Raw genomic sequence first — 57193 nt, forward strand, 5'->3', positions numbered from 1 at the left:
GACGTCCTGGCCAAGTACGAGGCCAAGGACAAGCTGTCGATCATCGAAGGAAGCACCCCGGCAGCCCTCGCCGCACTCAAAGACGGGGCAGAGAACAACAAACCCGTGGTTGTAGCCCTCTGGAAGCCGCACTGGGCCTTCGCCGCCATGCCGGTCAAGGCACTCGAAGACGACCGCCAGGGCTGGCCCGCAGCGGACGGTTCCCACGTCGTCCTGTCCAAGGAGTTCGCGGAAAAGCATGGAGACATCCGCGGCTGGATGGAAAAGTCCAACCTGACCGAGGAGCAGTACGCCTCCCTGATGCTTGCAGTCAGCGAGGCCAAGGAACCGGTTGAGGGAGCCAAGAAGTGGCTTGAAACGCCCGAAAACCGGGCAGCCGCGGACGAATGGCTGAAGTAGCCCGGCATTACTCCCCGCACTAAGCCAACCCTGTAAGCGGACAGGCCCGTGACACGCCCCCCGCGTGTCACGGGCCTTCTGCTGTTCCCTACGAACCTTTGACAGTGACTGAAGTAACACATAAAATTGAATAAGACGTTCAGAAATTGAATACGGCTAACCAGTGGCAGGGGCCTCTACAGGCGGACCGCCGCCGGACAGGGCCTACTGCCCGTGCTGCGCTGACAAAGCTGTCACTGGAGTACACGGCCCAAGCACGCAGAGGCCATGGCTCATCCACCGGGCGTTCAGCCGACCATCAGTGGTACGCCTCAGGTCAGCAGCTGAGAAATCTTCAACCAGTAAAGGACAGGAATGCGACGGCCAGCCAGCCACAAAGTAAGCCACAAGCCCACGCCCTCCCTTGAGCTGGTGGGCAACTGGACGGTCCTGGAACCGGGGGACAAAGTCCTCCTCTACCGCGGAGGCAAGGTAAGCGCCTCCGGCAGCGTAGATCTTAGAAGCCACAACGGAAACGTCTTCTGGATTCTCCGCGAAGGCGGGCAGGGCCGGGCAATGATTCACAAGACCGACAACATCGCCGTCTACCGGCGCACGGCGCAGACCAGCCGCCCCCGCCAAGAAGCCTAAGCCCCCACCAACCTATGAAATATCAACCGCTACCGTCAGGGAGAAACGCAATGCTACTCAACGGACATTCACTGATCGCCGGAGAGCAGGTCATCGGCGACAACGGGACTACGACAGGTTTCAACCCCGCCACCAACGAAACTCTTGAACCCGTCTACTCACTGATCAGCCAGGAGCAGCTCAAGACCGCAACATCCGCAGCTGCCGAGGCGTACAAGTCCTTTTCCACTCTGGATCCGCAGACCCATGCCAGTTTCCTGGAGGCAATCGCAGACAACATCGACGCGATCGGAGAGGACCTGATTACGCGCGCCAGCCAGGAAACCGGGCTGCCCGCCCCCAGGCTGGAGGGCGAACGCGCCCGCACCACCGGCCAGCTGCGGCTCTTCGCCTCCGTTGTCCGCAGCGGAGACTTCCGCGGCGTCCGCATCGACCCCGCCATCCCCGACCGTACTCCCCTGCCCAGGGCCGATATCCGTCAGCGCCAGATCCCCCTCGGCCCCGTCGCAGTCTTCGGCGCCAGCAACTTCCCGTTCGCCTTCTCCACCGCCGGCGGTGATACAGCCTCTGCCCTGGCCGCAGGCTGCCCCGTCATCTTCAAAGCCCACAACGCCCACCCCGGCACAGGTGAACTGGTTGGGCACGCCGTCGTCAAGGCCGTCAAGGACTTCGGCCTGCACCAGGGCGTGTTCTCCCTGGTCTACGGACCCGGTGCCAGCATCGGCCAGGCCCTCGTGGCGGACCCGCACATCAAGGCCGTCGGTTTCACCGGATCCCAGGCCGCCGGCATCGCCCTGATGAAGACCGCAGCTGCCAGGCCCGAGCCGATCCCCGTCTATGCTGAGATGTCCTCCCTGAACCCGGTCTTCGTGTTCGAAGGCGCCCTGAAGGGCTCCACCGAGCAGATCGAGGCCCTGGCCCAGCAGTACGTCACCGCTGTCACCGGCAGCTCCGGCCAGCTCTGCACCTCCCCCGGACTGCTCTTCGCCCCGGCAGGTGAAGCAGGGGACAAACTCGCGGCCGCCGTCGGCCGTGCCGTGTCAGCGTGCGCCGGGCAAACCATGCTCACCGAAGGCATCGCCGGGTCCTGGAACGCCGGAACCGAAGCGCTCGGCAGCGCAGCAGGTGTTGACCTGATCGGCAAAGGCCTGGAAGGTGCCACCAAGAACGCCCCGGCCCCCACCATCTTCGGCACCCAAGTCCGGGACTTCGTGACCAACCATGTCCTGCACGAGGAAATCTTCGGCGCCGCCTCCCTGGTGATCCGCTACAACACCACCGATGAACTCCTCGAAGCCGCGGCACGGATCGAAGGGCAGCTCACCGCTTCCCTGCAGCTCACCGAAGAGGACTACCCCACCGCCGCGCCGTTGATCCCGGTCCTGGAACAGAAAGTGGGCCGCATCATGGTCAACGGCTGGCCCACCGGCGTGGAAGTGGGCCACGCCATGGTCCATGGCGGGCCCTTCCCCGCCACCTCCGACTCCCGCACCACCTCCGTCGGCACCCTGGCGATCAACCGGTTCCTCCGGCCCGTCGCATACCAGAACATCCCCCAGGAGCTTCTCCCGCAGCCGCTTCAGGACAGCAACCCGTGGCACCTCAACAGGCTGATTGACGGTGTCGTCGAAAAGGCGCACGTTACCGTCTAGCACCTTGCCCACACCCGACCAGGTCCCGGCATGCCACTCCGGCGTGACCGGGACCTGGCGTTTAATCATTTCCACCCGAAAAAGGCCGGCATCGTCCCTGCCCCCAAGCAAGGACAGCCAGCACCCTGATAGGGCGCTGACTGACCTGGTTCCGGCTGTGCGGTTTCAGTCGGGTGGCGCGACGAGCTGATGGCGCATCTGACCAACACCGTGAACCCGGGTGACCAGTTCGTCCCCGGGGGCGAGAAACCTCTGGGGCGCACGCCCGACCCCCACCCCCGGCGGTGTACCGGTGAAAATGATGTCACCGGGGAACAGTGCGGTCACCTGGGAGAGGCGTTCGATGATCTCGGGAATGGAGAAGACCATGTCGGAGGTGAAACCCGCCTGCACCTGTTCACCGTTGATCGTGCAGCCGAGCCGGATATTGTCCGGATCTTCGAACTCGTCCGGTGTCACCAGGAGCGGCCCGAGGGGACCGAATCCGGGAAAGGATTTGGCGAGACTGTACTGGGGGGCCGGGCCGGAAGCCTGCAGGGTGCGTTCAGACAGGTCCTGTCCGGCCGTCAGCCCGGCAACATGGCTCCACGCCCTGTCTTTGGTGATGTTGTGACCACCTCGTCCAATGATGGCCACGAGTTCGACCTCCCAGTCCACGGTGCCTGGTGGCAGCGTGATGGTCCCATAGGGGCCTGTCAACGAGCTGGCGAACTTCGTGAAGACCGTGAGATCCTCGGGGACCGCAAGATTTGCCTCGGCAGCGTGGGCGGCATAGTTCAGGCCAACGGCGAAGATCTGCCGCGGCTGGGGTACGGGGCTGGCAAAGTCCTGCTGATCGATATCGGCCAGAGGTTTTCCGGCGAGGTCCTCGAGCGGGCCGGCGGCGGCCCGGAGTTCGTCCCATCGGCTGTAGGCCTCCTGGATATTGGGGCTGAACCTGCCGTGGGTTGCCTCCGAGACGTCCACGGCCAGGTCATTCGGGGTGATAAGGGTTAGCCGGTTGGAGATGTTGGCAATGCGCATAAGGATCCCTTAGAGCTTGAGATTCGGTGGTGTGAACAACGACGTGTGGCCGGTCCTTTTCGGACCGGCCACACGTCGTTTTATTGGTCTTGTTCAGGCAGAGACATCGAATTCGATGGTGCCCCAGCCTTCAAAGGTGCCGGACCAGTGACCTGCTTCGCGCATGGGGACCGCCTTGAGGCAGCTACCGGGAAGGATGACCTGCCCTGGCTGGAATTCGACGTCGTACTCAGCGAGTCGGTTGACGAGCCAGGCCGTTGCGGCGAAGGGGTTGCCGAGGATGTTGCGGGTGTTTCCGGAGATGATTTCGCGGTCGTTGAAGTTCAGGACACCGCGGGTGTTGCTGAGGTTCACTTCGTTGACGCGCCTAGGGGTGCCGCCCAGCAGGATGGCGCCGGTTGAGCCGTTGTCGGCCAGGGTGTCGGGAAGGCTGATGGCCCAGTTCTTGACCCGGGAGTCGATGATTTCGATGGCCGGCAGTGCGTACTCGATGGCGTCGATGACGTCGGCCACGGTGGTGTTTGGACCGCGGAGCGGCTTGCGCAGCAGGAAGGCGGGCTCGAGTTCCACGAACGGCTCGATGAACTTGCCAAGTTCAAGGCTGGTTCCTTCGTAGGCGAAGGTGCTCGCGAGCAGGTGGCCGTAGTCCGGCTGGTCGAGGCCGAAGGCGTCCTGCATGACCTTGGCGATGTTTCCCAGCTTGTAGCCGACGAGGCGGTCGCCGTTTGCGATGGCGTGCCCAACGTTGATTTTTTGCACCTCGAATGCACCGTCCACATCCAGTGCCGGCCAGGACTCGGAGGGTGCGGCGATGGATTCGCGCTGGAGCCGGGCGGTGCGGAGAGTGCCGGCAATGTCCTCAAGTGAAATGGTTGACATAAAGCGGGGTTCCTTTCGGTTTTGCCCCGCTTCGGCACGACGTCGTGCCTCAGCGAGGTGGAAGCTGAAGTATGGCTTTTGAAGGCTGTGCCCTAGTTCCCCAGGTGCCAGATGCCGAGGGCGGACAGCAGCTCACGGGGATCCCACACGACCCACTCTTCGGCGAGTTTGTCATTTTCGAACCGCAGGAATGATGCCCCGGACACGGTGACGGCCCTGCCCGTGGGGGGAACGTCCATGAACGGACCCTGGTGTGTGCCCTTGGTCTGCCAATGGATCGCGACCCTGTCTCCGTCTTCGACCATCTGCAGGATCTCCACGGTGGAGTCCGGGAAAGCCGAGTGCATGTCGGTGATGGTGCCCTGGAGACTGTTGAAGTCTTCGGTCCCGGTCTTGGACCGGCGGATGTAGTTGGGGGCAAGGATCCGTTCGAATGAGGATATGTCGCCCTGTCCCCACGCGCCGTTCCATGCCTTGAGTATGGTTTCCTGCCTGGTGCTCATGATGCGCTCCTTGATACTTCGGTGGGGATTTCGATGGGCTGGTACTGGCCGAACTTTCCGCCGCGGAACAGCAGGGCGTCGCCGCTCCCGTCCTCCATATGCGTGACGGCCCCGATAACCATGTAGTGGTCACCAACGAGGACTTCGGCGGTGACCACGCAGTCGATGTAAGCGGTGGCGCCGTCAAGGTGGGGAGTGCCGAGCGGCCCGGCGCTGCAGGGCAGGCCTTCAAACTTCTGCGGACCCTTACGGGACAGGGACCGGCAGATGCTGATCTGATCATCGGCGAGGATGTTGGCGGTGAACTTCTGCAGGTTCCGCAGCTTCGGCCAGCTCGAGGAGGACTTGTCCACGCAAAACATAACCAGGGGCGGTTCCAGGGACAAGGACTGGAACGTGCCGACGACCAGACCTAGTTTTTCGTTGTCGTCATTGATGCCCGTGATAGCGGTGACGCCGGTGGGAAGCTTGCCCAGGATCTGCCGGTAGAAGGCAGGAGTTATATCTGTCGGTGGAGTTTGCTCTTTGGCGGGGGTGATATCCATTGTGATAATTCCTTTGCGGCTGGGTTTGGGGCGTCAGTGCCCTGTTGGGTGGGAAGCCGCCTTGCGGGCGGATTTGCGGTATCCGGATGCTTGGTGCCCGTTCATTGCGAGGCTTTCAGCTCGGCGTGGACGGCGCGGGCTGCGCGGAGGCCGCTTTCGATGGCGCCGTCGAAGAACCCGGCCCAGATGTTGGCGGTGTCGCTGCTGGCGAAGTGCAGTGCGCCGTCGCTGGCCTGCTGGGCGGCGTGGTACTTGGTGAGCTGGCCCGGGCGCTGGACCTGCCAGGTCTCCTCTGCGTACGGGTCCTCGCCCCACTTGTGTCCGGTGACTTCCAGGACTTCCAGGTCGTCGCGCCACACCTTGATGGCTTCCTGGACCTGTTCGAGATCGGTGACGTCGATCCGGTTGGCGTCTGCGCCAAAGCCCACCAACACGGCGTCGGTGTCGCTGATGAACTCGGTGCGGATCACGGACAGCGGCTTGTCCTGGGCCGAGTATGCGAAGAAGGGCTTGATGGGGCCCTTGACCCGGATCCAGGCCTTGACGCCCTGGGATGCAGTCTTTTCCCGGCTGGGGGCAAGCTTGCCTTCGCTCAGGGCGGGCTGGACGTCGAGTTTGTGCAGGATATTTTGCGGCAGGGTGATGACCACTTTCCCGGTCTGGATGGCCTGTCCGTCGCCGTAGGTGATGGTGGCGCCATCGCTGTTGTGGCGGACGCTGGTGACCGCAGCGTTGAGGCGGATGTCGGCGGTGCTGTCCTCGGCGATGGCGTTGACCAAGGTGTCGTTACCGTCCTTGAGGCGGTAAATCGCTGAGGCCTCGTGCATCAGGTGCCAGTGCCCGGAGGATCCGGCGGTCCAGCGCAGGGCGTTGACGTAAGCGCACTGGTCCAGGGGTGCGTTGAAGTGACCCACCCAGGCAGCCTCGTTGGCGTTGCGTTCGTCCTCCGTGAGGTCCAGCTTGTCCAGCAATTCCTGCAGGTTGTACTGGTCAACATCGGCCAGGTTCTCCACCGTCAGCGGCGCGTCGGGGCGGGGCAGCCACTTCACCGTGTCTTCCAGCAACCGGGTCATACCCGGGTCGATCAACTTCATGAAGTCGTCCAAATTGCCGCGGCGCACCTCATCACCGGCCAGCCAAAAGGTTTCCTCCGAGCGGGGCCCGCGGGAGACCTCCAGGCCGTAGCGGGTGACCTCGGCCCAGACATGGGGCTGGGTCCAGTGCAGCCAGTTGCCGCCGAGCTCGAGGTTCTGGCCCAGGCGGCGCTCGGTGAACACGCGGCCGCCAAGCCGGTCGCGTGCCTCCAAAACAACCACGTTGTGGCCGCGGTTGCCCAGCTCACGGGCGGTGATGAGGCCGGCGAGCCCTGCGCCGATGACGACGACGTCAGTCTGTCCAGACATTGATATCTCCGAAGTACTTGGGGCTCCGCCGGCGTCAGCGGGCAGCATCGCTGAGGTGTGTGGCGCGCTGCGCTGTGGCAGGGTGGCCATCCAGTGTGTATTTCTGGCCGAAGAGCTTTTCGCGCAGGGTCACCGGCGCCTGGCCCTCCTCCCGTGCCGGGGACACAATGCCTTCGGCGCGCAGCTGGGGCAGCGCGAGCTCGATGAAGTCTTCCCAGCTACCGGGCTTGGAGGTGTAGCTGAGGTTGATCCCGTCGACGTCGGCCTCGTCACGCCAGCGGCGAAGCTCGGCAGTGACGGTTTCCGGGGAGCCGATGATGGTGCAGCCACTTCCGCCCACCGAGAGGAACTCGGCGATCTGGCGGGGTGTCCAGTCCCGGTCCGGGTCGGCTTTGGAGAACATGTCGACCATTGACTGGGCGGCCTTCGTTCCGACGGACTTCAACGGGGCGTCCAGGTCGTAGGAGGACATGTCGATGCCGGTCCAGCCGCTGAAGCGCGCAAGGGCTCCTTCGATGGGTGCGTTCTCGAGAGCTTTCTGGTACTTGGCCTGGGCCTCTTCATCAGTGGGGGCTACGACAACAGTGAGGAGGATAACGACCTTGACGTCGCGGGGATCCCGGCCCGCGTCGGCTACTGCCTGCCGTACCTTGGCAACAGTGCGCTTGGCGCCCTCCACGGAGGTGCTCTGGATGAAGACAGCTTCGGCGTGCTTGCCGCCGAATTCCATGCCCCTGGCGGAGGAGCCGGCCTGGAAGAGCACCGGGGTGCGCTGGGGCGACGGCTCGCACAGGTGGAAACCGGGCACCGTGAAGTATTGACCGGAATGGTTGATCGGGTGGACCTTCGCCGGGTCGATGTAGGTAGCCGATTCGGCGTCGCCTGCCGCAGCATCCTCTTCGAAGGAGCTTTCCCACAGCTTGTAAACGACATCCATATATTCATCGGCCATGTCATAGCGTTCAGCAGGGCTCAGCTGCTGGACCTTGCCGAGGTTGCGGGCAGCGGCCTCGGAATATGAGGTCACGATGTTCCAGCCGACGCGCCCGGAGGTGAGGTGGTCCAGACTGCTGAACTTACGGGCCAGCAGGTACGGCGGTTCGTAGGTTGCCGAGCACGTGACACCGAAGCTCAAGTGCTTGGTCACTGCCGCCATGCCACTGATCAGTACCGTGGGGTCGTTGATGGGGAACTGTGCCGCGTCCCGAAGGGCAGCATCTCCGTTGCCGCGGTAGACATCGTGGTAGCCAACGTTGTCAGCAAAGAAGATGCCGTCGAAGCTGGCGGCCTCCAGCTTCTTCGCCACCTCCGTCCAGTACTGCAGGTCCGTGTAACGGTGGCCCTGGTCGCCCTCATTGCGCCACGAACCTGAGGTCAGGTGCGCCGGAGCGAAAACGTCGAAGGCAAACAGGCTCAGGGGTGCATTTTTCATGGCAGTACTTCCTTGGACGGTGCCTTCCGGCGACATAAACTACAAGCGGAATCAAATTGAACGCTGTGTTCAATTTAAGTTGTTAGGTGGCTCACTGTCAAGATCGTGCCTCGCTTTTGAACATGGAGTTCGCTTAGCGGTCGCGGCTAGGATGTACATAGCAATCGCGGGTCCGACAGTGGACCCGAAAAGACCTGAAGTAGGAGCGGACATGGCAGCAGGGCAAAACGCGTCACCGGAGGATTCCCCGGAAAGCGAGGCGACTGCCGGCACCCCTGAGCCGTTTGACCTCATTAACAAATCCGTCGTGAAGGCGACCGTCCTGCTCAGGGAGCTTGGACGGCACCCCGGTGGAATCAACGTCACTGAACTGGCGCAGGCGGTGAAAATGTCCCGTCCGACCGCCTTCCGGCTTCTGCTGAGCCTTGAACAGACAGGCTTTGTGGAGCGGGAAGACAACCGTTACAAGCTGGGCTGGCAGCTTGCGCACCTGGGCAGGCTTGCTGATCCCTACTCCGGTGCCGTGGCGAGGATTCAGCCCGTGTTGGATGCGTATGCCGCCAGGCTCAACGAGACGTTGAGCTTCGTTGTGGTCCGTGGCGAATGGGACCATGAGGTTATTGCAGAAGCGTCTGGGTCCCGCTACCTCAGCGCGTCGCACCTCTACATCGGTGGAACCTACCCCCTGCATGCCAGCTCCACCGGCAAGCTTCTTCTCGCCGAGCAAAGTGATGACAAGATCACGGCGAAGCTGCCCGAGAAACTTGAGCCCTTCACCCCTCACACCATCGCGAGCCGGGATGAGCTCCTGAAGGAGATTCAGCAAGTCCGGAAGGACGGATATGCGGTCCTGAGCGATGAGTTGGAAGAAGGGCTTTTCGCTGCCGGTTATCCTGTTCGGGATTCCGCAGGGACTCTCATGGGCGTACTGACCATCAATGGACCTACCCAGCGGCTGAAGTCAGAACAGCTCGACTCCATCATCCACGAGCTCCGCCAAGGGGCAGAGGAAATCTCCAAAGTTCTCGCCTAGCAACTTGGCAGCCCTGGCCATCGTTCCGCCGCCTAATCCCCGGGTTTTTCCACTGCATTCGTTCCCACCGGGCGGCGGTTGGTCTCGCGGCCCGAGCAAACATCCGCCGTCGGCGCCTCCTGGGGCAAGGGGTTGTTGACGTCAGGATCTGGGGCGCGGAGTTTGCTGCTGCAGATGTCTCAGGCAGCGGCGCGCCAGGCCTTTACTCAGCCCGGTTCGACGGGCCAGCTCGACAGGGTCAGCCCCGCGGGTCTCAGTCCTCTCTAGCGCCTCAAGATAGGTAGCCGTGCGCTGCAGCGCCCAGACCGGAAGCACAGAATTGCCGCTCATGCACGGGCTTCCGTTAGCGGCTCCTGAAGGGCAGAAGACGTTAGGGAGGGGCAGTTGCGGAGGGCCCAATGTCGGGCGAGCCTTACATCTTCATGCAGCTGCTCAACCAGGGCTTGGACGGATTCGAATTCCCTTTGCCTGCGCAGGAGCTGCATGAGATGAACACGCAAGTGCTGCCCGTATAAATCCATGTTCAGATCCAACAGGTGAGCTTCGAGCAGGCGCTTGCCCTGGTCGGAATAAAACGTCCTGCGGCGCCCGACAGACACAACCGCCGCTGCGAAATTTCCTGGTGAGACTTCGACGGTCCCGGCCCACACTCCATCCAGGTCCTCCGATGCCATGGGGATATTGGCAGTGGGAAAACCGAGGGCTCGCCCACGACGATCACCGGTTTCCACGATTCCCTCAACAGTGAACATTTTTTCCTCGATCCTGCACGGCGCCCTTGCCGGCATTTGTTCAATATACGACCGCTGCGTTCATGAGTTCAAATTGGCCGCCTCCATAGTTGATGTGCCACAGTCCAAGCATGGACGTTATTGCAATGGACAGAACTTCCGATCGGTATCGGAAACCCTGAACACTTTGGAGGACGACGAGGACGCAGTGCTGCAACGCGCGCCGCCGAATAGAAGGACCTTCGTGATAGCCCGACGCCTGGTCCACCATTGCTCCCTTTCGAGCGCTTCAGGATCATCGCACTCGCACTGGTGTATTCCAGATTGTGAAAGCGCCCCGGGGTGCTGTGGGATGTGACGGTGCCTCTAACGGGGAATCTCACAAGTTCCTATATCAGCTCTGTGCAGGGGGCTGGCAAAATTGGGGACAGGACATCAACCGAGGATGGTCGTTGTCAACGGCCGCGAGGCACCAGGTTTGCCCAGCACAAGGGCCAAACGCTAGGTTCAGCAGTTCCTTCCTGTCGCCGCCGGCTTCTGCTCGCCGGCCCTCTCACATCCGAGGACAGGCAGTGAATCCCAACGGGATCGCGGCCTTGGCCCAAGCCGAGGGTCGCTAACAGTCCTGTCCCCCGGTTACTCGTTCAACGGGCAATTCCGCATCAAACAAGAGTTAGGAACCAAATGCTTAGGGAAACGATCTACTGCGACGTTTGTTGGACCAATCCAGGGCATGCACACATCCGCGACTTGCCCATCTGCACGTCATGCATCGAAGAGTTCAATATGATGGGTCTCCATCGTCTCGTGTACTGGGATAGTGAACCGTACGAGACACCGGACGGGCAGCGGATGGCTGCCGAAGAGGCCAAGGACAGCCACGGGCCGGTCCTCTTTAGCCCGCGCAACAGCGAAGAGCTTTTCTTGGCTCGATTTGCCACCTTAGTAGCGGCGCTCTAACGACCTTCAGTGGGATGCGCGACAAAATGCCCAATGCGTGGTCGCGATGATGCCGTTGTTGAGCATGCGGAGGCTCAACACAGAATGACGTTTGCAAAAGCAGCTGCGCCAGGGGGCAGCACACCCAAAGCTGACGCACGGCTCTTGCCGGGTCCTAGGAACAACCGGAGTTGATCTATGTTTTGAAAGAAAAGTCCGGGTCCGCCCGCCCCGATCCCGGGAGAATCCTACTTCCAGCCTTGGATAACCTAAATTGACGCCAGCCATGGACGGATCAGAGTCGCCACCAGTTCCGGCCGGCGTGATCAACGAGCACGGTTCCCGGCCAAGGCAGGTTGACGGAAAATCCGTTATCGGCTGTTTTATGGCATGCACAGAAGGGATTGTTTGTACGATGCCAGCTCTAGGCTGAATCTGTCTTTGCGATGTACACGTGGCAAGGCGCGTTGTGGGCTACGCTGTCAGCGACACTGCCAAGAACGCGTCCGATGCCACTCATGCGCTTACTTCCCACGACGATCATGAGGGCGTTATGTTTTTCCGCCTGCTGGATGAGCGCTTGGGCGGGCGTGGCTCGGATGGCAAAGTACTCGACTTGAAGTTGTTTTGACGCCAGGGCGGCTGCAGTTTCGCGCGCGACTTTTTCTGCATGTTTTTCTTCGGAGAAGGCTATTTCGTCGTTGGCGAGTCCGAGGACTTGCGCCCGGTCGGTGTTAAACGCCGACACTACGTGAAGTTTTGCACCCAGAGTGGTGGCCAGAGCAGCTGCCGATGCTGATGCCCTTTTGGCGGTTTCACTGCCGTCGACACCTACGACGATTATCTCAGTCATCCTGTCCTCTTTCGTTGGTGGATTGACGGTGACATCCCGTTGGCGGGAATTATCCGTTCAGGTCCTGTGGTGTGACCCAGGCTTGGTGGCCTTGGGCCATTTCGAACATTTGGCGGGGGCCGTGGCTGTCGGCTGCGATCCACAGGGCTGAAGAGTCGGGCATGGCCTCTTCGACGATTCCTGTTCTGATCACTCGTCCGTTCTGACGGATTTCCACTCGGGTGTTGATCAGCTTGTTCCATTCGACGTGTTTACGGGGTGTGGCCCGGTTCAGTGTCATGTGCTGCCCTATGTAATGGCGGTGGCATTGGCCGGCGAACCTGTGGCACCGGTGATGGCCAGCGGCTTGATGCTGAGGAAGGCGTCCCATCTGCCGGTTGCCCGCATGTGCCGGGCGAGAGGGCCAAGTTTCCATAGTTCCCCAAGGGGCATGCCGAGTTTCGCCAGGAGCTGTTGATGCATCATGCCGTGGTCGTTGGGGGCCGATTGCAGGAACGGGCTGCCGGGCACGACGGGCAGGCATTCGAGGGCAAAGTTGTCGGCGGCGATGACGGAAAGCTGGTTGTCCCAGACCCAGGCAACAAATTCGGTTGACTGGGCGATTCCGGTTGCCCGGCGGCTGTCGCGCATCCGTTGCTTTTCCTCCGGTGTCAGGGCCTGGAACCATTCACACCAGCCGGTGTGGATCATGAGGATGTCACCGGGGAGGAGGGTGGCGGATTGTTCCTCAAGGGCTTCTTTGACCAGGTCGAGACTGAGGGGCTCTCCCGCGGCGTGGTCGATGGGGTTTCCTTGGCGGGAACGGTACCCGTCAAGGTCAACCAGCACTCCCCTGCCGACAATGGGGTTTTCGGCCCATTCCTGGATGCCGAGGTCTGGTGTTCCTTCACGGATCAGTTCATCCGGTGTGCCGTTGTAGAAGCCGACGTCGTCTGCCCTGCGGTGCCGCAGTCCATCTATCTGGCTGGATCCCTGAAGGTAATAGCCGTCGAGGTAGTCGTCCCGGTGCGCGGGGTGGGATGAGTAGATGGTGTGACGCGGGGCCCCGCGTTTGAGGGACATGCCGGGATCGAAGGCATCTGCCGGGTAGTCGAGGCCGTGCACCATCCCGGTTTTGATGGAGTTCCTTGCCCGCAAAATGTCCTCGGGTGTGATGAAGGATGGTGTTCCGCGGCGCGGGTCTTCGAACAGGTGCCAGGAGGTTCCGGCGAGCTCGCCCTCGCGGTTCTGCAGCTCTGCGAAGGTGGGATAGATTCCGGTTTCGGTGGCTTCGGTCATCGTGTTGCTGCCTCTTGGGGTGTCTTTTTGTGTTTCTGGTGCCGCTGGTAACTGAGCAGGAAACCTGCGATCGCACAGATTGAGGCTGCGATACACATCGGTGCTTTGACCGTCTGGTTAAGGAATTCCAGCCAGTTTCCCTGTCCAAGGATGAGCGCGGCTGCCTGCCCGAGCACGAAGAGCACCCCGCCCAGCAGGAGCGTTGCGAGGGTCAGGACGAAAACGGCCTCGATGAATCTTCTGGTCTTTTGCATCTGGTTTCCTTAGATCGGCAAGATGCCGAGGATGATGAGCACACCGATGCCGAGCAGGGGCAGTGCATAGTGGGTGAGCAGGCGGGCGAAGGTCTTGATCGGATTGACGTCCGCGATGCCGCAGGCGACGTAGAGCGGGGCGCCGCCGGGTGGGACGGCGGCTTCGCAGGAGGAAAAGACCAGAACGGCGACGGCGGCAGTTGTCGCCGGAACTCCGGCAGCCACCAGGGCGGCAACCCCGACCGTTCCGACGGCGGCCATGGTCGCTGTCGCGGACAGCGGCGCCGCGACGGCAATGATGATCAGGCCGATCAGGATGGCGAGAAGCCACAGCGGAAGGTTCATCCCGGTGAGCAGTGCCGTCATTTGCTTGGGCAGTCCGGTGGCGGCGAGGGCGTTCGCTCCGGCGAATGCGAAGACGACGGTGACGCCCACGATGCCGAAGCGTGGGGCGGAGTTCTGCAGCATGGTCCACCATGCTCGGCCGCTGTTAGGGAGGTTCTTCCTGCCCAGCAGCGCGCCGGTGATAATCAGGACCACCGGGATCCAGACGATGACACTGACCAATTTGGTGATGTCTCCACCGGTCCAGTCAGAGAGAGCTGTAGCGATACTGCCGGAGGTGATGACCAGCGGGATGGCCACGACGACGAACAGCAGCATGGTGGCCCAGCCTCGGCCGAATGCCGTCCGCACGGATAGCCGATGGGCGGCATCCAGCGGCGTCATCGCGCTCTTGCGGACGAGGAGCCAGGTCACGATCAGCCTGTGCAGGAAGCACCACAGCCCGCCGAACAGCAGCGGCAGAACAAGGGCGTTGACGTCCAGCAGGGGGCCGACGGTGGTGGATCCGACCAGAACGAACATCGAGGCGCTGAAGGGGAAGGTGATGCCCATTCCTGCGTTACCCGCGACGAGGGTCGCCGCAGCTGGCTTGTCGAGTTTGGATTTCTCCATCCACGGGATCGTGACAGACCCGACCGTTGCCGCGATGGCAGCCTGGTTGTGGACCACCCCGCCCAAACCTGCTGACGCGACCGTTGAGACCCACGCCGGTCCGCCCTTGACGCCGCCGATCATGGAGTTCAGCAGGTCGATCAGCCGATCCAGCACACCGCCCTTATCCAGCAGGTATCCCATAAAGACAAACGCCATGGTTGCGTAGACGATTTCGTCCGTTATGGCTGAGTAAAACGCACTCCAGCCAATTTGGGCCGCGGATGCCCCGGTGAAGGGAAGCACAACCAGGAAGCCGAGGATCATGGCCTCCCCCACGCTGCGTTTGATGACGGTTGTCCACAACAGGATGACGGCAAGGTAGACGCCGAGGGCCCAGATGCCGATCATACTGAGGCTCCTGACAGATATTTTTGAGCGGAAGGGGAGGTCACCGTTGATTCCTGTTTCTGATTTTTCCTGATGCTGGTGTCAGCGCAAGGCCGGGGCCGCGGGTGCGGTTTCCTGTGCCATGCGGGTGAGCGCGCTGGCCGAGGCTGTGGTCATCTCGGAGGGCACTCCCAGGTCCGACAGGTAGCTTGCGGTGTCCTGCATTTCCTTGGAACGGCGCAGCGCGTGCTTGGCGGTACCGGTGAGGAACCTGTCTATGACCGCCTGGCCGTCCCCTGCGAGCTGCCGGGCGATCTGGCCCCGGATCCAGTCCTCCAGGCCGGCGGCCCTGCCCGCGGTGACCGCTTCGACGACGACCGAAGCGAGGCCTTTCATGAGGACGCTGCGGAGCAGTTTATGAGCCATCGCAGCGCCGGGCTCGCCCTCTGCGACCTCGACCTCGGCACCGAGCGGGGCCAGGAGGTCAGCGACCACCTGGGAGCCGGGGCCGCTGACCATCAACGGCGTCTTCTCCCCCAGCGCGGCAACGGGTCCAAGGATGGCGACGTCGGCAAAGTCTGCCTGGCTTGGCAACTGTCCGAGTTCACGCATGACGTCCGGGGACGATGAGGTGAAGTCTGCGTAGGTGCTGCCTGCTCCCAGTACGGGCAGGCATTCCTGGGCTACGCTGCGGGCAGCAGCCGCTCCGGTAAGAACCAGGACCACGTCGGCTCCGGCACATGCTTCGGCTGCCGTTGCTGCCCGGGTGACACCGGCGGGTGTTGAGGGAGCCACCGGATCAAATCCGGTGACGGTGTGGCCCTTTGCGATGAGTGCTGTTGCATAGGTGGCTCCGGCTTCGCCGAGGCCAATGATGGCGCATGCTGTCATTGTCTTGTGTCTTTCTTGCTTTAGCGGCGGGCTGCGACGATGGCTTGCCGGCGGTTCGTTTCATCCGCGAATACCGCTTCTGCGGCTTCGGCTACGGCTGCTGCCTGTTCACGGGGAATGACCACCAGACCGTCCGAGTCGCCGATGATGACGTCACCGGGCAGGACGGGGACACCGCCGAAAGCGACCGGTGTCCCCAGCCGGAAGGGACCGTTCTTGTAGGGTCCGGCCGGTGTGGTGGCGCGGGCGAAGACCGGCATGCCGATCTCGCCGAGGGCTTCCGCGTCCCGGGCTGCCCCGTCCAGGGCGAATCCTGCGATGCCGAGGTTGATAGCCCGTTCGCCGATGAGTTCGCCCAGGAGAGCACGCGACTCGTCACCGCCGCCCGCGACGACGATGACATCGCCGGGGCGGGCGCGTTCCAGGGCCTTGTGGATGCCCTGGTTATCTCCCGGCCGCGTCCACACGGTAAAGGCGGGGCCTGCCAGCTGGGCGCCGGGCCAGACCGCCTGGATCGCCGAGTGGGCGACACCCAGCCGGTCAACGGCATCCCCGATATTGGCAGCGGGAAGTTTGGCCAGGCGCTCCACGACGTCCTTATCGGGGCGGGGAAAGTCGGCGTCGATGGTGTCAAGGGCTGGGGTGGTCATGAGTGTTCTTCCGTTCCGGTTGGCTTAGAGGGGTTAGTCAGTCTTCTGAACCAGGGGCAGGACTTTCTTGAAGTCCTCTTCCTGACCTGCCCAGAACTGCTTGTAGTCCTCACCGTTGAGGTAGGCGGTCTGCAGGCCCAGGTCGTTCATCTTCTGGACTACGGTTGGGTCCTCGACGGCCTTCTGGATGGCGGCTTCAAGCTTGTCCGCTACCGCGTCCGGCAGCCCGGCGGGTGCTGAGTAGCCGCGTGCGGTGCCTGCGATGAGGTCGTAGCCGGCTTCCTTGAACGTCGGAACGTCCGGCAGCGACGGTGCTTTTTCGGCGGACATGACGCCAAGGACACGTGCTTTGCCCTGCTTGGTCAGGTCGGTCACGTCGCTGACGTTGGCCACGAGGATGTCAACGTGCTTGCCCAGGAACGCGGTGGTGGCCTGGGAGGCGCCTTCGGAGAAGTGGACGGGGGCGAACTCGGCGCCGGTGGCTTCCTGGATCTGGGCCATGGCGAAGTGTTCGCCGGTCTGCAGGCCCGTGGTGCTGGCCGTCATCGACTTGGGGTTTGCCTTGGCGGCGTCCAGGAGGTCCTTCAGCGTCTGATAAGGGCTGTCCGGCTGGACGGCGATGACGGTGGGGTCAATGACCTGCCGGCCGAGGGGCTGGAAGCTGTCGCGGGTGTATTTGGCGCCCCGGGCAGGGTCCAGGGGTGAGACGACAACGGAAGGGGAGCCGGTGGCGCCGATGGTGTAGCCGTCAGGTGCGGCGCTGGTCAGCTGGGTGTAGCCGATCTGGCCGCCTGCGCCGGGCTTGTTGATGACCTCGACGTTGGTGCCGAGTTCCTTTTCCAGGACCGGCTGGATCAGCCTGGCCGCGGTGTCGACGGCGCCGCCGGAGGAGAACGCGACGACCAGGTCGATGGACTTGCCCTTTTTCGGGAAGTCGTCGGCGGCAGTGTTCCTGGAGCCGGCGTTGGCGCCGCAGCCGGTGACGGCGATAAGGGTTGCTGCTGCGAACGCGGCGGCGATACGGGGGCGGGTGATCATGGTTCTTCTCCTTTGAAGGTGCAGATTCTTGGGGTAGTTGTCGGTTTAGGTTTCGGGGTCTTCGTTCAGCGCTTTGGGCTTACGTAGTTTGAGCAGCGGGCTGAAGACGATGAGGAGTCCGAGTCCGATGAGGACTGCGGAGATGGGGCGGCTGGTGAAGATGCTGAAGTCGCCCTGGGAGATTTCGAGCGATTCGCGCAGTGAACGCTCCATGAGGGGCCCGAGGACCAGGGTCAGCACCATCGGGGCCAGCGGAATGTCCAGGTGCCGCAGTGCCAGTCCGAGGAGTCCGAAGCCGATCATGACGAAGACGTCAAAGACGCTGAAGTTGATCGTGTAGGCGCCGATGACCATAAAGAGCAGGATCAGGGCGGTCAGGATCGAGTAGGGTACCCGCAGGATTGAGGTCCACAGCCCGACCAGTGGGACGTTCAGGACCAGCAGGATCAGGTTGCCGATGAAGAGGCTGGCGATGATCGCCCACGCGATTTCCGAGTTTTCCGTGAACAGCGTCGGGCCCGGGGTCAGGCCCTGCTGGAGGAAGGCTCCCATCAGCACAGCGATTGTCGGGGACGCCGGGATGCCGAGCGTGAACAGCGGGATCAGTGCAGCGTTCGCGTGGGAGTTGTTGGCCGTTTCGGGACCTGCAACGCCCTCGATGGCGCCCTTGCCGAGTTCATTACGGTGGCGCGAGAACTTCTTTTCCGCGCCGTAGGCCAGCAGGGAGGACACCGACCCGGTCATGCCGGGGATCAGGCCAAGGCCGAAGCCGATGCCGGTACCGCGGGCCATGGCCGGGGCGCTCCGGCGCCATTCCTTGCCCGTGGGAAGCAGCGAACGAAGGTTCGGGGCGTGCACGCTGGGGGTGGTGGTGCCCTTGCGGTAGGACAGCAGTTCCGAGAGCCCGAAGACACCAACGATCACGGCGACGAAGCTGACGCCGTCCAGGAGCCGGTCCATCCCGAAGGTGAAACGCGGGGCCCCGGCAACAGGGTCAATGCCGACCATGGAAATCAGCAGGCCCAGGGCCCCGGAGATAACGGCTTTGACCATCGACTTGCCGGCCAGGGCAACGAGCAGGGATATGCCGACCACCATCAGGGCGAAGAATTCCGGTGGTCCGACGAGCAACCCCAGTTCGCCAAGCGGTTTGGCCGCGGCGACCAAACCGACCGTCGCTATCGTTCCCCCGACAAAGGACCCGACGGCGGCGATGGTCAATGCAGCACCTGCTTTGCCCATCTTCGTCATCGCGTAGCCATCGATGGTGGTGATCGCTGAGGCAGCCTCACCGGGAGTGTTCAGCAGCACGCTGGTGATCGTTCCGCCGTAGGCGGTGCCGTAGAAGATGGCACACAGCATGATGATCGCCCCGGTCGCATCCAGGTTCAGCGTCAGGGGGATCAGCAGGGCAACACCGGCGACCGGGCCGATGCCGGGAAGGACGCCGATGATGGTGCCCAGGAGGCAGCCCAGGAAGGCGAAGAGCAGATTCTGCCAGGTCATGGCAGCCGCGAAGCCGCCGAGCAGTTCGTTAAAGATTTCCACGTCTAGAATCCGATCGTGTTCAGCAGGGGGAAGGCAGATACCGGCAGCGAAACGTTCAGCCCGTAGTTGAAGGCATAGAACGCGCCGATGCTTCCGGCCAGGGCGATGATCAACGAGGAAACCCACGACCTGCGGCTGCGCAGTTTCAGGTGGTACATCAGAAACAGGAACATGCTCAGCTGAAACCCGAGCAGGTCCATCACGGCCGCGAGGAGTGCCAGGCTCACGACGACGGCGATCACCAGTCCCCTGTCCACGCCTTCTGCAGTCTCAGTGGGCCGGCGCAGTTCCTGAACCAGCCAGATGAGCGCCATGGCGGCAAGCACGGCGCCCATAGCAAAAGGAAACAATCCCGGACCCGGCCCAAGGGACGTCCACAGGCCCAGTCCGACAGAGCCGATCAGGACGTAAATTCCGACGGCCGTGAAAGCGCCGATACCCACCAGGACAGTGGGCGCAACACGGGCGGCGCGTGGCGATTCTGTCATCACTGACTCCGTTGTCATTAGTTCCTTCTTAGCTTGACTAGCTCTTTCATTGTGTGGAAGAGCATTACGTGTATAGAAATAGTGACAGGCGGCACATGAGCTGTCAAGCGCAAGGGAATTACATACAATGAAAGTATGAAGACGGCAGCATTACCGGGTCCAGCAGCACCGGCGGAAGACGCGCCCAAGGCCTCGAACATGAGGTCCCTGTCCAGGGCTATGGAGGTGTACGCGGAACTGCAGCGCGCCGAAAGGCCGCAGCGGCTCAGTGACCTGGCCCGGGCCTGCGGCATGAGCCTGCCAACAACCCTGAGGATCCTCCGGGTCCTTCAGGACTTCGGCATGGTCAGCCAGACCGACAAGTCCTACCGGATCGGCCCTGCCGTGCTGCCGGCAGCGAGGAGTTACCTGGAAAACGACCCGCTCGTCGTCTCCTCGCGCCCCATCCTGCAGCAGCTGGCCACCCAGACCGGGCTCACGGCCTCCCTGTACACCCGGCTTGGTTATGAGCGGATCCTGGTCGCCCGCGTCGACGGCGAGGCACCCCTTCGCTATGACCTCCCGCTTGGTAAGCGGCTGCCCCTCACGCTGGGCGCGGCGGGGAAAATTCTTCTTGCTTCCGCCCCCGTTGAGGAGCTCCAGCAGGTCGTGGCTGCGGCGATCGCCGCCGGACATGAAGACACGTCCTTCACGGTTGAGGCCTTGCGGGCCCGGCTGCCCGAACCGGGCGCTGATTACGCCTTCTCATCTGATGAGCGCGCGACACGGGTGCATTCCGTTGCAGTAGCCCTCTCGAACAGGGCAGCACTGCCCAGCGAATCCATATCCCTCACCAGCCCCGTTGAAGCTGCCACCGAGGCAACCCTCAAAGCAGGGGTCCCGGAACTGCGGCGCGCGGCCGGCAGATTATCCGAACTGCTTGAGGGTTCCGTCTACTAAGGCACCCCTGACGGCTGACAAGTGATGCCGCACCTGGCTGGCGTAACTGTTGGAAATGGTTGACATAAACTCCGCCGCTATGCCACGATTTCCACCAAATGTAAGTTCCTTTCATTCTGTGGAATACGCAGTTTGCAGTGACGATGGAGTCAAGAATGGCAAAGCCAGTGAACCAAGCAAGAGCCGCCAGCACGGGGGAACGCCCTGCCGCTCAAACCGCTGAGGTGGCGGCAAAATGACGCTTGCTCTGGGAAATGACGTAAAGGTCAAGCGGGACGATTTGCCGAACAAATCCGCCGGGCACGTCATCGTGGACACCCTGGTGGCCCATGGCATCAAACGGGCCCACGTCGTCCCGGGTGAAAGCTTCCTGGATGTCCTTGACGGGCTTCACGACTCCCCTATCGAGACAATTGTCTGCCGCCACGAGGGCGGCGCGACCTACATGGCCGAAGCCGACGGCAAGATGAACCAACTGCCGGGCATCGCCATGGTCACCCGCGGCCCGGGTGCAGCGAACGCCCATGTCGGCCTGCACACGGCCTGGCAGGATTCGACCCCCATGGTGCTGTTCGTGGGACTCATTCCTTTCGCACACCGGGACCGCGAAGCCTTCCAGGAATTCGACATCAAAGCCTGGTTCGACACCGGCGCCAAACGCGTCATGGTCCTGGACCACGCCGAGCGGGCCTCCGAAATCGTCGCCGAAGCCCTGTTCGCTGCCATGAACGGCCGACCCGGCCCCGTTGTCATCGGCCTGCCCGAAGACGTCATCCGGCAGCAGATCCCCGCTGAACTTCACCCGCCCATCCCCGTCGCCACCGGCGGCATGACCACGGTGGATTCCGAGGCCCTGGCAACGGCCCTCGCCGCCTCCAGTAAGCCGCTCTTCGTCACCGGCGGCAACGACTGGACACAGGAAGGCGCTGACCGGTTCACCGCGTGGCTGGAAAAGCACCACATCCCTGCCGCGGCGGAGTGGCGCACCCAGGGCACCGTCCCGTTCGACTCCCCGTCCTACGTCGGCCCCATCGGTTACGGGCGCCCGCGCCCGACCTATGACCTGCTCGAAGAGACGGACCTGCTGATCTTTGTCGGCACCGTCCCGGGAGATGTCATCACCGACGGGTTCCTGTGCCGCCAGGACTGGTCCAAGAAAAACTTCCTCGTCACCATCGACCCCTCCCTCCGCGGCCGGTCTGGGCCTGTCTCCTACCAGATCGTCGCCAAACCCGACGTGTTCATCCGCGACCTTGCCAAGATCGAGCTCCCGGTCAAGGACGAATGGAAAGCCTGGACGGCAAGGATGCGCGGCGAACAGGAAACCTTCGCAACCCTCCCCCCGGCGACGCCGACGAACGGTCCTGCCCGCATGGACACCCTGATGGCCACCCTCGTGCCCACCCTGCCCGAGGACGCCATGATCACCCTTGGCGCCGGGGAGCACACCAACTGGGCCCACCGCTACTTCCCCACCCAGCGCTACGCTTCAATGATCAGTGCACGCAACGGCTCCATGGGCTACTCCGTCCCCTCCGCCATCGCAGCGTCCCTGGAATACCCCGGCCGGAGCATCGTCACCATCGCCGGGGACGGCGAATTCCTCATGAACGGCCAGGAACTCGCCACCGCAGCCCAGTACGGTGCCACTCCCCTGGTGATCGTGATGGACAACCAGGAATACGGCACCATCCGCACCCACCAGGAACGCCACTACCCCCACCGGGTCTCCGGAACCCAGCTGAAAAACCCCGAGTTCGCGCTGATGGCCCAGGCCTTCGGCGGCTTCGGCATCAAAGTCGAACAGGACGCCGATGTCCCCGCCGCCGTCCAAGCCGCGCTCAAAGCCATCGACGAAGACCACGTCTTCGCGCTCATTCACCTCGTGGTCGAGCAACGCGTCAAGGCCTACTAAGCACAGACCTGAGCATCGCCGACCAAAGCCCGAAGTCTTGAACGGAAGTAGTAGAAGATGACTGTCCCCGCATTGAAGGAAATGGAATTACTGGACTCGGTTCCCACCGGCCTGTTGATTGGCGGGCAGTGGCGGGAGGCGTCAGACGGCGGCACGTTCGACGTGCACGACCCCGCCACCGGGGAAGTGCTCGCCACCCTCGCCTCCGCCACAAGCGAGGACGCCATCGCCGCACTCGACGCCGCGGACGCCGTGCAGGCCTCCTGGGCGCGGACCGCCCCGAGGGCGCGGGCCGAGATCCTTCGCCGTGCCTTTGATCTGGTCACCGAACGCGCTGAGGACTTCGCCCTGCTGATGACCCTGGAAATGGGCAAGCCCCTGGCCGAGGCCCGCGGCGAAGTCACCTACGGCGCCGAGTTCCTGCGCTGGTTCTCCGAAGAGGCCGTCCGGGACTACGGCCGCTACCTCACCACCCCGGAGGGCAAAAACAAGATTCTGGTTCAGCACAAACCGGTCGGCCCGTGCCTGCTCATCACGCCGTGGAACTTCCCCCTGGCCATGGCCACCCGCAAGGTCGCCCCCGCCGTCGCCGCAGGCTGCACGATGGTCCTCAAACCGGCCAAGCTCACCCCGCTCACGGCGCAGTACTTCGCGCAGACCATGCTCGACGCCGGCCTGCCCGCCGGAGTGCTGAACGTCGTCTCCTCGTCCAGCGCTTCCGGGATTTCCGGGCCGCTGCTGAAGGACTCCCGGCTGCGGAAAGTTTCTTTCACCGGCTCCACCCCGGTGGGCAAACGGCTTATGGCGGACGCGGCGCAGAACGTGCTGCGGACCTCGATGGAACTCGGCGGGAACGCCCCCTTCATCGTCTTCGAGGACGCGGATCTCGACGCCGCCGTGGAAGGGGCCATGGCCGCCAAAATGCGGAACATGGGCGAAGCCTGCACCGCCGCCAACCGCTTCCTCGTCCACGAAGCCGTGGCACAGGAGTTCACGAAGAAGTTTGCCGCTGTCATGGGCGCCCTGGCCACAGGCCGCGGCACCGACCCCGCCACCCAGGTGGGTCCGCTGATCGATGCCGGCGCCAGGGATGACGTCCACGCCCTGGTGGCTGCAGCCGTGGACGCCGGAGCAACAGCGGTCACCGGTGGCGCGCCCGTGGACGGACCCGGCTACTTCTACCAGCCCACCGTCCTCGCCGACGTGCCCAATGATGCGGCGATCCTGGGCCAGGAAATCTTCGGACCCGTCGCCCCCGTCACCACCTTCACCACAGAGGAAGACGCGATCCGCCTCGCGAACGCCTCCGAGTACGGGCTCGCGTCCTACCTTTACAGCCGCGACCTCAACCGGCTGCTGAGGGTGGCGGAGCAGATCGAGTTTGGCATGGTGGGGTTCAACGCCGGCGTTATCTCCAACGCCGCGGCCCCCTTCGGCGGCGTCAAACAATCCGGCCTCGGCCGCGAAGGCGGCACCGAAGGCATCGCCGAATACACCACCACCCAATACATCGGCATCGCCGACCCCTACGCGAGCTAGCAGCATCCGAACGTGCCTGCCGCCCCTCCGGGGGGCGGCAGGCACTCTCTGTTAATTGAACGGCCGCCGCTAGCCAGGCAAAGCGGAACTACCCATCAGCTTGCACCAGACCTACTCGACTCAAGGGATTTTTGGACATCGATGAAGGAAATATGCCGTGTTGAAGTACACCCCATCCTGACGTCAAAACCGCCTGACAAGGGAGGATTACGCCTGTGGGCGGAGTTCCTGCTTCCTCAGTGGCTCGTCCAGCCACGGCATGTGGCATAACCACCCCCTGCCCCGAACGGACTTCATCAAGTCCAGATTCTTTGGACTATTTCGACGATTCTCGAGCTACCCCACCCTGTTTCCTTCCCCTCCGACTGTCAGGCTGGGATCTGAGAACATCATGAGCCACCGTCAATAAACGGAATTTCACACTATTCTGACGCCAGCACACGAAGCGGCGGGTGCCGCCCGAGTGATAAGAAGCTGAGGACCAGGGCGAATAGTCCGCTCCCCCGCCGCTCCTCGCCCTAGCTTGACGGAATATCCGTTATCGGCTCCTCTAATGGGCAGGGGAGCGCCTACAAAAGGGCGGCTTAGAGGAGCGCATGTCCGCCGGGTAGTTCGACGGCTCCGCCAGTGTCTGAGCGTTCAAACGACTGGCACCATGTCTTTTTGTGCTTCGGTGTCGAACTCGTCGTGGCGGTCGCCCGGCCGGGGCAGGATGACGGAATATCCTTATCGACTTTCAAAAAAGTGCTCTCAACAGGTCACCAGACGACTTTATGAACTACTGATCCGTCACCATGAAAGATCAGGATTCGGCTTTGGCCGTCAATCCAGACCCAGAAGTACGTTGCGTCCTCGCTTACGATGTCCACAGTGCCGTGCTCTGGTTCGAAACGGTACCGTTTGACGATGACTCGGTCGGCCGGGTTTAGGTGGACCCAGTTGTGATAGTCAAGGGGGGTGGCTTTGGTCGCGAGCGTCATGAAGCTTGCCGTTTTGGTGTCCCCGTTCATGAGGTTCCTTCCGATGTGAAGCTTTCAGCATTACCTGTGTTCGCTTGAGCGGCGTTGGCAGGATTGGATTGGAGAGAAAAGCGGGGGTGTGCATCACAAATGCACACCCCCCGTTCGGTCACCTTTGGTTCTGTCCCAAGTGCGCAAGTCTGCCAAGGCAGTCCGCAGTTGGGCTGTAGTCAGCCGAGGCCCGGGATCAGCAGCACTTTGCAGGCATCCCCGGTGAGCAGCTCTACGGCTTCGTCGATCTGGCTGAGCTTCTTGCGGTGGGTGATGAGCCAGTCGAGTTCAGAACGTAAGTTCCGGGCCCTGTCACCACCGCCGTTGTATCCTCCAGGTCCGCATCCTGCTCAATTGTTCAGAAGATGCGCCACGAGCGTGATGTCCTAAGCGCTTGCCTCCTCGTGAGGGGAGGGTCGCAATCCTTATTGTCCGTTGGTCTTCGTGGAACCAGAAGGGGACCATAAAGGAGTTTCGATGGGGGAGAAATCTGTATCCAAGTCATCAAGGCGCTTCATTCGGGCACCTTGGCGGGAGGTGAGTGTCGAGTCGGGTAGGGGCGTGGTAAAGACGTTCTCTATAAGCGTGTACTCCGCTGCCAACCGGCCTAGTGGGGAAAGCGCCGCGGTATCGATACGGCCTCGCTCCAGGTAAAGGTCGTCGCGGATATGGAACCGCACGATTTCACCCCAGACCACGTGGTCGGTCTGCCCCACGGGGATGATCCGATTGACTGTGCATTCATAGGCGATGGGAGCGGAGGCTATCCGGGGCGTTGAAATCACCTCGCACTCCCCCTTCTCAAGGCCCAGGATGTCGAACTCGTCCTGTTCTGAGCCATACTCTTGGGCAGATCGGTGGACGGCGTCCGAATTGGCGAGCGTTGCCATGTTTACGACAAATTCCCCGGTGTCGCGGATGTTGTTAAATGTGTCCTTGAGGGTAGCGCCGTCAGAGCGTGGCTGCATGGTGATCGAGATCATCGGCGGCCGTCGCCCGACTGCAGTAAAGAACGATATGGGTGCGATATTGCCAACCCCGTCGAGGGACTGGGTGCTCACCCAAGCGATTGGGCGGGGCACGATAGAACCGATGAGCAGCTTGTACGCTGCCGTTGCGGACAGCGTGTCTGAGGAGATGATCATGGGGGCGGATCCTGGGAGTTGTTTGGCCCTTCACATGGAAGGAAGTGGAGGTTCTGAGGCTGACCTGTCCGCACGCAGGCGGGAAGTGAGTCGAGCCGTGGGTCAGGTTTTACGTTGATTGTCCGGATGCTGATGCTCTGTTGGTTTGGCAGAGGGGTTTTGACCCTGTACCCGCGAACATTGCCCTGAGGCCTTGAGTAGGGTCTGGTTCAACAGCAGGAGTGGTGTGAGGTCGTCAATTTATATCCGCCTGTCACTGCCCCGCCCCTCATGCGTAGCGAGCGTCGTATCTCGCGCTGTTGGCTAACTTGCACGTTACCGTCGGTACCTTTAACGGCATGGGGTGCTGGTCGTTGTGCTTGTTCACCACCAGCACCCCTGGATGTAAGTGGGAGGGTTGTGGCTAGCCGTGGTTGGGCGCAGGGGCGTTAAGAGTTTCCCGGAGCAACTTTTTATTGAACTTCCCGACTGAGGTTCGTGGTATTTCTTGGGTGAAGATCCACTGATCCGGGACCCAGAATTTGGGGAAGGCCTCTGCGACGTATTGCCTCAATGACTGGACACTCGGCGGTTCACCTTTGGCAACGATGATTGCAGCGGGCCGTTCCTGCCACTTTTTGTCATCCACTGCGATGACTGCTGCTTCCCGCACGCCGGGGTGTCCGGCGAGGTGTGCTTCTAACGCTACCGACGAGATCCATTCGCCGCCCGATTTAATGATGTCCTTGATGCGGTCGGTGTACGTGACGTAGCCATCGGAAGAGATTGTGGCTATGTCACCTGTTGCGAGCCATCCATCGGCGTTGAGAGCGTCGCCATGTCCATTGAGATAGCCCTTGGCTACCCAGGGTCCCCGAAGCTGGAGCTCCCCCGCGGTTTTCCCATCCTTGGGAAGTGGTTCCCCGTGTTCATTGACGATTCGGCTTTGAACACCAATAAGGAACTGTCCCTGCGTGCGTTGATAAGGGGACACGGTCTCGTAGTCAAAACCCTTGGGGGGCATCCCGGATGTCATGGTGGATGAAGTTTCTGTCATGCCGCATCCGTGAAGCACGGCGACGTGGTGCTTGACCTGCCACCAGTTGATCAACCGGTCCGGGACCATCGCACCTCCCGAGGAGATCCGCGTGAGTGAGGAGATGTCGTACGGGCGGCTGCTGTCGGAGTCATAAGTATGGGCTATGTCGCCCCAGATTGTAGGAACTCCCGCCCCGAAGGTCGGCTTCAGCTTCTCTATCACCTCCAATAGCGGCAGTGCCTGGTTGGATCGGTTCGTCAGGATGACGTTGCTGCCAACCATGAGGGCTGAATAGAGAATGTTCCACCCCATGACGTGGAACATCGGGACGGCAGGCAGGATGGTGTCCTGGTTGGAAAGCCCAAATTGAGCACCGCTGGTGTTCAAGAGGGACTGCAGCCAGATGGAGCGGTGGCTGTACACGACGCCTTTCGGATTTCCTGTCGTTCCGGAGGTGTAGCAGATGGCCGCCGCTGACCGCTCCGGCACACGCACCCATTCGGAAAGAGGGTCGTTGGTGATGATCATGTCCTCATACCGAAGGACCTGGACGCCCGCGGCAGCCACCTGCTTCAGGTAGACGGCGGCATCCGGCTCCTCGTCCTGACCGTTTTGGTAATGGATAACGGTTCGGACGTTCTTTGTCATGGGCAGGCAACCGGCAAGGGTCTCCAGGAGCGTGTCGTCCACAATGATCGTCGACGTGCCGGCATCGGTGATGCACCAGGCGAGTTGTTCAGCGCTAAACCTCGGATTCAGCGTATGGAGAACTGCCCCCATGCTGGGCACTGCCAAATAGCATTCCAAATGTTCCGGTGTGTTCCAGGCGAGAGTCCCTACCCTGTCTCCGGTGTCTACACCAATGGATTTGAGTGCCGCGGCCAGGCGTGCGGATCTGTCGGTGACGGACGCAAAAGTGGTTTCCTCGACGCCGCTTCCGTGTAGCGTGAACACCTTGCTGGTCCCGAACTTTTCTGCCCCGTGCTCAAGGATGTCCGCGATACTAAGTTCGACATCTTGCATCGTTGATTTCATGCTGCTCCCGCTCAAGGTCGACGAGGATGACCGCGTCAAAATGGACGTGTCCCTACCGCTTGAGCGAAAGGCCCATGATCTCGGCCGCACGGTGTGGAGCGGCCACGGTGCGTCCGAGGGATTCCACGATCGTTTTCATGGTGTTGAAGACATCCAGATTCGATTCAATGCGATCCGTGCGGTGGGGCCACATGTAGTACGTGTCCTCCATGCCTACACGGACGTGCAGACCCATCAGCACCGCAAGCGTTGCCAGGTGCAGTGAAGCCCGCCCCGCGGCGCAGACCATGATCACGCCCTCAGGGTCGACGTCGCGGATCGCTTCAACAATACGGGTGAGTCCTGAAATCATTTGGCGCGAATTGTCCATTGGGCTTCCACCCGGAAGGGCAGGCAGAACCAGCCACACGGCAGGTGTTGAAACAAGACCACTGCGGATCAGCAGCCGATCTGCGATGTTGACGTCGGCATCGGTGTAAACGGCAATCTCGGGGGTGCTGCCGGCTTCCCTGATCAGTCGCGCCTTCTCAAGAATCACCGGCGCAGGCTTCGCAAAAAGTGAGTCCCCGATGTAGGTTGCGGTGGTGTTGATCGGCGCAGCATCAAGCAGGCCCAGGTCGAGCATCTCAACCATTTTCTCCCACTCGCCCTCGAGGGCGGGCACCAAACATCCATCAACCGGAAGCCCCGGAAATTCTTCATGAAGGGGTTCCGCGACCTTGCGGAAGAGTTCAGGGGAAAGTACGTTGTATCCCTCTTCGTCCCGAACATGCAGATGCACCGTACTGGCTCCTGCTGCAGCTACCTCCCGTGCAGATTCCAGAATCTCTGACGAACTGATTGGCTGGTTGGGGTTCTCATTTTTGCTGAAGAAAGCGCCGGTGATGGCCACGGAAACAATGGTTTCCTCGGGAATGTCGGTCCACGGTTCGGAAGTGGGCGCATCGTGAAAGGACGACCCTTCCAGATCCATGATCTTGGGAAGACCGTAAGGACGCCAGATCATCTTGTTTTTCTCTCGTGCCACTCCCCGTTGTACCCGGTCCCAATCGATGTTTCCCATGATGCTCCTCTTCTGTTCGTCCGAACGCCCCCGGACTATCCAGGGCTGCTGTGGCTTCTTCTGAGCTATCCGGCCATTCCCGAGCGGTCGTGCCCGGGTCGACTTTCGATCAGCTGGGCGGCAGTAGCAGCTGGTCCGTGATTTCCGCCACACCTGCCAAAAGGAGCATATGCGCCTATTTTCCGAGTGTCAAACCTTTTTTGGCATCGGGCGCCAGTATCGGCACGTAAGGTCTTCGCGGGTAACCGAGGGCTTAGTCCTGTCTGCCAGCCCGCCAAGGGGAGCAATTGGTGTCATTGAGGCCCCACCTGGCGGCATCCTTCGCCAAATCATTGAGGCCCGCCGGGAGCCGGCAGACTCCACGCCACTGTCCTGCCAAGCTCCGGCATCCGGACAATTCTCCGGCGCGGGCATGTCGCGCACGGATCTGATCTGAAGCGGACGCTTCCACCGCACCGCACCTGACATCAGCTCCCGGACCAGCCCGTCAGCCTTCCGTTACGGTGTCCGCGGCCGCCCGTAAACGCGCCGGACCCCTATCAGGCCGGATTCGTGGACGTGGGCCTCGGTTGCCTTGTGGTCCGGAAGCCGAAACCAGCGCGCTGGTGTCGGCTTCCGGGGTGCTTGTGTAGGCGATCAGGCCCACGCCGGCCCGGGACCGGAATGCGATCTTTCTCAGGCGCCGCCACAATTGCGTCTTTTCGCTCCCGCATTGGCCGGCGCTCAAGAAAGGTTGCATCAGGGGGCGGGGACGCGAACGAACTCTACGTTCTCGTGGGCCTCGATCGTTCCCCCTGCACTGACCAAGCTTGCCCGCACACGCTCTTGGCCGTCCCACGTCATTGGAAGTACGCGCTGGGCTGCTGCGAGACAGAGCAATTCGGCATCCGTCAGGACCGGTTTCCGGCCGCGCATCCGGCACGGGACCAACCACGATTAAGCAGGACTTCGTCATCCAGGTGGACGTACAGTGTGGTCAGGAGGGTGTCGATGGTGTTCGAGCGGCGGATACACGCTCAGCCCTTGGGTGGCAGGACAAGTCCGGCCCTCCCAGTACCCGGGCTTCTGCGAGCACACCTTGCGAAGAGCTCAAGCTTTTCCTCGAGAAGGATTTCGTAGTCCGCCAGGTCAAGGCCGAACAGCGGGAAGGATTCGATGAACGATCCGCGCCCGAGCATGACCTCGGCCCGGACGTCGGCTATTGCGTCGACCGTAGCAAAGCGCTGGAACACCCTGATGGGGTCATCGGAGCTCAGCACTGTTACAGCGGAGCCAAGCCGGATGTGCTTGGTGCGGGCAGCGGCGGCGCCGAGGAAGACTTCCGGTGCGGACACCGCGAAATCGCGCCGGTGGTGCTCCCCTACACCGAAGGCATGAAGGCCTACCTCGTCAGCGAGCTCGGCCTGCTCGAGGAGCTGGCGCAGCACCTGGGCGTGCGGAACCGGCTGGCCGTCAGGAAAGACGCCGACGTCCCCGAAGGTGTTCAGGCCCAGCAGTATGCGTCCGGGGCCAACCGGCGCCGTGGGGTTTTCCGCGGTCGCCGGATCAGGCAATGCCCTTCCGCTCCTCAGGACTCCTTCAGCCAGCCGGCGAGCTCGGCAGCCCAGTAGGTGAGGACCATGTCGGCGCCCGCACGCCGGATCCCCAGGACCGATTCAGTGATGGCTGCCCGGCGGTCGATCCACCCGTTGGCTGCGGCAGCCTCGATCATCGCGTACTCCCCCGAGATCTGGTAGGCCGCCACCGGTACCGGGAACATGGCTGCGACGTCGGCCACGATGTCCAGGTAGCTCATGGCGGGCTTGACCATCACGATGTCGGCACCCTCGGCGAGATCCAGCTCCACTTCGCGGATCGCTTCGCGCCGGTTGCCCGCGTCCATCTGGTAGGTCCGGCGGTCACCCTTGAGCTGGGAGTCCACTGCTTCCCGGAACGGCCCGTAAAACGCTGAGGCATACTTGGCGGCGTAGGCCACCACCGAGGTGTTGGTGTGTCCGGCGCCATCCAGTGCGTTGCGGATGGCGGCGATCTGGCCGTCCATCATTCCGGAGGGCCCCAGCATGTGGGCTCCGGCGTCTGCCTGGGCGACCGCCATCCTTGCATAGATCTCAACGGTGCGGTCGTTGTCGACGTATCCGTCGGCGTCGAGGACCCCGCAGTGTCCGTGGTCGGTGAATTCGTCGAGGCAGACGTCACTCATGATGACCAGGTCGTCGCCCACTTCGGCCCTGACATCGCGGATGGCCTTGTTCAGGACTCCGTCCGGGTCCAGGGACGCGGTGCCCTCGGCGTCCCTGACGGCGGGAATTCCGAAGAGCATGATTCCCCCGATCCCCAGCTCGATGGCTTCGGCCGCGGCCCGTTTAAGGGTGCCGGCTGTGTGCTGGACCACGCCCGGCATGGACGTGATGGGGGTGGGCTCAGTGCGGCCCTCCCGGATGAACGCCGGCAGGATCAGCTCGGCCGGGGCAAGCCGGGTTTCGGCGGTGAGCCGCCGCATGGCGGGAGTGGTGCGGAGGCGGCGCGGCCGGTGGTTCGGAAAGCTCATTAATGTTCCCTTCATTGGCAAATACGGCAGCCAGGGCGGCAACAATGCCGTCCGGCGTGGGGGCCTCTGCGGTGGCAATCACCGGTAAGCCGGGCGCAGCAGCTTCCTCCGCCGTCGGGCGCCCGATGGCGATGACGCGGCAGTGGCCCAAAGGCAGCAGGGGTTGAGGCGATCCGCCGAGGGGCGCTGGGCGACGCGGCCACGACGGCGTCAATGGTCCCGGCGTCGAGGTCCCTGCGGATCCGCTGCAGGCTCAGTTCGGGCAGGCCGAGATCTGTTTTCAAATACGGTCTTTGCGCCCTCCGTCATTACCTGACAGCCCTGACGGCAACCAGCATTCGGACTCAGTGATCTAGGGGGCCCAGGGGTCAAACCCTGTCCCCAGGACAGAGCCCAGAAGGCGGCGGAGGTCAGCGGCCTCCTCGGCCCCGAAGTTGTGCTCAAACTTCGCCTGCGCCTCCGACCACAGCGGGAGGGCCTCCTCGAATCTTCTCAGCCCCTCGGGCGTGATGTGGATAACCTTCCTTCGGCGATCCCGTTCGGAAGGTTCAACCCGAACCAACCCTGCTTTCGCGAGAGGCTTCAGGTTTGTTGCAAGAGTGGTCCTGTCCATCGCGATGATTTCGGCCAGCTCAGTAACCGACAAGTCGCTCGCTGACGCAATCTTTTGCAGGATCGTGAATTGTGTGGCCCGAAGCCCGGTAGGCGCCAGGGCCTGATCATAGGCGGCGGTCAGATACCGGGAGGCCTTGCGCAGGGCAAAGCAATTGCAGGTCCCGTTCAGCTGGGCAACTTCTGCAGTCACCAATCCCACCTCTTTTCATAATCCTTGCATCATCCACCATAACCCTCGCACTTCAGGCTGTACCCACAACTAACAAGGGGAATGCGTTGACACTTCCAGAATAGGAGCATATGCTCCTTTTGTCGATGTGGCAGGAGTCACAGCAAAGCGACTCTAGAAGGAGGACATCTTTATGCCGGTATTTGAGGCACATGTACCTGCAGGACGCTACACACCCGAGCAGAAGCGGGCATTGGCCGATGCACTCAACCAGTCCCTGGTTCTCGGGCTCGGGGTGCCTGAGGGTGACCGCTTCATCATGATCAGTGAGCATGGTGAGAACGAACTGTTCCTGCACCCCACGTTTATGGGAATGGAGCGCGGGGAAGACGCAATGTTCGTAACGGTATTCGTAGGGGCCCACCGGCCGCTGGAAGACAAGCGAGCTCTGGCGGCACATATCAACAAGCTGACTGCAGAGGCCCTGAATATCTCCCCGGACGACATCTTCATCACTTTGGTGCCGGTGCCCAATGATGGCTTTTCCTTCGGCCGGGGGGAACTCCAGCTGGCTGAAGCCCCCCCACGCTGGTAGCACCGTTTTCCTGGTTTCCTGAACCCCAGCGGCCCAGCTGCTGGGGTTCAGGACCGGGGCAGCAGCCCAATCACCAACGGATCCGCCAGCAGCCGGCCGGCGGAATCTCAACAACAGAACAACCCAGACAACGAGGTCTTGTACATGTCACTTTCCTATTACACCCACGGAACCGGTCCTGTCCGCGTCCTGTGCGCCCATTCGTGGGTCGCATCGGGCGTCTCCTTCGCCCCGATGCTGGCGCACCTGAACCCCGAAGAGGGGACCTGGGTTTTCCCGGACTTTCACGGATACGGTTCCTCCAAACCTTCCGAGGCCCTTCCGACCATTGCCGGCATGGCCGAAGATCTGATGGCGGTGGCCGATGACTTGGGCTGGGATACATTTCACCTCGTCGGACATTCCATGGGCGGGCAGGCGGCCCAGGCCATACTTGGAAACAGGAATCACCGGGACAGAATCCTCACCGCTTCCCTGGTCAGCCCGGTTCCCAGCCACGGCTACCCGCTGGACACCGACACAGAAGAATTCTTCCTGGCTGCGGCCAGCACACCGGCCACCATGCAGCAAGTCGTCGCCACGCTCGCCGGAGGACAACGCACCGCGGGGTTCAGTCAGTACATCACCGCTTTGTCCCAAGCCACCGCCAACGAAAGCACCCTCCGCGACTACCTTCGTGCCTGGACCCTCGATGATGTCTCCCACAATGTCAGTGAGTATACGGGCCCGGTATTGGTGCTGAGCGGGGAACTTGATCCGGTCCTTGGCCCCTCGGTAGCCACGGTCATCGCGTCACAGTTCTCCGACGCTGAGCACAAAGCCATTCCCGGTACCGGACACTTTCCTCCCCTGGAGTCACCAGCCCAGGTCGCTGAGGAGCTAACCCGCCATATCCTCGCCCGCCCTTAACAATTCCGGCCACAGCTCTGGCACCCCAACCCATCCAAGAAAGAACGATAGTGAGCAATGACGAAATTCTGAAGGCAATGCAGATCGCCTTCACCGGTTATGAAACAAACGACCGGGGGCCGCTGATCAAGCTCCTCTCCCCCGACTTCGTTTTTGAGATGTCAGACTCCCTTCCCTATGGAGGGCGCTACATCGGTCCTGACGAATTCGTGTCCTACTGGAAGGAGGTCGGTAAGGAATGGGAGTACTTCCGCTACGACGCCCACGAAATCATTCATTGCGGCAATACGGTAGTAGTTCCGGTCAAGACGGACGCACTCTCCAAACGCGGCATCCGCATGCGGAACGAACACCTGTTCCTCTTCAAGGTCGCCAACGGACAGGTTATTCAGGGGCGGCTCTACGCTGACACCGCCCGGGGCCGCGATGTAATTGCCGGCAAAGAACCCCAGCGCTATGAACGTATCGCAATTCCCGGTAGCGCCTAGCCATGACCGAACGTATTGACGTCGCATTCGAAGGAGAGGACGGCGTCATCCTCCGAGGCTGGTTGTACCGGCCTAAAGGCGGAGGCAAAAAACCCGCGATCACCATGGCCCACGGCTTCGCCGCCGTCAAAGAACACGGTCTGGACAATTTCGCACGCGCCTTCGCCGCCGAAGGATTCGTCGTCCTCATCCATGACCATCGAAACTTCGGCAGCAGCGAAGGCTCCCCGCGCCACGACATCGATCCGTGGAGGCAAATCGCGGACTGGCGGCGGGCAATAACATTCCTTGAAATGCAGCCAGAAGTCGATGCGAACCGCATTGGAATATGGGGTACCAGCTTCGCCGGCGGACATGCCATCGTTCTCGGGGCAACGGACCGCAGAACCCGATGCGTCGTAGCCCAAGTTCCCACGATCAGCGGATACGACCAAGGCCAGCGCCGTGTATCCCCTGACGCCACCGCCGCACTGGAGTCCGCCTTCGCGGAGGACGAGCGGGCACCCTTCCGCGGAGGGACTCCTCGAAAGACGCGGGTGGCGTCCGCTGACATGGACGAACCTGCAGCATACCGAAGCCCGGACGCCATAGCCTTCTACACCCAGGGCTCAGCGAAAGAAAACTGGACCAACGAGGTCACGCTCCGGTCCACCAGGGCCGCCAGGTCCTATGACCCCGGAATTTGGGCCCCACGGGTCTCACCCACTCCATTGCTACTCGTCGTTGCACTCCAGGACACCGTCACCGTCACGGATCTGGCGCTCAGAGCCTACGAGAACTCACTCGAACCAAAACGGCTGGTGACGCTTCGGGGCGGTCATTTCGACCCCTACGAAAAAGAGTTCGAAGCCGCGTCCGCAGCAGCCCTGTCGTGGTTCCAACAACATCTCTAACCCCGCATACATCACAGGAACTGTAGAACCCAACGACAGTTCACCCAAGGAGCACACCATGAAGAACACCCGTCCGCCAACATCTCAAGTCCTCGCCCCGCCCATCACGCCCTTGGCGCGTGCCGATATCCGAAAGCGTCAGCTCGCTGTCGGCATCGGCAATTTCATGGAGTGGTTTGACTTCGCCATATACGGATACTTCGCCGCTGTTATCGGCGCCCAATTTTTCCCAACGGGAAATCCAACCACGGAAATGCTGGCATCGTTGGCGGTCTTTGCCGTCGGATTCATTTCCCGGCCGCTCGGAGCGTTGATACTGGGCCCCATCGGCGATCGCCACGGGCGCAAGGCCGTCCTGCTCACAACAGTACTGGGCATGGGAGTGACCACAGCGCTCATAGGCCTCACTCCCTCGTATGCCACGATCGGCGTCGCGGGTTCCATCGCAATAGTCATCCTCCGCTTCGTACAAGGCATGATGGTCGGCGGTGAATGGTCGGCGGCTGCCACATACCTGGGAGAAAGTGCTCCTGCTCATAAACGTGGGCTGCACGCGAGCCTAATTACGGTGACGGCGGGCCTTGCCTTCCTAGTCGGCACAGGAGCCGCTACCGGAATTAATCTGATCCTGTCGCCGGCGGATGTAGCCGGCTGGGGGTGGCGCATACCGTTCATTGCATCCCTGGTGATGTGCGTTGTGGCTATATACATCCGCCAAAAGCTGGAGGATACGCCAGTCTACGAGCACCTGGCCCGACAGCGCGAAAACAATGAGCTGCAAGCTGTGCCCGCAAAAGTGAAGGCTAAATCATTCATCCTGGCGCTGTCGTTCTCTGCACTGTTCGGCGTGGGCCTTTACTATCTGGTCACGTACGCAAACAACTACCTTTCGGGCGTCGTAGGCATGCCCAGGCCAGAGGCACTAGCCGCCTGCGCAATCGCATTGCTCATCCACGTAATCGCAAACCCGCTGGTGGGAGCCCTCAGCGACCGCATCGGACGCCGCCCAGTTGTGTTGACAGGCGCCCTCGGGCTCACTTTGTTGAGCATTCCCATCTTCATGTTGATGAGCACGGGAACGTTCGCTCTGGTGTTGTTGGGCGCGTCGGTACTGGCAGTACTGGTCAGCATCACTGGGACCATGAACGTCGTCCTGCTGGTAGAGGTTTTCCCTGCATCCATCCGTTCAACTGGCGCGGCTCTAGGACACAACGTGGCCCTGGCACTGCTGGCAGGCCCAGGGCCTCTCGTGGCTGCCAGTCTCGTTGCAGCCACAGGAAACACGGTCGCACCGGCCTACTACCTCGGAGCTGTCTCCCTGGTCATGTTGCTCGTCCTTTGGTTCATGCTCCCGGAAACGAAAAAGAGCGACATCAGCCAAGGCTGATCCTCCGTTCTGCCCGGAAACGAAGTGCGGCTCCCCTGCTGATTCAGCCGGGGAGCCGCAAACATGCCCCGCCGGGCACCTAGGTGCTGGCCGCCGTCCGCCGAATGACGTTATATCACCGGTTGGAAACCGCCAACGCCGATCACGATCTTATTGCTATGCCTGTAGGGCATGGCTGTCAGCCGCGGCCCGTTCGCTTGGAAGCAGGATCCCTACCAACGAGATGAAGGGAGCGATTGGCCCACCAGTTCATGTCTGAGATCGCCCCGATTGTTCCTTTCCGGGGAAGGCTCCGGAACATGTTCAAGACGGTCAGGACCAGTCACAGAGCTGTCCGCTCCTACAGGGTTTCCTAGCACACATCGGGATCTGAGTAAGCTCCTGGCCGCGGACCAGGCCACGCCCAAACCGGCGGGCCCCAGGGGAATCCCGAACCGCTCACAGTCGGCACTCCCGACGGGGTATGCCGGAGGAAAAGGGCGTCCTGAGACGATGTGCGGTCATGGCGACCGGCGTTTGCGCAGCAACGGTGGGCGGTGTCAGTCAGCCATCTCGTGTCTGAAGATCAGCAGCGTGCTCGTTGCGGTGGCTAGGAGTTCTCCGCCGGCTGTGCTGAGGCGGCCTTCAGTGAAGATCACCCGGGAACCGGATTTCACGACTGACCCCTCGGCGCGAAGGGCACCTTTGCGGAGGGTGATTGGCCGCAAGTACTTGACCGCCAGATCGATGGAGGTGTAACCGGTCCCTGCATCCAACGTGCTGTGTGCTGCGCAACCGAGCACGGTGTCGAGGAGCGTGCAGGCCAGGCCGCCGTGCACTATTCCGAGGGGGTTGTAATGTGCTTCTCCCGGCTCGCACTTGAACTGGACATGTCCGTTGCTCGCCTCGACGAGATCAAACTTCATGAGGGAAGCGATCGGCGGTGGGGCTATGCTGCCGTCACGCAGGCCGGACATGTATTCCAGCCCCGACAGCAGCGGCAGCTGTTCGAGTGCGATTGCCGGATCCGCCCAAGTAAAGATTTCTGAGCGTTCCGACGGGGTGTTGTTTGTCATGAAATTACCTCTTCAGCTTCTCTGCAAAGGTCCTCGTTTTCAGCCGGTCTCCGGGAATTGCTACGCCTGTCCGCAGCCCGCATGCCTAGTTGCCGGATCAGGCTGATCACTCCCAGGAGGAGTGTCGCGGTTCCGTAGGCGGCCACCGCCGGCACCAGGCCAAAGGTGGGGACCAGGAGCCCTGCAAGTATGACGGGGATGCTGAAGGCGGCGTAGGCCAGGATATATACCGCCGCCACCACCCCGCCCCTCTCCTCCGGAGCAGCCAGGGGCATTACCAGGCGCAACGCCGCGGCGAAGGCTGCCCCGAAGCCAACCCCGCCCACCACCTGGCCTGCAACCATCAGTCCCAAGCTGCCCGCAAGCACCCCGGACAGGATCCCGGCAGTACCCAGGATCGACGCCATCACGCCCAGGACCATTCCGTTGCGCGCTCCAATCCGCATAAATGCAAGGCCAGCAACCGCGGCAGCAGCCGGTCCCACAAACACCGCGAAGCCGGTCAGGAGTCCGCTCTCGATCTGGAGGGCATGCCGCACGATGGACGGGGCGAGGCCCAGGGACAGGGCTGCAAGCATCCAGCCGGCGGCTACAGCGGGAGCCGCACCGGAGAACTCGCCGCGGGCTGCCGCGGGAACCCTGACGCGGGGAACAAGGGAGCGAAGGGCCCCGTGCCTGCGAACGCCGCTTTCTGGAGCAATGGCGGTAGCCACCATCCCCAACACGGTAACTGCGGACAGTGCGATGAAGACCAAGGTGTCCGGCCACGGTGCATACTCGATGGCCAGCCCTGCGAGCAAAGCTCCGACTGCCAGCCCGCCGGCAACGCCAACACTGCCCAGGACGGTTCCCAGCTTTTTCCGATTAGGGGGTGCCAGCTCCACCAGGGCGGCACTGAAGGCGCTGGTGGCGGCTCCGGTGGCAAGTCCCTGGACAACCCGCGCGGCGATCACGGTGCCAATATCGGTGGCTGTCAGGAACATGATCATCGAGACGAGCTGAACCGACAGGGCGCCGAGGAGGACAGGGCGGCGGCCCACATGGTCGGAAAGGGACCCGGCGGTGAGGAGGGCCAAGAGGAACCCTCCGGAATACACCGCGAATGCCAGGGTCAGCACTGGTGCCGCGAAGTTCCATTGCTGCTGGTAGTAGGTCAGCAGCGGAGTAGGCGCCCCGGCGGCAAGGTACAGGCCCACGAAGGCACTGGCAGTTCCCGCGAAGGCGAATCCTTCCGGACGCCGGCTCGTCCTCCTGCCTTCTGTCCGTAAATGAGCTGATGGTGGTGCTGAGGGCATGCTGGACTCCGGTACGCAAGGGGTGGCTGATGGGCGCGCCGGGCCGGCGCCTACAACTAAACTACGAGCTTTCTTTAGAAAAGTAAACAAGCTTGCTCTAAGATAGTAAGTACCGTGAGGAAGGAACCCGATGCCGCTTCGGACCAGTTGGTCAGAGGACAAATGCCCCATCGCCAGGGCAGCCGATGTTTTTGGCGACCCGTGGTCTTTGCTGGTCCTCAGGGAAGTGTTCATGGGCAACCGGCGGTTCGAGGGGATCAAGAAGTCCCTGAAAGTGGCAGACAATGTGCTCAGCGAACGGCTCCGCCGCCTGGTTGAAGCCGGCGTGCTGGTAGCCGAGCCCTACAGCGCCGGAACCCGCCCGCGGAACGAATACCACCTGACGCCCGCAGGAACAGAGGCGCTGCCCGTCCTGCACGCGCTCTTGGCCTGGGGCCGGCGCCACACCGAGTCTCCGGGCGGAAAGGCTCTGCGGATCGTCTGCACCACCTGCGGATCCGAGTCCAGTTCCGGAACCTGGTGCCAAGCCTGCCGAAGGGAGCTCACGGCCGGGACCACTGCATGGGAGCATCCCGGCAGGCCCGGCAGCCTCATCGAACTGGGCAGCCTGGCGTAGCCCCGGGTTAGCGCTGCCTGCGGGAGCCACCTTGCCTTGCAGGAGCGCTGATGGCAACACGGTTGAAGGAATTGATGGACAGGACTACCCAGGTGAGAGCGGACAGCTGCCCCGGGGTCAGTCGTCCGGCAGTAGGTTCATAGAGGCCAGCGTCCGCCTGGGAGTCCTTGATTCCGGTCATGCATTCGCCCCCAGACGCGTTCGAGCAGCGGCGGGTGACGAAGATGTTAATGCCGGCCAGCAGGACCGCGACGGCGGCGGGTACCTGCATGATGATGTTGTCGGAGGTGACCTGCAGCAGGGCCCCGATCACGATGATCCCGAAAATACCGACGTCGGCGGGGAGTGCACTGCGTGGTGGACCTTGCCGATGACGTCACCTCACCGGCCCATGAGTGAGGCCCTTCCGGCAGTCCGGCTCGCCGAGTTTTCAGCAGTCGTACTTATCTAGGAGTTAGCTAGTCGGACCCGCTGTGCGTGGCTTCGAGACTCGCAGGACTAGTAACTGCACTGAAAGCTCCAACAGCAATTCCCCGCCGTGAGGAAGGACGCGTCCGCAAGTTACCGCGTGGAACGCCTTCTTATGAGCTGAAGATCGATGCGCTGATTCTCGATTGGGTAACTGCTCCCCCGCAGATTCTTGATCAGCAGATCCAGCACAGCTTCGGCCGATCTCTGTGTATCAATTCGCAGTCCTGTAAGAGGTACCTCGGCGAACTCAGCTAATGGTCCATCTGTCATTGTGGCGATCATGAGCTCTTCTGGAACCGCTATGGACGCCTCGTGGGCAGCATCGAGAACGCCGGCCGCAAAGATACTTGAACTGGTCATGATGGCGTCCGGTGGATTGGCGATCCGAAATAGTTCCGCGGAGATTGCTGCCGCTACCGCTCTGCCACCCCTTGTGTCTGCGACACGAAGCAGGGGGGGGGCAGCCGTCGATCCGACGAAATGCATGTAGGCGGAGATGACTCCTCGCCTGTACATGTTGTCCGTGCTTCCTACAAGAAGCGCAGTACGTTCAGAACCGCTTTCACGGAGGTGCCTTAAAAGCTGGATGGTCGATTTTTCGTACCCGGCACCAACCCACCAGTGAAACTCGCGCAAGCCAGGATCAGGATCGTACGAGACGACAGGTAAGCCCGATGCCAGAATTTTCCGCAAAGCGTCGTCCTGATGATTCGGGGCAATGAGGATGCACCCGTCAAGGCGCGAGACACTGCCCGCGACATCATCGATGTCGCGGGCAGTGAGCGCATTGAACCCCCGTGTCATTGCGGCCAGAGCTAGGGCTCCGGCGAGATTCGCGAACGAGGTGGTGCCGAACTCAGATGATTGCAGCGACTCCGGGGGACGAAGCAGGATGGCCACATTACGCTGCGCCGATTGATTGGTGTAGCCAAGGCGGGCTGCGATCCGCCAGATATTTTGCTTGGTTTCGAGTGCAACGTATCTCTTACCGGTAAAGCTATGGGATGCCGTCGTCAGTGACACCCCTGCAGCTGCGGCCACATCTATCAGGCGGGCGGTATTTTTCCCCGGATCAGGCGATGGCCCGGTCCCTGTTGTGGTCATCAATTTCAGCATTCGATAAGTGCGCGGTCTCGCGCAGTCCTAGTGAGCATAGTACGAGCACAAGCATTGCGAAAGATCCGTAGACCGTTACGGACAGGGGGTTGTTCCCGGAGAGGACCAGCAGACCCGTAGCCACGAACGAAGCAGTTCCGCCGCCCAGGGCTGCACCTATCTGATATGCGACAGACATGCCGCTGTATCGCATGCGCGCAGGGAACTGTTCGCCGAGGAACGTAGGAATCGGGCCTTGGGTGACACCGATCAACAAACCTATTATTGCGAAGCTGACCACGACCATAAAGATGCTGTGAGTGTTCACCATGGGGAAGTAGAGGTAAAGATAACCTGCCATCGCGAGTCCTCCGGAAACCATGACCTTCTTCCGGCCGTACTTGTCCGAGAGGAGGGCAAAGAACGGTGCGCTCAGAATCAGCACTGCACTGAACACGAGCTGGCCCACGAGGCTCTCGGTGGAGCCATAACCGATGCCTTTGAGGTAGGAGAGGAAGAAGGTGAAGGAGATATAAGCAATCGTGTTGTACCCGTAGCTGACTCCGAGTGCCAAAAGTATCGTGCGGGGGCTGCGTCGGACGGCGGCTACGAGAGGCAATCCTTGTCCTTCGTTAGCAACCTTCTTTTCCTCCGGCATTGCCATCCTGGCGAAGAGGCCGATGATGACGAGGACGCCCCCGATAAGGAACGGAATTCGCCAGGCGAAGGGAGCCAGCTGGCCGTCGAAGGCAAGACTTATGAGCGTGAACACGCCAACGCCGAGCAGCGTCCCGATGCCGATCCCGGTGCTGGTGAAACTACCCCAGAGACCCCGACGGTTGGGGGGAGCATTTTCCATACCAAACAGGGCCGCGCCGCCCCATTCGCCACCTGCTGCGAAGCCCTGCACAAGGCGCAGCGCAACGAGCAGTATCGGCGCCCAGATACCGATGGTGGCAAAGTCCGGGAGCAGCCCGATGAGGAAGGTGCTCACACCCATGGTCACCAGGGTAAGAATAAGCATTCGTCGCCGGCCAAACTTGTCCCCGAAGTGACCGATTATGATTCCTCCCAGCGGACGAGCGACGAAACCTGTTCCGAAAGCAGCAAATGCAAAAAGCGTTCCGATGATCGGTTCGACGGAGGGGAAGAAGACGGTGTTGAATACCAGACCTGCGGCCAGGCCGTAAATAAGGAAGTCATAGTATTCAAGGGCGGTTCCAAGCCCTGAAATGAGAAAGGCACGAAGTGGTGACACCTTCCCCGGTTTATTACTCTCGGCGGTAGCCTGGGTTTCGACGTTTTGTTGCATGACAGTAGGTCTCTCAATCTCCGTAAGCTGCGGATTCGATTGCGGATGATGTTTTCCCGTCGCTGGTGATCGCAATGTTGGGACGGGCGTAGTCGATGGCGTAAGGGTCGTTGACCTCAGGAACGACGGTGCAACCCAGACCCTGTAGATGATGCGTGCCAGCAAGAAGCGTTTTGGGCACTGTAATCGTCGTGCCGCTGGCATCAATACGTGGCTGTTGCAGGGCCTCCTCGGCCGACATTCCTTCATCAACCAGGTTGATGATTAGCTGGGCGACAGCACTGATGATGCGTCGGCCGCCAGAGGCCCCCACGGCCATGCTTCTCCTACCGTGAGTAACGATGGACGGTCCCATGTTCGCAACGGGTCTCGCTCCCCCCGAGATGCTGTTAGCTGCCTGAGGCAGAGCATTGAACCAAGCCATTGCCGAGTCAAAAAGCAGACCGGTGCGAGGACAAATCACACCACTGCCAAAATGATTTGCTGCCGTGTGGGTGATAGCTACCGTACGGCCCTGAACGTCCGTTGCTGATATGTGGGTAGTTCCGCTGGTGGGCGCCGATGCACCGAGAGGAGACCAATTTGGTGCGGTCTCACCAGAAGCAAATGAGGGATCATGTGGCCGACGGGTGGCAAACGTACGCCAGGGAACGTCATCGTTCCAATGAGCGACGTCATCACCATTGGCACAGAGGGCCGCGATGCCAGCAATGTAGGACGGATCCAGCAGTCCCCGCTCAGGGACGGACACGAAATCTGGGTCACCCAACCAGTGATACCGATCGGCAAACGCATGGCGGATGGCCAAAGCAAGGCTTCTCAGTCTCTCGGGGCTCTCCTTGCCTTTGGAAGCGTCAGGATAAATGGACTCCCAGATCTTAAGGATCTGCAACTCGGTCAGCCCACCACCTGGAGACCTGGGCACGGATACTTGAGCGCCTCGGTAATGGATGCTTTTCGCCGGACCGATTAATGGAGTGGACGCCTTGAAATCCTCCACGGTCAGAAGACCACCCATCTCTTTCGAGGACATCACCAGACGTGCGGCGACGTCCCCGTCCACAAGGGTCCGCAGGGACGAAGAGGCTACCTCTTCCAACGTTGCCCCCAACTCCTGTTGGCGGATCCTCTCCCCTTCACCAAAAGAAGGACCATAGAACCGCTGCGAAGACCGTCCTCGGGGCAAGCCGTCATCGGCAAGAAAAATCCGAGAGCAGGCCGGGTCTTTCCTGAGCCGCTCAAGGTCGCTCATGGCGTTAAGAACAAACCACGAGTCAGACCTGAACCCTTCATAAGCAGACTTGATAGCTGGCTCGCATACGTCTTTCCTGGAAAGCCGTCCCCAACGCTCCTGCGCAAGTAGCAGACCGAGAAGGGTTCTGGGGACTCCGTTGGCACGAGGGCCGTCTACGTTTGCGTTGTCCATGACCGAGTGGATACCCAGAATCGCGGCAGCTGGCGCATGGGAATCCAGAAGGAACATGTCAGGGGTTGCCGCTAGTGGAGCCTTCGGCCCGAACTCCACGGACTGCGGCGGCGCTGCACCGCCGTCGCTATAGAGAAGGAAGCCAGAACCAGCAAGAGTGGTCTCCGTAGGTTCTATGACTCCGGCAACTAAAGCTGCCGCCACGGCGGCATCAACGGCGTTACCCCCCTTGTGGAACATCTCCAGCCCAGCCTGGACACTTTCTTCTCGTGCGCCAACAACGGAACCCAGTTGGTCGTCAGCTCTAGACGAGACGGGTGTGAGTGCTCGAGTATGCGATCGCATTACGAAACCTCCGGATCGATGAAGTTCATTCATCTAAAATTCTATGATTTAGATCACGGGGTTTCCCGAAATTTTGCATAATTTTGTACGAACCATTCTTGTAGGGCCTCGCGGGTAAGTCCGCGCCCTCGCAGGCAAGCAGCGGCTTCTCTTGGTGCTCAACCTCGGGGGGCTGAGGTCTGGCGCAGACTGCAGACAAATATCAATGAGGCCTTGTCAACCCATACGTTCGAAACTATATTTTTCCCAAGCCCTCCACTGGGTATCAAGCCTTGCATTGGTGTCCCCCTGCAGACAGACCTTTGAGTAAGTCCACCGCCGGTGGCTGCAACTCACCCACTCGGGACCCTCCACCATGCCTTATATCTCATCACTTCATCTATCGGAAGGAACCCATTATGGGCTCGTCTGTCGCTATTAGATCCGCTGCCGTTGTCGACGGAACGGGTGGAATTGTCCGTACTGGCCACACCGTCCTGGTGGAGAACGGTCGCTTCAGTAAGGTTGGGCCTGATGGATCCTTCGAGATTCCCGCTGGCGTAGATCTTGTCGATGGCACGGGAAAGTGGCTCATCCCGGGCTTCGTCAACGGAAATGTTCATCTCTTGGACGGCATCATGATGATGGGTATTGGGGGTATTGAATACCTCTCAAGATGGGAGGGGCAGTTCCACGAAGTATGTGAAGAAGCTGCGCAGCTGGCCCTCAAGGGTGGTTGCACGACGGTCTTTGATACCTGGAACGCGCACCAGCCTGTGCTCACCGCCAGGGACCGAATCAATTCGGGTGCTATCGAAGGTCCCCGGATTTTTGCAGCGGGAAACATTGTCGGTATGGGCGGTCCGTTCAGCCTTGACTTCAATCAAATGGCCAGATCAGTCATCAGCAAAACGTTTGCGGATCGTATGGACTCCTTGTTCGATGCTGGTGTGGGCGCTGGAACAAGCTTGATGTCACCAACTGAAATACGGGCTGTCATCCGGGACTATATCGACACGGGAGTCGACATGGTCAAGATCGCCATCAGCGATCACCTTTACGGAGTCACTGGTTCCAAACGTGCCTATCTGACATTCAGCGAACGGGTCCTTCGGGTGCTCGCTGAGGAAACAAAGTCAGCGGGTTTGCCTCTACTCACACACACTCAATCAGTGGAGGCAGTCCAGTTGGCTATCGACTTGGACGCAGATCTTATGATCCACGCAACTATGACTTCCCAGACTCCCCTCGATGGTGACATTGTTGACCAAATCATAACCAAAGGCATCCACTGCGGGGTGCAGTCAGTGACCCACCCGTACCAAGAGAAATTAGAGGCCCTTGGCCACCCGATTGCTGCCTATGGTGGGTTCCAGCACATTCTGAACGAGAAGATGCTGATTACCGCTGATGCCCCGATAGTACTAGGGACTGACGCCGGTTGTACGTCCCGTGACGTTCTTGCCGATACTGGTGAGATTGGCGACCGTGAACGCCCGTGGAGCATCGGAACCGACCACTTCGCATGGGCCCGCGCGCTCCATCAGAAAGGCATGTCACCTTCCTCAATACTTCAATCCATGACGAGCAAAGTCGCCGACGCCTACAACAAGGGTAATGACATTGGGACGGTGGAGGTTGGAAAACTTGGTGATTTCCTGCTTCTCGACCGCGATCCGCTCGAAGATGTCCGTAATCTTGAAAGCATTGAGGCGATCTATAAAGAGGGCCGGCTTATCGATCGGCAGGCATTGCCCACGCAGCCTCTGGTGACAGCTCCCATAGGTACATGCTAGGTGGGATGGTCGTTGCTTGGACAGATGATCAAGCAACGACCATCTTCACACTAGGAACTGAAACCACAGCGCTGAATGTCGAAGGCAAGCGGCCTGCCTGGCCCGTGCCGGCCACGCGTACTGCCCATGAGGGTTGACCATGGCCGGATAACTACTGCCGGTGCACGTGTATGTTGCCAGGGACGATTGCTCCGCTTGGGGATTGCCGGCTTCGTGCAGGCGTGTCGCCTGCATCGCCGTGGGTTGCATGGTGGCAAGTTCGCCCAGCATCCGGGCCATGCGTTCCTGCACAATCTGGGAAGCGGCCAAGGGCGGCCAAACTGTTTGCGTTGCGGGGCGTATTGTCAGTGCCGACCGAGTGAGTGCAGTCCACCCTGACCACGCCGCCAGCAGCGCCGCCGTTGGGATTATGGTGAACGTCGGCGCTTTCATTCGCACCGCTGTTGCCCTACGGGGCGCGCCTGGTCATTCACTCCACGCCACCCGTACGAAGGCCGGAAGCAGCAATCAAATTCGGTCTCCAAACACTCATATCCGGATTTGCAAGCCGCTTACCCCTGACATGAAAATGAGGGTTGGGCGAATGGTTGCCGGCAGGGGGCGATTTATCCAGTTTGGTGCAGGGGCTCGAGGGTGACCTGGTAACCCAGGGATTCGAGTTGTCCGATTGCGCGGGCTTTTGCCTTGGCGGGTGTGCGTTGCGTGAAGTAGTCGGCTCCGGGGTCGCGGTAGAGTTCGCCGGTGGCGAGCATGTGCCAGGCCGCGGTGAGCATGACATGTTCGACCGCAACGAGAGCCTTAACGGGTCCGCGCCGGAAAGCGATGCGCCGGTACTTCGCTGAGAAGTATGTGCCGTTGGACCGTACCGCCGAGAGGGCCGCGATGCCCAGGGCGCCTTTGAGGTATCTGTTGCCCGGGCGGGTCTTGGTGGATTTGATCCGGCCGGCGGATTCGTTGGCTCCGGGGGACGTGCCTGCCCAGGATGCCAGCTGTTGCGGTGTCGGGAAGACCCTCATGTCGGCTCCGGTTTCGGCGATGAAGACCTCGGCGATGGTGGTGCTGAATCCCGGGATGCTGGTCAGGAGCTCCCGGGCGAGGCGAAAGGGCTCCATCGCCTCCTCGATTCTGGCGCTGAGGTCTTTGATGTCGGCGGTGTGGGCATCGATGCGGTGCAGATAGAGGGCCGCCATGTAGCGGTGATGGTCGCTGAACCGGCCGGTGAGTGCGTCGGTGAGCTCGGGGATCTTTGCACGCATCCTCCCGTGGGCCAGTTCCGCCAGTACGGCGGGGTCGTCCTCCCCTTCGATGAGTGCCTGCAGCATCAGCCGTCCCGAGAGCCCGGTGATGTCCGAGGCTACCGAGGACAGTTTGATGCACGCGTCCTCGAGCAGTTTCTCCAGGCGCTGCATTTCCCTGGTGCGTTCACGGGTGATTAGTGTCCGGGCGCGGGTCAGGTCCCGCAGCTCGCGTACCGGTGGCGGGGGCACGAAGGAGGCTCGGACCAGCCCGTGAGCGCCGAGATCGGCGAGCCAGGCCGCGTCCGAGACATCGGTTTTGCGGCCGGGGACGTTTCTGGCGTCGCGGGCGTTAACCAGGATCACGTCCAGGCCTTCGTCTTCGAGCAGGTAGTAGAAAGGGCGCCAGTAGTCGCTGGTGGCTTCCATCACGACCAGGGTCACGTGTTCGTTCAGCAGGTGGTCCCTCAGGTCCAGGATCCGCGCGGTCATCGCGGCCCAGGTCGTGACGGTGGACGTGGTGGGCCGGTTGCCGCGGCCCTGGATACGGACGCAGACCTTAGCGTCCTTCTTCGAAACATCGACACCCGCGCAGCGCGAGTGAATGACCTCCATGGTGGATCACCTTCCGAAACCGTTCGTGCGGACAAGGCGTCTGTGTTCCGGGGAGGGCGGATAAACAACAAATCTGACATACGTGCTCGAAGGCAACATTCCACCGTCCCGCGGACAAAAAGCTGTGCCCTCCACCACCAAACTAGCCCACAGGCTCACCGGCACCATAGAAGCATCGGGGACGACCGAAAGACACTCATCAAGTCTGCCCCGCACCATGGAACAACACCAGATATCACCGGCTCAGGTGCCCGCGACGTATATTTTCCATCCCCACGGCGGAGCGAAGCCCCTCGGGAACTAGACCGGAATAACCCAGCTCATACCTCTGCGATTCTCAAGCGCCAATGGCGCCGAGCAGCCACACTTCGAAGCCCGAGATTAAGACCTCTTCGTTGCCATGTCGCGGCCTAGAGATACCGGATCATGCGTGTGTTACCCAAGGTGTTGGGCTTCACGCGGGCGAGGTCCAGGAACTCCGCAACGCCTTCGTCGTGTGAGCGGAGGAGCTCCGAGTACACCACCGGATCTATAACGGACTGGTCAGCCATGACCTCGAAGCCGTGGCCCTTAAAGAAGTCCACCTCGAAGGTGAGGCAGAAAACGCGGGCAACACCCAACGCCCGGGCCTCCTCCAGCAGACTCCCCATCAGCGCGTGCCCCACGCCGTGTCCGCGCCAATCCCTGGAAGCAGCCAATGTGCGGACCTCTGCCAGATCCTCCCACATGACATGCAGGGCGCCACAGCCGATTACCTCATCCTGGCTGGACTCCGCGATTCGGAACTCCTGCAGGCTTTCGTAGTAAGCCACCGTCTCCTTCGCCATCAAGATCCGTTGCTCCGCCAGAGGGGCAACCAACTTTTTGATGGCGGACACGTCGCTGGTGCGGGCAGGCCGGATGCGGAAGGACTCGGTCACAGGGCTAATTCTATGGGCGCCGCCCTGCTTCCTTCGGCGATTTGTACAGCCAGAAGAACGTTTTTTGACGAACTGTACGGTGACACGTCTAAAGGCGTCCCCCTACTATCGGGGCATAACTGTGCGTCTACTCTGCATGGAGCTAAACCGTGCTGATCAAGGCGTCCGCCGCGTCAGCGCGTACAGGTTCGCCGAACCTTCTCGCTAACTCCTCAACAGACTTCTGGCCCGTTTTCGCGGGCGGACGCTACGTATCAAAAGCAAGACCGGTCAGCGGTGTTGCGCATAGAAAGGTAGCCAGTGAAGTTCGGTAAGCAGCCCGCCCCCGTTGCGGACATCAACGAGGACGACCTCGAGGTCCACAAGCCCAAGACCGAGGCCGCCGGGGTGAAGGCCGTCATGGTGGCGCTGGAACGCGCGGTGGCGCAGGCGGGTGTGACGCGCACGGCCCAGTCGTTGCTGCGGCTGAACCAGCGCGGCGGTTTTGACTGCCCGGGCTGTGCCTGGCCGGAGTCGGACAAGAAGCGCAAGGCGGCCGAGTTCTGCGAGAACGGCGCGAAGGCCGTGGCGGAGGAGAACACCCTGCGGACCGTGGGGGCGGAGTTCTGGGCCAAGCACTCGATCGCCGAACTCTCCACCAAGACGGAGTACTGGCTCGGGAACCAGGGCCGGCTGAGCGAACCGGTGGTGATCCGGCCCGGTGAGACGCACTATTCGCCGGTTTCCTGGGCCGAGGCGTTTGAGCTGGTCGGTGAACACGTGCGGGCCACAACGGCTGACCGGTGCGTGTTCTACACCTCGGGCCGGACCGCGAACGAGACCGCTTTTATGTACCAGCTGTTCGCCCGGGCGCTGGGCACCAACAACCTGCCGGACTGCTCCAACATGTGCCACGAGTCCTCCGGCTCGGCACTGAACCCGACCATCGGCATCGGCAAGGGCACCGTGTCCCTGGAGGACATCCACGATTCCGAGCTGATCTTCGTGGTGGGCCAGAACCCCGGCACCAACCACCCCCGCATGCTGTCCGCGCTGAAGGAATGCAAGGACAAGGGCGGCAAGGTGGTGGCGGTCAACCCGCTGCCCGAGGCCGGGCTGTTCAACTTCAAGGACCCGCAGACCGTCTCCGGTGTGGTCGGGGGCGGCACGCCGCTGGCCGATGAGTACCTGCAGATCAAGGTCGGCGGGGACCTGGCCCTGTTCCAGGCGCTGGGGCACCTGCTGCTGGCGGAGGAGGAGCGGAACCCGGGTTCTGTCGTGGACCATTCCTTCATCGCTGCCCAGACCGACGGGTTCGATGCCTACCGCGACGCCCGCAAGGAGCTGGACTGGGCTGAGACCGAGCAGGCCAGCGGGCTGTCCCGGGAACAGATCGAGACAGTGGCCGGGATGCTCATCAAGTCCAAGGCCACCATCTTCTGCTGGGCTCTGGGCGTGACGCAGCAGCCGCACTCGGTGGACACCATCAAGGAAATGGTCAACGTCCTGCTGCTGCAGGGCAACTTCGGCAAGCCCGGCGCCGGCGCCTGCCCGGTGCGCGGGCACTCCAACGTCCAGGGTGACCGGACCATGGGCATCTGGGAAAAACCCAAGGAATGGCTCCTGGAAGCGCTGGATACCGAGTTCGGCATCGCCTCCCCGCGGCACCATGGTTACGACGCCGTCGAGGCCATGGAGGCGTTCGAACGCGACGAGGTGGACGTGTTCGTCTCGATGGGCGGCAACTTCTCGCTGGCCTGCTCCGACACGGAAATGCTGGAGGCAGGGATGCAGCGGATCGGGCTGACCGTGCACATCTCCACCAAGCCCAACCGCTCCCACATCGTCCACGGCCGTACCTCGCTGATCCTGCCCACGCTGGGCCGGACGGACAAGGATGACAAGCACCCCAAGGGCGCGCAGTTCCTGTCCGTGGAGGACTCCATGTCCGTGGTCCACTCCACCCAGGGCCGGCTGACGCCGGTCTCGGAGCACCTGCTCGCCGAGCCGGTGATCGTGGCCCGGATGGCCGAGGCGACCTTCGGCCCTGACCACCCGGTGGACTGGAAGGCCATGGCTGAGGACTACGACGTGATCCGCGACCACATCGAACGGGTCCTGCCCGGGTTCGAGGACTTCAACGCCCGGGTCCGGACCAAAAACGGGTTTGTGCTGCCCAACCCGCCCCGGGACACCCGCTCGTTCGCCACGGACATTGGCCGCGGCCGGTTCACCGTCAGCCCGCTGGAATACCTCACCCCGCCGGCCGGGCACCTGGTGCTGCAGACCATCCGCAGCCACGACCAGTACAACACCACCTACTACGGCCTGGACGACCGCTACCGCGGCATCTCCGGCGGCCGCCGCGTGATCCTCATCCACCCCGAAGACCTCGCCGAACAGGGCTACAACGACCGCGACCTCGTGGACGTCGTCAGCACCTTCGGCGGCGTTGACCGCCGCGCCGAGAAGTTCCGGCTCGTGGCCTACCCCACCGCGAAGGGCTGCTCCGCCGCGTACTTCCCCGAAGCCAACGCCCTGGTCCACAAGGAAAACGTCGCCCGCGAATCCAACACCCCCGGCTTCAAAGCCATGTTCGTCCGCTTCGAACCCCACACCGACGTGTCCGCAGAGGCCGAGGAACCGGCGCTGGCGGGTAGTTACGTCTGACTCTTCCGAGGACAGGTAGCCGGGGGCACTGGCCGCGTCCGTTGTGTAACTGTCTCTGCGAGGGTGGCCCCGCTAGTTGCGGGGCACGGGTAGGTGCGCAAGGATCGCAAATCCGTTGCTGCGACAGTAGCTTTCCGTCCCCTAAATGGTGCTGCATGGCGCTAGTGCGGTCCTGGACGATCTCCGGGGACACCGGAGGTATTTTTGGCCGCGGAAGTCTGGGGGTTGTATGCGGATTTGATGAAGTGTGCTCTTTCAGCTGGGGTTGTCGCTGCTCCAGCGATGGTCCACGCCAGTGCAGTGGCTGCCTCAAACATCACCCGGTATGCCTCAGGCGAATCGGTAAATGCTGCGAACCCGTGTGAGTGGATGGGTACGTTCGCACCGGGAATGCTCAGCCAGGGATGCAAGGTGGGAATTACTTGGGAGACATTGCCCATATCAGTTGAGCCCCCGCTCATGCCGGCCGAGCTGGTTGTGTCTTTACCGAACGTGTGCATGGCCTCCGTCCAGTGCGCTGCCAGGGCGTTGTCTTGGAGTAGCGGCTCGTATGCCGGTTCTGTCGGCTCAACAGTCAGCGTTGTTCCAGTTGCCAGGGCGGCGCCCTCGAAGCAGGCGAGAACGCGCTCAAGCAGGGCTTCATATTCCCCGAGGGTGAACGCCCGGCACTCAAACTCAACTACCGCCCGTTCCGGGATGATGTTCGTGGCGTGTCCGGCCTCAGCTATGTACAGAGCTATCCGGTGGTCCCCGGGTATTTGCTGGCGCAGTAACCCCACGGCGACTTGGCTCAGCACAGCTGCATCTGCCGCGTTCACGCCTAGATGGGGGGCTGCTGCCGCATGGGCGGCCTTTCCAATGAACGTTGCCCTGTACTTGCCCATAGCTTGGGCGCTGGTACCGGCCGGGTTGTAGGTCACTCCGTCCTGGACAGGGTGGACCATCAGGGCAAGGCAGATACCGTCAAACGCTCCCCGTTCCAGCAGAAGCGCCTTGCCGCCGCCGCTCTCCTCAGCAGGGGTTCCAATGGCTTTTAGCGTGATGCCCAGCTCATCTACATGCGGTCGCAAGGCAAGGGCGGCCGCGACCGAGGCCCCAGCAATCAGGTTGTGCCCACATGCATGTCCAATGTTTGGAAGCGCGTCGTATTCCACGCACAGTGCCACCTTCAACTCGCCGCTCCCGGCGGTGGCTATAAACGCTGTAGGAAGGCCACCAGTGCCTCGCTCAACCTCGAAACCGCCTTCAGCCAGGAGTGCCGCTGCAATCTCCGAGGAACGGACCTCCTCGAAGGCCACCTCGGGGTTGGAATGGATTTCGTGGGCCATTGCCTGGACAGGTGGCCTCCACTCCTTAACTCCCTCTGCAAGGGCGGTGCGCAGACTTGTCATAACGGTGCTTTGCCTCCTGTTTTCCATGCGTATCGTCTGCTTAGCAGGACATTGAAGAGTTGCGCTTGACCGCCCTTGAACGGTCCTTACCATCCGATCACTCAGTAGATAGCTGAAGTGGCGACCACCGTAATACCCGCGCCTATGCCCATAAGTGCAATGTGGCCGTTCACGCGTTAGTGATGCAGGAGCTACTTACACATAGCTAACCGCTGCTCCTTCGTTCAACTATCCCAAGGGTAAACCGGGACCGCTAAGACGATTATCGGTTGCCGCCGCACAACAAAGGTCATTTCCGATCTGGCAGGAAGAAGCTTTGACGCTAATCAAGCCACCCCTCCGTTGCAGGGGTAAGGGAAAATTCGGGTATGTGGTGACCCGGACCAACGAGCGGCTCAATTCGGAGCCGAGAAAGTTTTAAGAATGAGATCCGCCATCCCTCGGCCGTCCGGACGTACTCCTCTTCATAGTGACCGTAGCCTCTGATCCCCCACATACCCGGCACATGAAAGCCCTGCTCTTCGCGCGAGTCGGGCTCCCAGGTCAGCTGGTCGAACATGCTCCAAATCCCGCGAATCGAGTTATTGGATCGGGGCTCAAGTTGGGGCATGAATCCTTGGTGTATGGATACCACACCTGACATGTAGGCGCCCACTGCCTCAACGAACGTGTCAGGGCCGGCTGGAGAGAAACTGAAGCCCAAGATTTCAGCTCGGTCGGAGAAAAGCGCCCGGAGGTCTGACCAACGTTTAAGGTCGATGTAGCGAAAATACCGGGCTTTTAATCTGCGCACGTCCTCGTAGTCGTCAAAGAGTATTTCGGGCCATCTCGTTGGTGCCATGAGGGGACTCTACCGGCGAATGGAGAACGAAAATCGACTGTTTCGGCGATCAGTACAGACAAAAGCAGAAGTCTTGACGAACCGTACGGTGACGCGTGTTTATGACCTCCTTAGGATCATGGGACAGCCTGATTTTCCCAAGCAGCATTCAGTGTTCAGGCAGTCACAGTCAGAGCCACGCTGAAAGAAGGGGCAAGCATGCAGCTCCAGATGAACCGTTCACACCGCTTGATCATCAATGCAAGAACTGGGGATCACGCCCCTTCCAGCGGTTGGTGGCGGCCTGAGAATGCCCCCTTGCCAGTCCGTTACCTGCAGCAGGGAGAAATCATGCCGGCGCTCCGGGGCTCACAGACGGTATGGACGTTCCTTCGCGAGCTAGCTCCCTCCTTAAAAGCCGGCTCCCGGAACACATACTCCTAATCAACGCTCGCACCTCCCCTTTGGATTACCCGATTTAGAGAAAAGAAAAGATCATGAAAAGCAGGACCCTTGTACAAAGCAAGAACACCTCCCGGCGCCTCGGATCAACCGAAGAAGGCCTCGGTACTTCCTCTTCGGTTGGCGGTGTGCAGCAGTCCGGGTGGGTAAGCTACGCCGGGAAGCAAGAGCACTCCGATCGGCGGCTGATTGACACGACACGCCGGGCTGCTGCACACGGCAGCCAGAGCCGCTAGCAGAATCTCCTCGGTTTTTCCGAGGCCGGGCTTTGTGCTGGCGCTCCCGCATCGGGTAAAAGAACCATGGGAGCCGGCCATTTAGTTCTGTCACTATCGTCATCCACGGCGCTGACCATGATGTTGCGCCGCGCTCGTGCCGTCTCCACAGGACCACCGGTCCCTGGCGAGTCCCATCAGCGGTGCTGGGCTTAGTTAGGTACGACCCACTGCTGGGGCTCAGCTAGGCGCGACCGCTGCTGGACGGGGCCACCCTTTCCCCTGCCTGCAGGCAGCCTTTCATGGCCGTCGTGTCCGGATGAGGAGAATAATCCAAAGGATTGCACCGACCAGCGTCTCGACAATGAGGACATAGGGGTCCAGGGAAGCGCGAGCTGGGTACCGGAAGTATTACCGGTGCGAATGACCCCAGGGCACCGCCTTAGCGGCCCACTGTAATGGTTCAGTGCTGGAAGAAGATAGTCAAAATCACCACCGCGGGGGCGTCTCTTTGTGCGTCCAGCTGCCAAGTAAGGCAGCAGAAAGACCGCGACAATGACAAGTCAAAGGAACGATTCCACAAGCCTGCGGATTCGGCGGTATTTCGAGCCTTATCTGCTGTGGCAAGCGGTACAGCTGAAGCTACAGCAGATGAGCTAGATAAAAGCCCCATGGGACGGCCGTGGGGAGTCCAGCCAGGAGTGTTTTGGCGCCCAGGAGCCAATAGGAATGAGGAGCCAGCAACCGGCAACCCGGGCCCGATCATCACGCGGGTCACGAGCATGCCGGCTGCCTGCAGTTGGTGTTTGAGACGGAACTCGAAACGGTGAAAGTGTTCGAATGTGATTTTTCACGGGAACACTGCACCATTTGACGGGAACGCTGCCCCTCAGCCAACTGCTGTTGGATCCCTCCGTACTAGACCCAAAGCTCGTAGCCAAGATCTTTATGGAAGTACTCCCTGCGGTCAGTGGCGTCTGCCGCTAACCACAGGCCTGAGCCGTCCGGCATTTCTTCTTCCACTATGCCCCGGCGAACAACGCGGGTGTTGTCACGGATTTCTACGATATCCCCTACATGGCTCTGCCAATCTACGGTCCGGCGGAGGTGTGTGTCGGTGTTCCACTGCTCGAACATCAGCGTTCCAGGAGCAGGGCGTCGCCCTGGCCCCCGCCTCCACACAGTGCAACCGCGGCCCGGCCGGTCTCCCGGCGGATGAGTTCGTGCACTGCCGTGACAACCAATCTGGCACCTGAAGCACCGATTGGGTGTCCAATGGCAACGGCGCCACCGTGTATGTTGATCCGGTCATCGGGCAGACCAAGCAGTTCACCAGAATGCGACGCAACTGAAGCGAAGGCCTCGTTGATCTCTACCACGTCGAGTTCCTCGGCTGTCCAGCCCTCGCGCTCCAGGGCCGTTCGGATGGCTTTAGCGGGCTTATCTGGAAGGGACGTGTCAGGACCGGCGATTTGGCCGTGGGCCCGCAGCGTTGCGACGATGTCCCACCCATGCCTCTGAGCAGTTTCCAGGGTGGTGAGCACGACTGCCGCGGCGCCATCGGTCAATGGGGAAGCGTTGCCCGCTGTCACCGTCCCATCCGGGGAGAAGGCGGGGCGGAGCCGGGCCAGGGACTTTTGTGAAGCGTCGGGACGGATGCCTTCGTCCAGGGTTACTTCGAGGACGCCCTTTCGGGTGGGAACCTTAACCGGGATGATTTCCTGGGCCCACACTCCTGATTCCTGTGCCGCCGCTGCCCGTAAGTGAGAGGTAACGGCGGCGGCGTCTTGTGTTACCCGTGAGATCCCCAGTGCCGAGTTGGCACGGTCAGTAGCTAGGCCCATGGCCTCGTGGTCGAACGCGTCGGTTAAGCCGTCGTGGGCGGCTGCATCAACCAGCGTGAGCGTCCCGTAGGCATTCCCCGTCCGGGTTCCTGCGACGAGGCGGGGGGCTTGGCTCATGGACTCCTGGCCGCCGGCGACGACTACGGTTGCGTCGCCGAGGCGCAGCATTCGGGCGGCCTCGATGATGGCTGACAGTCCCGAGAGGCACACTTTGTTCACTGTGACCGCCGGTGCACTCAGGGGTATTCCCGCAGCGACTGCGCTCTGCCGGGCAGGGTTTTGACCGGCCCCTGACTGGAGAACTTGTCCCATGATGACGGCGTCGACGATGTCTGCCGGGATGCCGGCGCGTGCAAGGGCACCAGCGATAGCTGCTCCGCCGAGTTCAACTGCTGTAAGTGGTGCCAGTTGGCCCAGCAGGCGTCCCTGGGCGGTGCGGGCTGCGCCCACAATAACGACGTCCCTTGGGTCGGTCGATCGGAAGACGGTCTCTGTTTTCAATGCAAATGCTCCGGGTTTCGATGGTGGAGACGGCCGGAAGTAACTTCGGGTGGCCGTTCTTCGTTCTGATTGCTTGTGCAGGTCATGTTGTGAGGAGGCGGGTAAGGCCGCCGGGCGGGAAATTGGCACCGAGGCTCATGCAGCGGTCGATGTCCTCCCAGGCGGCGATGACTCCCTCGTCCAGCATCAATTGGGCTTCTTGGGCCAGGGCATCGCGGACTCGACGCCGCACCCGGTCCGGGTCCACTTCGTGCGGCTCCGGGGGCAGTATCAGGGCCGCCGGCGGTACCTTGCCGTTTTCATCGAAGAAGCCCGGCAGTCCGGCCTCGACTACCGCAGTGAGAGAAGCTGACCGGCCGAAACGATCGGGGTAAGCCCGATGCAACGT

The 57193-nt window shown here is 61.5% G+C and carries 51 protein-coding genes and 4 pseudogenes (2 of these 55 cut by a window edge); 15 read left to right on the top strand and 40 right to left on the bottom strand.

Going from position 1 to position 57193, the window contains the following annotated elements:
- The 3 genes from M1D93_RS20810 to M1D93_RS20820 all read left to right on the top strand — a co-directional run.
- On the top strand, window positions 1-399 hold the 3' end of the coding sequence (locus tag M1D93_RS20810) for a glycine betaine ABC transporter substrate-binding protein (protein WP_461175143.1). It extends 489 nt beyond the left edge of the window; the window shows 399 of its 888 coding nt (coding positions 490-888); the start codon falls outside the window, past its left edge; the stop codon is at window positions 397-399.
- 354 nt (window positions 400-753) lie between these two features.
- Window positions 754-1029 carry a hypothetical protein gene (locus M1D93_RS20815; RefSeq protein WP_461175144.1) on the top strand — a complete coding sequence of 92 codons (276 nt, stop codon included), beginning with the start codon at window positions 754-756 and terminating at the stop codon, window positions 1027-1029.
- Between the two features lie 50 nt (window positions 1030-1079).
- Complete coding sequence (locus tag M1D93_RS20820; protein WP_461175145.1) at window positions 1080-2681, top strand: aldehyde dehydrogenase (NADP(+)); 1602 nt, start codon at window positions 1080-1082, stop codon at window positions 2679-2681.
- A 165-nt stretch (window positions 2682-2846) separates the two neighbouring features.
- Here M1D93_RS20820 and M1D93_RS20825 read toward each other — a convergent pair whose 3' ends face one another.
- The 6 genes from M1D93_RS20825 to M1D93_RS20850 all read right to left on the bottom strand — a co-directional run bounded on the left by M1D93_RS20825 (window position 2847) and on the right by M1D93_RS20850 (window position 8466).
- Entirely contained in the window at window positions 2847-3704 is an 858-nt protein-coding gene (locus M1D93_RS20825; RefSeq protein WP_461175146.1) for a fumarylacetoacetate hydrolase family protein, read from the bottom strand.
- Between the two features lie 93 nt (window positions 3705-3797).
- Window positions 3798-4583, bottom strand: coding sequence for a 2-keto-4-pentenoate hydratase (locus M1D93_RS20830; protein WP_461175147.1), 786 nt, complete (start codon window positions 4581-4583; stop codon window positions 3798-3800).
- Window positions 4584-4675: 92 nt separating this feature from the next.
- Window positions 4676-5086 (bottom strand): ester cyclase, encoded by a 411-nt coding sequence (locus M1D93_RS20835; RefSeq protein ID WP_461175148.1) that lies wholly within the window; start codon window positions 5084-5086, stop codon window positions 4676-4678.
- A complete protein-coding gene (locus tag M1D93_RS20840; protein ID WP_461175149.1) occupies window positions 5083-5631 on the bottom strand; it encodes a flavin reductase family protein in 549 nt (182 codons plus the stop codon). Before M1D93_RS20840 ends, M1D93_RS20835 begins: the two co-directional genes overlap by 4 nt.
- A gap of 101 nt (window positions 5632-5732) precedes the next feature.
- The gene (locus M1D93_RS20845) at window positions 5733-7034 is read right to left on the bottom strand and encodes a flavin monoamine oxidase family protein (protein WP_461175150.1); all 1302 of its coding nucleotides are present in this window, start codon (window positions 7032-7034) and stop codon (window positions 5733-5735) included.
- A 34-nt stretch (window positions 7035-7068) separates the two neighbouring features.
- The gene (locus M1D93_RS20850; RefSeq protein WP_461175151.1) at window positions 7069-8466 is read right to left on the bottom strand and encodes an LLM class flavin-dependent oxidoreductase; all 1398 of its coding nucleotides are present in this window, start codon (window positions 8464-8466) and stop codon (window positions 7069-7071) included.
- A gap of 211 nt (window positions 8467-8677) precedes the next feature.
- Between M1D93_RS20850 and M1D93_RS20855 the strand changes: the two genes are divergently transcribed.
- Window positions 8678-9499, top strand: coding sequence for an IclR family transcriptional regulator (locus M1D93_RS20855; RefSeq protein ID WP_461175152.1), 822 nt, complete (start codon window positions 8678-8680; stop codon window positions 9497-9499).
- Between the two features lie 141 nt (window positions 9500-9640).
- On the opposite strand, the gene M1D93_RS20860 is transcribed toward M1D93_RS20855, so the two are convergent.
- The 12 genes from M1D93_RS20860 to M1D93_RS20915 form a co-directional block, all read right to left on the bottom strand.
- Window positions 9641-9829, bottom strand: a complete 189-nt coding sequence (locus M1D93_RS20860) for a helix-turn-helix domain-containing protein (protein ID WP_461175153.1) — start codon at window positions 9827-9829, stop codon at window positions 9641-9643.
- Window positions 9826-10251 carry a riboflavin kinase gene (locus M1D93_RS20865; RefSeq protein WP_461175154.1) on the bottom strand — a complete coding sequence of 142 codons (426 nt, stop codon included), beginning with the start codon at window positions 10249-10251 and terminating at the stop codon, window positions 9826-9828. Before M1D93_RS20865 ends, M1D93_RS20860 begins: the two co-directional genes overlap by 4 nt.
- Before the next feature lie 1342 nt (window positions 10252-11593).
- A complete protein-coding gene (locus M1D93_RS20870; RefSeq protein WP_461175155.1) occupies window positions 11594-12022 on the bottom strand; it encodes a universal stress protein in 429 nt (142 codons plus the stop codon).
- A 49-nt stretch (window positions 12023-12071) separates the two neighbouring features.
- Window positions 12072-12302 carry a hypothetical protein gene (locus M1D93_RS20875; protein WP_461175156.1) on the bottom strand — a complete coding sequence of 77 codons (231 nt, stop codon included), beginning with the start codon at window positions 12300-12302 and terminating at the stop codon, window positions 12072-12074.
- Between the two features lie 8 nt (window positions 12303-12310).
- Window positions 12311-13300: a cyclase family protein gene (locus M1D93_RS20880; protein ID WP_461175157.1), complete on the bottom strand. Its 990-nt coding sequence runs from the start codon at window positions 13298-13300 to the stop codon at window positions 12311-12313.
- On the bottom strand, window positions 13297-13554 hold the full coding sequence (locus M1D93_RS20885; RefSeq protein ID WP_461175158.1) for a hypothetical protein: 258 nt from the start codon (window positions 13552-13554) through the stop codon (window positions 13297-13299). Before M1D93_RS20885 ends, M1D93_RS20880 begins: the two co-directional genes overlap by 4 nt.
- A gap of 9 nt (window positions 13555-13563) precedes the next feature.
- Entirely contained in the window at window positions 13564-14901 is a 1338-nt protein-coding gene (locus tag M1D93_RS20890) for a TRAP transporter large permease subunit (protein ID WP_461175159.1), read from the bottom strand.
- 81 nt (window positions 14902-14982) lie between these two features.
- Window positions 14983-15771: an NAD(P)-dependent oxidoreductase gene (locus M1D93_RS20895; protein WP_461175160.1), complete on the bottom strand. Its 789-nt coding sequence runs from the start codon at window positions 15769-15771 to the stop codon at window positions 14983-14985.
- Between the two features lie 20 nt (window positions 15772-15791).
- Window positions 15792-16421, bottom strand: coding sequence for an RraA family protein (locus M1D93_RS20900; RefSeq protein ID WP_461175161.1), 630 nt, complete (start codon window positions 16419-16421; stop codon window positions 15792-15794).
- Window positions 16422-16454: 33 nt separating this feature from the next.
- Window positions 16455-17459 (bottom strand): tripartite tricarboxylate transporter substrate binding protein, encoded by a 1005-nt coding sequence (locus tag M1D93_RS20905; protein ID WP_461175162.1) that lies wholly within the window; start codon window positions 17457-17459, stop codon window positions 16455-16457.
- Window positions 17460-17504: 45 nt separating this feature from the next.
- Entirely contained in the window at window positions 17505-19007 is a 1503-nt protein-coding gene (locus M1D93_RS20910; protein WP_461175163.1) for a tripartite tricarboxylate transporter permease, read from the bottom strand.
- Window positions 19008-19009: 2 nt separating this feature from the next.
- Complete coding sequence (locus M1D93_RS20915) at window positions 19010-19513, bottom strand: tripartite tricarboxylate transporter TctB family protein (RefSeq protein WP_461175164.1); 504 nt, start codon at window positions 19511-19513, stop codon at window positions 19010-19012.
- A 180-nt stretch (window positions 19514-19693) separates the two neighbouring features.
- Here M1D93_RS20915 and M1D93_RS20920 point away from each other — a divergent pair, with 180 nt between their 5' ends.
- The 3 genes from M1D93_RS20920 (at window position 19694) to M1D93_RS20930 (ending at window position 23888) form a co-directional block, all read left to right on the top strand.
- Window positions 19694-20434, top strand: coding sequence for an IclR family transcriptional regulator (locus M1D93_RS20920; RefSeq protein ID WP_461175338.1), 741 nt, complete (start codon window positions 19694-19696; stop codon window positions 20432-20434).
- A 235-nt stretch (window positions 20435-20669) separates the two neighbouring features.
- Window positions 20670-22349 (top strand): thiamine pyrophosphate-dependent enzyme, encoded by a 1680-nt coding sequence (locus tag M1D93_RS20925; RefSeq protein ID WP_461175165.1) that lies wholly within the window; start codon window positions 20670-20672, stop codon window positions 22347-22349.
- A 57-nt stretch (window positions 22350-22406) separates the two neighbouring features.
- A complete protein-coding gene (locus M1D93_RS20930) occupies window positions 22407-23888 on the top strand; it encodes an NAD-dependent succinate-semialdehyde dehydrogenase (RefSeq protein WP_461175166.1) in 1482 nt (493 codons plus the stop codon).
- A 758-nt stretch (window positions 23889-24646) separates the two neighbouring features.
- Here the strand turns inward: M1D93_RS20930 and M1D93_RS20935 are convergent.
- From M1D93_RS20935 to M1D93_RS20975, 9 genes and pseudogenes are all read right to left on the bottom strand, one after another.
- Window positions 24647-24898, bottom strand: a complete 252-nt coding sequence (locus M1D93_RS20935; RefSeq protein WP_461175167.1) for a hypothetical protein — start codon at window positions 24896-24898, stop codon at window positions 24647-24649.
- Between the two features lie 179 nt (window positions 24899-25077).
- Window positions 25078-25188, bottom strand: a pseudogene (locus M1D93_RS20940) (L-threonine 3-dehydrogenase); the annotation flags it as partial.
- Window positions 25189-25323: 135 nt separating this feature from the next.
- Window positions 25324-26043 (bottom strand): flavin reductase family protein, encoded by a 720-nt coding sequence (locus M1D93_RS20945; protein ID WP_461175168.1) that lies wholly within the window; start codon window positions 26041-26043, stop codon window positions 25324-25326.
- A gap of 403 nt (window positions 26044-26446) precedes the next feature.
- On the bottom strand, window positions 26447-28096 hold the full coding sequence (locus M1D93_RS20950) for a long-chain-fatty-acid--CoA ligase (protein WP_461175169.1): 1650 nt from the start codon (window positions 28094-28096) through the stop codon (window positions 26447-26449).
- A gap of 52 nt (window positions 28097-28148) precedes the next feature.
- The gene (locus M1D93_RS20955; RefSeq protein ID WP_461175170.1) at window positions 28149-29159 is read right to left on the bottom strand and encodes a 3-keto-5-aminohexanoate cleavage protein; all 1011 of its coding nucleotides are present in this window, start codon (window positions 29157-29159) and stop codon (window positions 28149-28151) included.
- Window positions 29160-30005: 846 nt separating this feature from the next.
- Window positions 30006-30169 (bottom strand): annotated as a pseudogene (locus M1D93_RS20960) (IS982 family transposase); the annotation flags it as partial.
- A pseudogene (locus tag M1D93_RS20965) lies at window positions 30141-30712 on the bottom strand (LLM class flavin-dependent oxidoreductase); the annotation flags it as partial. The pseudogenes M1D93_RS20960 and M1D93_RS20965, both read right to left, overlap by 29 nt.
- 14 nt (window positions 30713-30726) lie before the next feature.
- Entirely contained in the window at window positions 30727-31707 is a 981-nt protein-coding gene (gene hemB / locus M1D93_RS20970; RefSeq protein ID WP_461175171.1) for a porphobilinogen synthase, read from the bottom strand.
- A gap of 352 nt (window positions 31708-32059) precedes the next feature.
- Complete coding sequence (locus M1D93_RS20975) at window positions 32060-32512, bottom strand: MarR family winged helix-turn-helix transcriptional regulator (protein WP_461175172.1); 453 nt, start codon at window positions 32510-32512, stop codon at window positions 32060-32062.
- Between the two features lie 172 nt (window positions 32513-32684).
- Between M1D93_RS20975 and M1D93_RS20980 the strand changes: the two genes are divergently transcribed.
- The 5 genes from M1D93_RS20980 to M1D93_RS21000 all read left to right on the top strand — a co-directional run bounded on the left by M1D93_RS20980 (window position 32685) and on the right by M1D93_RS21000 (window position 36763).
- Entirely contained in the window at window positions 32685-33086 is a 402-nt protein-coding gene (locus M1D93_RS20980) for a tautomerase family protein (RefSeq protein WP_461175173.1), read from the top strand.
- A gap of 144 nt (window positions 33087-33230) precedes the next feature.
- A complete protein-coding gene (locus tag M1D93_RS20985; RefSeq protein ID WP_461175174.1) occupies window positions 33231-33995 on the top strand; it encodes an alpha/beta fold hydrolase in 765 nt (254 codons plus the stop codon).
- Between the two features lie 50 nt (window positions 33996-34045).
- Entirely contained in the window at window positions 34046-34483 is a 438-nt protein-coding gene (locus M1D93_RS20990; protein WP_461175175.1) for a nuclear transport factor 2 family protein, read from the top strand.
- A 2-nt stretch (window positions 34484-34485) separates the two neighbouring features.
- A complete protein-coding gene (locus M1D93_RS20995; RefSeq protein ID WP_461175176.1) occupies window positions 34486-35376 on the top strand; it encodes an alpha/beta hydrolase in 891 nt (296 codons plus the stop codon).
- Between the two features lie 58 nt (window positions 35377-35434).
- On the top strand, window positions 35435-36763 hold the full coding sequence (locus M1D93_RS21000; protein ID WP_461175177.1) for an MFS transporter: 1329 nt from the start codon (window positions 35435-35437) through the stop codon (window positions 36761-36763).
- Between the two features lie 539 nt (window positions 36764-37302).
- On the opposite strand, the gene M1D93_RS21005 is transcribed toward M1D93_RS21000, so the two are convergent.
- Together M1D93_RS21005 and M1D93_RS21010 are read right to left on the bottom strand one after the other, a co-directional pair.
- Entirely contained in the window at window positions 37303-37818 is a 516-nt protein-coding gene (locus tag M1D93_RS21005) for a PaaI family thioesterase (RefSeq protein WP_461175178.1), read from the bottom strand.
- On the bottom strand, window positions 37815-39014 hold the full coding sequence (locus M1D93_RS21010; RefSeq protein ID WP_461175179.1) for an MFS transporter: 1200 nt from the start codon (window positions 39012-39014) through the stop codon (window positions 37815-37817). The genes M1D93_RS21005 and M1D93_RS21010 overlap by 4 nt, the downstream gene beginning before the upstream one ends.
- Before the next feature lie 229 nt (window positions 39015-39243).
- Here M1D93_RS21010 and M1D93_RS21015 point away from each other — a divergent pair, with 229 nt between their 5' ends.
- Window positions 39244-39729, top strand: coding sequence for a winged helix-turn-helix transcriptional regulator (locus M1D93_RS21015; RefSeq protein ID WP_461175180.1), 486 nt, complete (start codon window positions 39244-39246; stop codon window positions 39727-39729).
- Window positions 39730-39937: 208 nt separating this feature from the next.
- Here M1D93_RS21015 and M1D93_RS21020 read toward each other — a convergent pair.
- The 4 genes and pseudogenes from M1D93_RS21020 to M1D93_RS21035 all read right to left on the bottom strand — a co-directional run.
- A pseudogene (locus tag M1D93_RS21020) lies at window positions 39938-40104 on the bottom strand (proton-translocating transhydrogenase family protein); the annotation flags it as partial.
- A gap of 186 nt (window positions 40105-40290) precedes the next feature.
- On the bottom strand, window positions 40291-41316 hold the full coding sequence (locus M1D93_RS21025) for a LacI family DNA-binding transcriptional regulator (protein WP_461175181.1): 1026 nt from the start codon (window positions 41314-41316) through the stop codon (window positions 40291-40293).
- Window positions 41273-42607: an MFS transporter gene (locus M1D93_RS21030; protein WP_461175182.1), complete on the bottom strand. Its 1335-nt coding sequence runs from the start codon at window positions 42605-42607 to the stop codon at window positions 41273-41275. Before M1D93_RS21030 ends, M1D93_RS21025 begins: the two co-directional genes overlap by 44 nt.
- Before the next feature lie 13 nt (window positions 42608-42620).
- Window positions 42621-44411: a gamma-glutamyltransferase gene (locus M1D93_RS21035; protein WP_461175183.1), complete on the bottom strand. Its 1791-nt coding sequence runs from the start codon at window positions 44409-44411 to the stop codon at window positions 42621-42623.
- A 365-nt stretch (window positions 44412-44776) separates the two neighbouring features.
- Between M1D93_RS21035 and M1D93_RS21040 the strand changes: the two genes are divergently transcribed.
- Window positions 44777-46153: an amidohydrolase family protein gene (locus M1D93_RS21040; RefSeq protein ID WP_461175184.1), complete on the top strand. Its 1377-nt coding sequence runs from the start codon at window positions 44777-44779 to the stop codon at window positions 46151-46153.
- Window positions 46154-46198: 45 nt separating this feature from the next.
- On the opposite strand, the gene M1D93_RS21045 is transcribed toward M1D93_RS21040, so the two are convergent.
- The 3 genes from M1D93_RS21045 to M1D93_RS21055 form a co-directional block, all read right to left on the bottom strand.
- Window positions 46199-46585, bottom strand: a complete 387-nt coding sequence (locus M1D93_RS21045) for an acyl-CoA dehydrogenase family protein (protein WP_461175185.1) — start codon at window positions 46583-46585, stop codon at window positions 46199-46201.
- Between the two features lie 173 nt (window positions 46586-46758).
- Window positions 46759-48003: an IS110 family RNA-guided transposase gene (locus tag M1D93_RS21050; RefSeq protein WP_461175186.1), complete on the bottom strand. Its 1245-nt coding sequence runs from the start codon at window positions 48001-48003 to the stop codon at window positions 46759-46761.
- A gap of 410 nt (window positions 48004-48413) precedes the next feature.
- Entirely contained in the window at window positions 48414-48923 is a 510-nt protein-coding gene (locus M1D93_RS21055; RefSeq protein ID WP_461175187.1) for an amino-acid N-acetyltransferase, read from the bottom strand.
- 300 nt (window positions 48924-49223) lie between these two features.
- Between M1D93_RS21055 and M1D93_RS21060 the strand changes: the two genes are divergently transcribed.
- Window positions 49224-51572: an FdhF/YdeP family oxidoreductase gene (locus tag M1D93_RS21060; RefSeq protein ID WP_461175188.1), complete on the top strand. Its 2349-nt coding sequence runs from the start codon at window positions 49224-49226 to the stop codon at window positions 51570-51572.
- A 161-nt stretch (window positions 51573-51733) separates the two neighbouring features.
- On the opposite strand, the gene M1D93_RS21065 is transcribed toward M1D93_RS21060, so the two are convergent.
- From M1D93_RS21065 to M1D93_RS21080, 4 genes are all read right to left on the bottom strand, one after another.
- A complete protein-coding gene (locus tag M1D93_RS21065) occupies window positions 51734-52963 on the bottom strand; it encodes an amidohydrolase (protein ID WP_461175189.1) in 1230 nt (409 codons plus the stop codon).
- 322 nt (window positions 52964-53285) lie between these two features.
- Complete coding sequence (locus M1D93_RS21070; protein WP_461175190.1) at window positions 53286-53804, bottom strand: nuclear transport factor 2 family protein; 519 nt, start codon at window positions 53802-53804, stop codon at window positions 53286-53288.
- A gap of 1792 nt (window positions 53805-55596) precedes the next feature.
- On the bottom strand, window positions 55597-56805 hold the full coding sequence (locus M1D93_RS21075; RefSeq protein ID WP_461175191.1) for an acetyl-CoA C-acyltransferase: 1209 nt from the start codon (window positions 56803-56805) through the stop codon (window positions 55597-55599).
- Between the two features lie 82 nt (window positions 56806-56887).
- A protein-coding gene (locus M1D93_RS21080; RefSeq protein WP_461175192.1) for a 3-hydroxyacyl-CoA dehydrogenase family protein crosses the window boundary here: on the bottom strand, window positions 56888-57193 show its final stretch. It continues 798 nt past the right edge of the window; only the last 306 of its 1104 coding nucleotides appear in the window; the start codon falls outside the window, past its right edge; it ends in the stop codon at window positions 56888-56890.

The sequence above is a fragment of the Arthrobacter sp. Z1-9 genome (assembly GCF_054792695.1).

Excerpts from the sequence above, each read along its gene's own strand:
- M1D93_RS20815 (WP_461175144.1), top strand. The coding sequence starts at position 754 with ATGCGACGGCCAGCCAGCCACAAAGTAAGCCACAAGCCCACGCCCTCC.
- M1D93_RS20820 (WP_461175145.1), top strand. The coding sequence starts at position 1,080 with ATGCTACTCAACGGACATTCACTGATCGCCGGAGAGCAGGTCATCGGC.
- M1D93_RS20825 (WP_461175146.1), bottom strand. The coding sequence starts at position 3,704 with ATGCGCATTGCCAACATCTCCAACCGGCTAACCCTTATCACCCCGAAT.
- M1D93_RS20830 (WP_461175147.1), bottom strand. The coding sequence starts at position 4,583 with ATGTCAACCATTTCACTTGAGGACATTGCCGGCACTCTCCGCACCGCC.
- M1D93_RS20835 (WP_461175148.1), bottom strand. The coding sequence starts at position 5,086 with ATGAGCACCAGGCAGGAAACCATACTCAAGGCATGGAACGGCGCGTGG.
- M1D93_RS20840 (WP_461175149.1), bottom strand. The coding sequence starts at position 5,631 with ATGGATATCACCCCCGCCAAAGAGCAAACTCCACCGACAGATATAACT.
- M1D93_RS20845 (WP_461175150.1), bottom strand. The coding sequence starts at position 7,034 with ATGTCTGGACAGACTGACGTCGTCGTCATCGGCGCAGGGCTCGCCGGC.
- M1D93_RS20850 (WP_461175151.1), bottom strand. The coding sequence starts at position 8,466 with ATGAAAAATGCACCCCTGAGCCTGTTTGCCTTCGACGTTTTCGCTCCG.
- M1D93_RS20855 (WP_461175152.1), top strand. The coding sequence starts at position 8,678 with ATGGCAGCAGGGCAAAACGCGTCACCGGAGGATTCCCCGGAAAGCGAG.
- M1D93_RS20860 (WP_461175153.1), bottom strand. The coding sequence starts at position 9,829 with ATGAGCGGCAATTCTGTGCTTCCGGTCTGGGCGCTGCAGCGCACGGCT.
- M1D93_RS20865 (WP_461175154.1), bottom strand. The coding sequence starts at position 10,251 with ATGTTCACTGTTGAGGGAATCGTGGAAACCGGTGATCGTCGTGGGCGA.
- M1D93_RS20870 (WP_461175155.1), bottom strand. The coding sequence starts at position 12,022 with ATGACTGAGATAATCGTCGTAGGTGTCGACGGCAGTGAAACCGCCAAA.
- M1D93_RS20875 (WP_461175156.1), bottom strand. The coding sequence starts at position 12,302 with ATGACACTGAACCGGGCCACACCCCGTAAACACGTCGAATGGAACAAG.
- M1D93_RS20880 (WP_461175157.1), bottom strand. The coding sequence starts at position 13,300 with ATGACCGAAGCCACCGAAACCGGAATCTATCCCACCTTCGCAGAGCTG.
- M1D93_RS20885 (WP_461175158.1), bottom strand. The coding sequence starts at position 13,554 with ATGCAAAAGACCAGAAGATTCATCGAGGCCGTTTTCGTCCTGACCCTC.
- M1D93_RS20890 (WP_461175159.1), bottom strand. The coding sequence starts at position 14,901 with ATGATCGGCATCTGGGCCCTCGGCGTCTACCTTGCCGTCATCCTGTTG.
- M1D93_RS20895 (WP_461175160.1), bottom strand. The coding sequence starts at position 15,771 with ATGACAGCATGCGCCATCATTGGCCTCGGCGAAGCCGGAGCCACCTAT.
- M1D93_RS20900 (WP_461175161.1), bottom strand. The coding sequence starts at position 16,421 with ATGACCACCCCAGCCCTTGACACCATCGACGCCGACTTTCCCCGCCCC.
- M1D93_RS20905 (WP_461175162.1), bottom strand. The coding sequence starts at position 17,459 with ATGATCACCCGCCCCCGTATCGCCGCCGCGTTCGCAGCAGCAACCCTT.
- M1D93_RS20915 (WP_461175164.1), bottom strand. The coding sequence starts at position 19,513 with ATGACAACGGAGTCAGTGATGACAGAATCGCCACGCGCCGCCCGTGTT.
- M1D93_RS20920 (WP_461175338.1), top strand. The coding sequence starts at position 19,694 with ATGAGGTCCCTGTCCAGGGCTATGGAGGTGTACGCGGAACTGCAGCGC.
- M1D93_RS20925 (WP_461175165.1), top strand. The coding sequence starts at position 20,670 with ATGACGCTTGCTCTGGGAAATGACGTAAAGGTCAAGCGGGACGATTTG.
- M1D93_RS20930 (WP_461175166.1), top strand. The coding sequence starts at position 22,407 with ATGACTGTCCCCGCATTGAAGGAAATGGAATTACTGGACTCGGTTCCC.
- M1D93_RS20935 (WP_461175167.1), bottom strand. The coding sequence starts at position 24,898 with ATGAACGGGGACACCAAAACGGCAAGCTTCATGACGCTCGCGACCAAA.
- M1D93_RS20945 (WP_461175168.1), bottom strand. The coding sequence starts at position 26,043 with ATGATCATCTCCTCAGACACGCTGTCCGCAACGGCAGCGTACAAGCTG.
- M1D93_RS20950 (WP_461175169.1), bottom strand. The coding sequence starts at position 28,096 with ATGAAATCAACGATGCAAGATGTCGAACTTAGTATCGCGGACATCCTT.
- M1D93_RS20955 (WP_461175170.1), bottom strand. The coding sequence starts at position 29,159 with ATGGGAAACATCGATTGGGACCGGGTACAACGGGGAGTGGCACGAGAG.
- hemB (WP_461175171.1), bottom strand. The coding sequence starts at position 31,707 with ATGAGCTTTCCGAACCACCGGCCGCGCCGCCTCCGCACCACTCCCGCC.
- M1D93_RS20980 (WP_461175173.1), top strand. The coding sequence starts at position 32,685 with ATGCCGGTATTTGAGGCACATGTACCTGCAGGACGCTACACACCCGAG.
- M1D93_RS20985 (WP_461175174.1), top strand. The coding sequence starts at position 33,231 with ATGTCACTTTCCTATTACACCCACGGAACCGGTCCTGTCCGCGTCCTG.
- M1D93_RS20995 (WP_461175176.1), top strand. The coding sequence starts at position 34,486 with ATGACCGAACGTATTGACGTCGCATTCGAAGGAGAGGACGGCGTCATC.
- M1D93_RS21000 (WP_461175177.1), top strand. The coding sequence starts at position 35,435 with ATGAAGAACACCCGTCCGCCAACATCTCAAGTCCTCGCCCCGCCCATC.
- M1D93_RS21005 (WP_461175178.1), bottom strand. The coding sequence starts at position 37,818 with ATGACAAACAACACCCCGTCGGAACGCTCAGAAATCTTTACTTGGGCG.
- M1D93_RS21015 (WP_461175180.1), top strand. The coding sequence starts at position 39,244 with ATGCCGCTTCGGACCAGTTGGTCAGAGGACAAATGCCCCATCGCCAGG.
- M1D93_RS21025 (WP_461175181.1), bottom strand. The coding sequence starts at position 41,316 with ATGCTGAAATTGATGACCACAACAGGGACCGGGCCATCGCCTGATCCG.
- M1D93_RS21030 (WP_461175182.1), bottom strand. The coding sequence starts at position 42,607 with ATGCAACAAAACGTCGAAACCCAGGCTACCGCCGAGAGTAATAAACCG.
- M1D93_RS21035 (WP_461175183.1), bottom strand. The coding sequence starts at position 44,411 with ATGAATGAACTTCATCGATCCGGAGGTTTCGTAATGCGATCGCATACT.
- M1D93_RS21040 (WP_461175184.1), top strand. The coding sequence starts at position 44,777 with ATGGGCTCGTCTGTCGCTATTAGATCCGCTGCCGTTGTCGACGGAACG.
- M1D93_RS21045 (WP_461175185.1), bottom strand. The coding sequence starts at position 46,585 with ATGAAAGCGCCGACGTTCACCATAATCCCAACGGCGGCGCTGCTGGCG.
- M1D93_RS21050 (WP_461175186.1), bottom strand. The coding sequence starts at position 48,003 with ATGGAGGTCATTCACTCGCGCTGCGCGGGTGTCGATGTTTCGAAGAAG.
- M1D93_RS21065 (WP_461175189.1), bottom strand. The coding sequence starts at position 52,963 with ATGACAAGTCTGCGCACCGCCCTTGCAGAGGGAGTTAAGGAGTGGAGG.
- M1D93_RS21070 (WP_461175190.1), bottom strand. The coding sequence starts at position 53,804 with ATGGCACCAACGAGATGGCCCGAAATACTCTTTGACGACTACGAGGAC.